This window comes from Pantoea dispersa (assembly GCF_035783935.1).
Taxonomy (GTDB): Bacteria; Pseudomonadota; Gammaproteobacteria; order Enterobacterales; family Enterobacteriaceae; genus Pantoea; species Pantoea dispersa_C.
This window is the reverse complement of sequence record NZ_JALKOV010000006.1, coordinates 230,686-288,356: the sequence shown is the minus strand read 5'-3', so window position 1 is coordinate 288,356 and position 57,671 is coordinate 230,686. Positions and strand designations below refer to the sequence as shown.

Here is a 57,671-nt window from a genome sequence, read left to right as displayed (position 1 = left end):
CCCGCAAATGGACACGCGCGTGCAGGTTGGCCATTACGACATTGATATTCTTGATGTGCAGGACAACATGGTGAAGCAGGTGCGCATCACGCCACATCAGCCGCTGAAAGCGTCCATCGGTTCCTGAGACGATAAAAACAAAACGCCGCGATAATCGCGGCGTTTTTTATGGCTCAAGCGGCAACTAGAGTTGCAGCTCTTTCAGCTTTTCAGCCGGCAGCTTCAGATCTTCGTTACGGTTGACGCCAATGTCGTGCGCCAGCACGTTGCGCGCAATCTGCTGCGCTTCATCCAGCGAGTGCAGCTTGTAGCTGCCGCACTGGTATTCGTTCAGTTCCGGAATCTGGTTCTGATCTTTGACCTTCAGCACATCTTCCATCGCGCCTTTCCACGCTTTTGCCACGCGCTGCTCGTCTGGCGTACCAATCAGGCTCATGTAGAAGCCGGTGCGGCAACCCATCGGTGAGATATCGACGATTTCTACGCCGTCACCGTTGAGGTGGTTACGCATGAAGCCCGCAAACAGGTGCTCCAGCGTATGGATGCCGCGCTCGGTCAGGATGTCGATGTTCGGACGGCAGAAACGCAGATCGAAAACGGTGATGGTATCGCCATGCGGAGTGTTCATGGTCTTCGCCACGCGTACCGCTGGCGCGCCCATGATGGTGTGATCAACAGTAAAACTATCCAGTAGTGGCATACGTCACCTCCTGTTTTGAGAATTTTTTTAAAACGATGAAACTTTTCTGTTCGCCCAACGTCTGAATATATGAAAGACGCGCATTTGTTATCATCATCCCTGACAACAGAGATGTTAATTTAGGCCACAGTGATGTGGCCATTTTCTTTTCTAGCCTTCGCGACCCGCCAGATAGCTGGCAAAATCCAGTGTATCACTCTGCTCCAGCTGCTGCTGTTTCAGCACCGACTCCTGCGCCTGACGGCTGAAGTCTGCTTCCGTGAGAATTTCCAGCGGCTCTTCGCACAGCAGATGACGATATTGCTCCGCCAGCGCTACGCCCGCACCGGTCAAACCCTGTTCTTTGATAGCATGCAGGATGCGCGCCGAATAGGTTAGCTCAGGATCGTCAAACGACGCCACCAGTTGATCGCAAACCTGTTGATATTGCGTGCTGCCGTCGTTGCTATCCAGCACTTCCGCCACCCGGCGCAGATCGGCAAACAGCGCTTTGCCGACATCAACCAGCAGATGTTCCGTATCACTGCAGCCTACGCCAATTACCTGACCCGGCTTGCGCCCTTCCAGCACCACGCGGTTCCAGTTCTTACGACTGCACAGCAGCTCATCGGCGTTCATTTCCGGCGCATCGGCCAGCGTACACCAGATCAGGAACAGATCGAGGAAGCGCGCCTGATCGGCATCCACACCGATGGCGGAGAACGGGTTGATGTCCAGCGAACGCACTTCAATATACTCAATGCCGCCGCGCAGCAGCGCATCAGACGGCGCCTCACCAGAACGGGTAACGCGTTTCGGACGAATCGGCGCGTACAGTTCGTTCTCAATCTGCAGCACGTTGGTATTGAGCTGCAGCCAGTTACCTTCGGCATCTTTGACGCCCATCGCCGCATATTCGGCAGACGGCGTTTTGATCGCCGCTTTCAGCGCAGCGACATACCCTTCCAGCGAGTTGAAAGTAATACCCAACCCGCTCTGGGACTTATTGGTGTAGCCCAGGTCGCTCAGGCGCAGCGACGTGGCGTACGGCAGCCACAGGGTGCCATCACCGTTGGTTTCGAACGGCAGCTTGCTTTCCCGCCCTTGCAGGAACGAGGAGCAGATCGCCGGCGAGGCGCCAAACAGGTAAGGAATCACCCAGCCGTAGCGATAGTAGTTGCGAATCAGGCGCAGATAGCCCGCCGAAATGGTCTCTTTGCCGCTTTCAGCATCTTTAACATCAGCCCACTCCTGCCAGAACGACAGCGGCAGCGAGAAGTTGTAGTGCACGCCGGAAATAATCTGCATCAGCGCGCTGTAGCGATTCTTCAGCCCCTGACGATACAGGGTTTTCATTTTGCCGATGTTGGAGCTGCCGTACTGCGCCAGCTCAATGTTGTCCACATCCTCAACATAGCCCGGCATACTGAACGGCCACATGCGCTCGTCGCCCAGTTCGCGCGCCACGTGACGATGAATGTCGCGCAGAAACGCCAGAGAACGATCGATGTTTTGGTCGACCGGGGTGATAAATTCCAGCAGCGTTTCAGCAAAATCGGTGGTAATCCAATCGTGCTTCAGCGCTGAACCCAGCGACTCAGGGTGGCCAGTGGTAGCCAGATGACCATTGGGCTGGACGCGTAATGTTTCACGTTCAATGCCACGGCCGATACCCTTTAACGCGTCGGGATGCGCTTCCAGCCAGGAGAGCGCTTTTGATACGTCCGGGATCACATTAACCTCCCGCTGTGTGAATAATTTATTTTTGTTCAGCATAATGTTAACCGTAGCCTCGAATCTGTGCGAATCAATGCCACCATTGCATACCTTGCAATGTGGCGATCGCGATAACGATATAACGCAGCGTTTTACCCACAGCGAGAAACAGCACGCAGGGCAGCCAGGAGAAACGCAACCACCCTGCTAGCACGCAGAGTAAATCGCCCACTACTGGCAGCCAGCTAAACAGCAGCGCTGCGGGTCCCCATCGTTGTAGCCACGTCATTGCTGTGTCGTGCCATCGCCCCTGCCGGGTTTCTGGCATCAGGCGACCAAGAAGAATGTTGGTCAGACCGCCCAGCGTGTTTCCCACTGATGCAGCCAGTAACAATCCATAGACCGACCCTTTCTGGGCGATCAATAACGCAATCAGCAGCGCTTCTGAACTGCCCGGAAGCAGCGTTGCACTCAGGAAGCTGCTGCCGAATAACGATCCATACGTCAGAAATTCATTCACAGTAAACGGACATCAACCACGTCCATGCCCGCCGCTTTAGCCGCCTGCACGCCAAAGTCAGCATCCTCGAATACCACGCAGCGCGCAGGCGCAACGCCCATCAGCTCTGCACAGCGTAAGAAGGTATCAGGCTGCGGCTTATGACGCTGAACATCGTCCGCGCCCACCACCGCATCAAACAGATGGTAAACGTTGAGCGCTTCCAGCAGCGCTTTGGCTAAGCTGTGTTCGCTGCCGGTGCCAACCGCCATCGGACGGCGGCCGTGATAGGCTTTGACCACCTGCATCAGCGGCAGCGGACGCACGTCTTCCAGCAGCATCGCTTTCAATGCCGCTGTTTTCTCTGCCGCTAGCTGATGCGGATCGTGCTGCGCCTGATTCTGTTCCAGAATATAACGGGCCAGTTGCCAGGTAGGTGCCCCGTTAAATGCCACCATCTTTTCCTCGTCCATGGTGAAACCATAGCGGCTCAGCACCTGTTGCCAGGCTTTTCGATGTGTCGGCTCGGTATCAAGAATGGTGCCGTCCATATCGAAAATCAGGGCGTCATAGTGGTCGTACATTGTGACTCCATTAACACCACAAAATGAGCCATTACTTTAGCGTAATGCGCTCAGGTTGTCGCCAGGCAGGCTTAACCGCAAATGCTTTGAAAGCATTAGCAATTTTCGTTTTCAGAATAAGGTCAGAGCGCGCGACCGGCGATAAATGGCGGTTAATGCAGTGATTTTTTGATGAGGAGGGCGCGCGAGAAAATCTTTCGGAATGCAGATGTTGAATCGGATCAGGAATGAAGCGGAACAGCGCACAAAGGCAGTTTGCTTGTTTATTTGATGGTGCATCCAGGAGGATTATTCGGCTGGCGCCTCACCCTGCGGGCCGTTGCTGAAGCAACGTTATCCTCCTTAGTACGTCCTGAACGTTTATCGCATCATGACACACTGAGGCACTTTCTATCGCGGAGAAGATGGTGCATCCAGGAGGATTCGAACCTCCGACCGCTCGGTTCGTAGCCGAGTACTCTATCCAGCTGAGCTATGGATGCATTGAGGGATTTTCTTACAATGGACTAACTGAACAGACTTGAGAATAACATAGAGAATGGTGCATCTAGGAGGATTATTCGGCTTGCGCCTCACCCTACGGGCCGTTGCTGAAGCAACGTTATCCTCCTTAGTACGTCCTGAACGTTTATCGCATCATGACACACTGAGGCACTTTCCATCTTGCAGAAGATGGTGCATCCAGGAGGATTCGAACCTCCGACCGCTCGGTTCGTAGCCGAGTACTCTATCCAGCTGAGCTATGGATGCATTGAGAGATTTTCTTACGATGGACTAACTGAAATCAACCTGGGAATGATACAAAGAATGGTGCATCCAGGAGGATTCGAACCTCCGACCGCTCGGTTCGTAGCCGAGTACTCTATCCAGCTGAGCTATGGATGCATTAAATGATTCTTGTACAACGCAGGGTGCTAACAACTCACCATGGAAGGAACTGCTCGTTCACTCTTACTACTCTGAAGTCAATACCATATCCGAAAATGGTGCATCCAGGAGGATTCGAACCTCCGACCGCTCGGTTCGTAGCCGAGTACTCTATCCAGCTGAGCTATGGATGCATCGGAAAATGGCGGTGAGGCGGGGATTCGAACCCCGGATGCAGCTTTTGACCGCATACTCCCTTAGCAGGGGAGCGCCTTCAGCCTCTCGGCCACCTCACCTTACGCGTTCTTGCGAACCGTGCTTTTGAACTTTGTTTCCGCTCATCGGCACTGCGTGGCGCACATATTACTTTCCCGGACTTATAAGTCAAACAATTTTTCCCGACTTTTTACCGATTCAGGTTTGATTGCGCAAATGACGTGCAATCCGCGTATTTTGCCGACAAAAAGAGTGATTTATCAACAGTAAAAGCGTGCGACAGCCAACATAATGAATGGAAAAAACAGGAAAGCGTGAACGGATAAAAACAACCACAGGAGGGAGAGAAGCGGTAGCGCCTCGCCACATAGCGAGGCACTGAAGACGTTATTGAGATGATGTAGGCTGTGTTTTTTCAGCCTGAATACGCTGATAGATCTCTTCACGGTGCACCGACACTTCTTTTGGCGCGTTGACGCCTATGCGGACCTGGTTACCCTTAACACCCAGCACCGTTACAGTTACCTCATCACCAATCATGAGGGTTTCACCAACTCGACGAGTTAGAATAAGCATTCTTTGCTCCTTGAAAGATTAAAAGAGTCGGGCCTGTTCGGTCTCCCGGCCATATCCATCATATAACGCTGAACAATGCCTATGACAAATACACCATTGTGTTCTGCCATGCCAATACATTCTGCTGATAGTTAGTTTAGCCGAAATACACTACATCAACCGGACTTTGTCATTACCTGGTGCACACCGCGTTAAAAAGCGCCGGAACAGATGTTCCTGGCGCTCCTCACGATGCTTAATTTTATTTCGTTACAGCCGGTTACTCACCCACTCAGGTACGCCAGCCAGCGCGCCAGAAAGTGCCTGGGTGTCGGTTCCGCCAGCCTGCGCCAGATCTGGGCGCCCGCCGCCTTTACCCCCCACCTGCGCGGCCAGTTCGCCAATCAGCTCGCCGGCCTTCACACGATCGGTCAGATCTTTGGTCACACCAGCAATCAGCGACACCTTACCGTCGGCAACGGTTGCCAGTACGATGATGGCTGAACCAAGCTGATTTTTCAGATCGTCCACCATGGTACGCAGCATTTTAGGATCGACATTGCTGAGTTCGCTCACCAGCAGTTTCGCGCCCTTCACCTCAACCGCCTTGCTACTCAGTGAGGCGCTCTCCTGCGCCGCTTGCTGATCGCGCAGCTGTTGAAGTTCTTTCTCCAGCGCACGCACATTTTCCACCAGCCCGCGCACTTTCTCATTCAGATTGCTGTGGTTGGCTTTTACCACCTGAGCAATGTCGCTCAGCTGATCGCTCTGCGCATGCAACTGCGCAATTGCCGCTTCACCGGTCACCGCTTCGATACGGCGAATGCCCGCCGCCGTACCGGATTCGCCCTGGATACGGAACAGGCCGATATCACCGGTGCGGGCCGCGTGCGTACCGCCGCACAGCTCAATGGAGTACTCGCCCATGCTGACCACGCGCACTCGCTGATCGTACTTCTCACCGAACAGCGCCGTGGCACCGAGCGCTTTTGCCTCTTCCAGGTCCATCACGTTAGTAGTGATGGCCAGGTTACGGCGAATCTGGGCGTTAACGATATCCTCAACCGCACGAATTTGCTGCGGCTTCATGGCTTCGCCGTGTGAGAAGTCAAAACGCAGATACTTATCGTTGTTAAGCGAACCTTTCTGGCCAACATGATCGCCCAGCACCTCACGCAGCGCCTCGTGCATCAGATGCGTCGCAGAGTGGTTAAGAATGATGCGCGAACGACGCACTTCATCAACCTGCGCCTGCAGACGATCGCCAACGCGCAGCTGACCGTGGCTTAGCTTACCGATATGACCGAAGGCTTTGCCATATTTTTGCGTATCCTGCACGCTAAATTCAGCATTTTGCCCGGTCAGAGTGCCGGTATCGCCCACCTGCCCGCCGGACTCACCGTAGAACGGCGTCTGATCCAGAATGACCACCGCATCCTGACCGGCAGCAACCTGCTCAACCTGCTGGCCATCCACGAACAGCGCCTGCACCGTGGCCTCCAGCGCGAGGTGGTCGTAACCTTTAAAGTTAGTTGGCGTATCAAAGCGGATAACCGTGTTGTAATCGGTGCCGAAGCCGCTGGCCTCGCGCGCGCGCTGACGCTGCTGCTCCATCGCCGCTTCAAAGCCGGCTTCGTCAATCTTCAGGTTGCGCTCACGGCACACGTCAGCAGTCAGGTCCGCCGGGAAGCCGAAGGTGTCATACAGACGGAAGACCGTTTCGCCGTCGAGGGTATCGCCTTTCAGCTTCGCCAGCTCGTCATCCAGCAGCGCCAGACCACGCTCCAGCGTTTTGGCAAACTGCTCTTCTTCGTTTTTCAGCGCGTTCTCAACGTGCTTCTGCTGACGCTTGAGGTCTTCACCTGCCGCGCCCATCACCTCGATCAGCGGTGCCACCAGTTTGTAGAAGAATGCTTCTTTGGCGCCCAGCATGTTGCCGTGACGCACCGCGCGGCGAATGATGCGACGCAGCACATAGCCACGGTTTTCATTCGACGGGATGACACCATCGGCAATCAGGAAGGCACATGAACGGATGTGGTCGGCGATCACGCGCAGTGATTTGTTATTCAGATCGCTGGCACCGGTCACCTGCGCTACTGCGTTAATCAGCTTCGCGAACAGATCGATTTCATAGTTGGAGTTCACATGCTGCAGCACCGCGGCAATACGCTCAAGGCCCATGCCGGTATCCACCGACGGTTTCGGCAGCGGCTGCATGGTGCCGTCGGCCTGACGGTTGAACTGCATGAACACGATATTCCAGATTTCGATATAGCGATCGCCATCTTCTTCCGGGCTGCCCGGAGGACCGCCCCAGATGTGGTCGCCGTGATCGTAGAAGATTTCGGTGCACGGACCACATGGGCCGGTATCACCCATCTGCCAGAAGTTATCGGAGGCGTATGCACCGCCTTTATTGTCGCCAATGCGGATAATACGTTCGCGCGGTACGCCAATGTCATTAGCCCAGATTTCAAAGGCTTCGTCGTCGGTTTCGTATACGGTGACCCACAGACGCTCTTTCGGCAGCTTAAACCACTGCTCACCCGTCAGCAGTTCCCAGGCGTAAGCGATGGCTTCTTTCTTGAAGTAGTCGCCAAAGCTGAAGTTACCCAGCATTTCAAAGAAGGTGTGGTGACGCGCGGTGTAGCCGACGTTTTCCAGGTCATTGTGCTTACCACCGGCACGCACGCAGCGCTGCGACGTGGTGGCACGCGAATAGTCTCGCTTGTCCTGACCGAGGAAAACGTCTTTAAATTGCACCATGCCGGCGTTGGTAAACAGTAACGTCGGATCGTTGTTTGGTACGAGGGAGCTGCTGGCTACAACCTGATGTCCCTTGCTATGAAAAAAGTCGAGAAACGCTTGACGGATCTCAGCAGTGCTCTTGCTCATAAAATTCCTGGAATCACGCTAACGAACGTTCCCTTTCGCTGGCAAACCGCATGCGCCCGGCCCGCCACTGACTGAGGAACAAAAAGTGGGAATAAGATAAATTTTCTTCAATGGGAAGTAAAATCCCATCGCCTTTCAGTCGTCAATATTTCTGAAAATCGCCTGAATGTCTTCCATCATAAAGCCTTTCGACATGAGAAAACGCTGAACTTTGCTCTTTTCGGCCCAGCTCTGCGGCAGCGGTTCGCCAAATTTGCGTTTAGCGACCTCGGCTGCGCACTGGCTCCAGTCAACCTCGCTGTCAAACAACGCCTGATTGATCTCATCGCGGTCGATGCCTTTCTGCTGCAGCTCCATGCGCACCCGCTGCGGACCATAACCCTTGCGCGCCCGGCTTTGAATAAAGCGTTCGGTAAAACGCTGGTCGTTGAGCCAGCCATTCTCCTGACACCAGTCGAGCACTTTCTCCAGCAGCGCTTCCGGTATCGGCTGGCTCTCCTGTTGCTGTAGCCAGGCTGCACGCTGGTTGTTTAGCTGCAGTTTGCGTTTCAGCTCGTCGCGGCTATGGTCGCGCTGCGACAAGATACGCATGGCTCGATCGAGCACACGGGAAAAGGTTGGCTCCGGAGCCTGAGGTGACGTTGATGACATAGGATTACCTTGTTGAGACTGTTGCGCAGGGTAAAGCAAGAAGGCAGAGAGGAAAAGCTCGGGCGGGAAATAGCAAAACGGGAGCATCGCTGCTCCCGTGGGTATTTTAGAAATCTTCGTTGGTTTCGCTGGCTTCTTCGTATTTGTCAGCCGCGCTATCCGCTGTCGCAGCTTCCGCCGTTGCACCGGTCAGCAACATGTCACGCAGCTTAACGTCGAGCTCATTGGCAATCGCCGGGTTCTCTTTAAGGAAGTTGGTGGCGTTCGCTTTACCCTGGCCGATTTTATCGCCGTTGTAGCTGTACCACGCACCGGCTTTTTCCACCAGCTTGTGTTTCACGCCGAGGTCAACCAGCTCACCGAAGGTATTGATGCCTTCACCGTACATGATCTGGAATTCAGCCTGCTTAAACGGTGCCGCCACTTTGTTCTTCACCACTTTAACGCGGGTTTCGCTCCCCACCACTTCGTCGCCCTCTTTGATGGCACCGATACGGCGAATATCGAGACGTACGGAAGCGTAGAATTTCAGCGCGTTACCACCGGTGGTGGTTTCCGGGTTACCGAACATCACACCAATCTTCATACGAATCTGGTTGATGAAAATCAGCAGCGTATTGGACTGCTTGAGGTTACCGGCCAGCTTACGCATCGCCTGGCTCATCATACGCGCAGCCAGACCCATGTGCGAATCACCGATTTCACCTTCGATTTCCGCTTTCGGCGTCAGCGCCGCCACGGAGTCAACGATGATCACGTCTACCGCACCAGAACGGGCCAGCGCATCACAGATCTCCAGCGCCTGCTCACCGGTATCCGGCTGCGAACACAGCAGATTATCAATGTCGACGCCCAGTTTCTTGGCGTATACCGGATCCAGCGCGTGCTCGGCATCGATAAAGGCACAGGTTTTGCCTTTACGCTGCGCGGCAGCAATGACCTGCAGGGTCAGCGTGGTTTTACCGGAGGACTCAGGTCCGTAGATCTCAACGATACGGCCCATTGGCAGGCCACCCGCGCCCAGCGCGATGTCCAGCGACAGGGAGCCGGTAGAGATGGTTTCAACATCCATCGAGCGGTCTTCACCCAGGCGCATGATGGAGCCTTTACCAAATTGTTTCTCAATCTGGCCCAGCGCGGCAGCTAAAGCCTTCTGTTTGTTCTCGTCAATCGCCATTTCCACTCCTAATCATGCCGGGTGAGCGGGCACCGTGTATGCCTGCTCGTTCTGTTGCCGCTAATTATACTGTATAGTCATACAGTATCAAGTTTAATTTGTCAGAAATTCATCCAGCAGCGCCTGCAGCGCCCAGCTGACCGACTGACGCCGGACGGCATCGCGATCGCCGGCAAATTGCTGCCGCTGCGCCAGCACGCGGCCCTCCGGACCCGCCAGCGCAAACCAGACGGTGCCGACCGGCTTCTCTGCCGTGCCGCCATCCGGTCCGGCGATGCCGCTCACCGCAATACCGTAGCCAGCGCCGGCCGCCGCACAGGCGCCGGTCACCATTTCGCGTACCGTTTGCTCGCTGACGGCACCGTGCTGCGCCAGCGTCGCCGCCTGCACGCCGACCATCTGCTGCTTGGCCTCATTGCTGTAGGTGACGAAGCCGCGTTCAAACCAGGCCGAACTGCCGCTGATATCAGTAAACACTTTGGCAATCCAGCCGCCGGTGCAGGACTCCGCCGCCGTTACCGTCGCCTGACGACGCCTGAGCTGTTCGCCAATACGACGACTAAGCTGCTGAAGTTGTTCGTCGTTCATCGCCTTCTCCTGTTGTGGCGCTTCACGTTAGCAGTAAATGGTGCGGCGACAAGCCCTTTTCAACCGCCGCCGTCGCATTTTGCGTGCTGCGTTCCGGTAGGGTCAGCGCGTTTTCACCGCCACCATAAATAAACGCGGGAAGGCCAGCAAAACCTGCCCGTTGCTGCGCGTCGGGTAGGCGGTCAGCAACGCCTGATGGTAATCGTGTAAAAAGTCAGCCTGCTGCGCCTCATCCAGCGCGGCAAGGAACGGACGCAACCCGGTGGCACGCAGCCAGGTGATGATCGCCTGCGCATCCGCCATCGGATGATAGTAAGTGGTGCGCCAGATATCGACCTGACAGCCCGCATCGCATAATAAATCATAGTAGCGATCGCTGCTCAGCAGGCGTTTACGTTCTGCCGCCTGAGGCGAAATATGCGCCTGCCAGCGCGTACTGGCGGCCACCTCTCGCATCAGACGATGCGACGGCTCCTGCAGGTTATCCGGCATTTGCACCGCCAGCGCCCCGCCCGGAGCCAGCTGGTTTACCAGATGCGGCAACAAGGTTTCGTGATCGGTTAACCATTGCAGCGATGCATTGGCATAAATGACCTGCTGTGGCTGCTCAGGCTGCCAGCTGCGGATATCGGCCTGACAAAAATCGCAGTCCGGCAGACGTTGCTGCGCCTGTTCCAGCATCGCCTCAGAGCTGTCGATGCCGGTGATGTGCGCCTGCGGCCACGCCTGCGCCAGTAGTTCCGTGCTGTTGCCCGGGCCACATCCCAGGTCGGTAGCAAAGTGCACCTCGTGGACGGGAATACGCGCCAGCAGCTCCTGTGCCGGACGCGTACGCTCAGATTCAAACTGACGATACAGCTGGGGATTCCAGTCTTGCATAGCAACGCTCCTGTCGGTGTGGAAGAGTCACACACTACCTGTTTTGCTGCGCGAGGCGCGAAGAGAAAAGTGCGGTTGCCGGAAAAGTGTGAGTGGCACAGCGGAATCAGAACAGCAGGTTCGGGCGCGGCGATATCGCGCTGGCGAGGCTGTGGTTACCAGCCCAACCAGAAGGGGGAAAGCAACAGGACGGCACATGGCCGTCCTGCAATTAGTTCTTTTTCACAAACTCAGATTTGAGTTTCATCGGACCAAAGCCGTCAATTTTGCAATCGATATTGTGGTCACCTTCGACCAGACGAATGCTTTTTACTTTGGTGCCGATTTTCAGGGTGGAAGAGCTGCCTTTCACCTTGAGATCTTTCACTACCGTTACGCTATCGCCATCTGCCAGCAGGTTACCGTTGGCATCGCGCACCACCAGCCCTTCGCTGCTGTCGTCCGCGCTGGCGGACCAGATATGGCCGCAGGAAGGGCAGTTCAGGTTTTCACCATCCTGCCAGGTGTAATCTGCCTGGCATGCCGGGCAGGCAGGTAAAGTCGTCATACAGGTTCCTCAGAGATCGGTATGCGGTAAAGAAGGCACCGCAAAACGGGCGCCATCTTATACCCTCATACTTTATAAGGACAGCATTAAAGCATATTGCCCTGACGCGCCTGAGCGACCGCCTGCCCCAACTGCCACACCGCCATGGCATAGTGCGTGCTGTGGTTGTAGCGCGTAATTACGTAGAAATTGGGCAGACCGTACCAGTATTGATAGCTGGTACCGAGGTCCAGCCGCAGCAGGCTGACCTGGCTATTGCCGTCCAGCGAACCCTGCGGTGCCAGGCCGCTGGCCGCCAGTGTGCTGACCGGATAAGAGGTTTTGAAACCGTTATCCAGCGCCGGCGCCTGACCGCTGGCGGGCACCGCGACATTTTCACCGCTACGCCAGCCGTGAGCTTTGAAATAGTTGGCAACGCTGCCGATGGCATCGACCGGATCCCACAGGTTGATATGGCCGTCGCCGTTAAAATCGACCGCATACTGCTTATAGGAGGACGGCATAAACTGGCCGTAACCCATGGCACCGGCGAAAGAGCCGCGCAGATCCAGCGGATCGTCCTGTTCGGTGCGCGCCATCAGCAGGAAGGTTTCCAGCTCGCTGCTGAAATAAGCGGCACGACGTGGATAGCTAAACGACAGCGTGGCCAGCGCATCGAGCAGACGGGTTTTACCCATCACCCGGCCCCAGCGCGTTTCCACCCCGATAATTCCGACGATGATCTCCGGCGGTACGCCATATACCTGCTGGGCGCGCTGCAGCGCATCCTGATACTGATTCCAGAAGGCGACGCCGTTCTGCACGTTATCCGGGGTGATGAATTTATTGCGATAGCGAATCCACGCACCGTTCGGCCCGCTCGGCGGCGTATAGCTCGGCGCCTGCTGATCCATCAGGCGCAGCACGTAATCCAGTCGCTTCGCCTGGCCAATGACCGCATGCAGCTGATCGCGGTTGAAACCGTGCTTCGCCACCATCTGATCGATAAATTGTTCCGCCGCCGGATTACCGGCAAAGTCGCCAAACATCGGCTGAATGGCGTGAGAAGGCTCCAGTAAAAAGCCGCCTTTTGGTGCAGGCACAACGGCGGATTGCTGCTGGGGTGCAGGCTTACTGCTGCAGGCAGCAAGCAAACAAATAAGCGGAAGAAGAGCAACCTTAAAACGCATCGGATATCCATAAGCCAGATGAAACACGAGTGCTCATGGTAATCGTTCAACGAAGCGACTTACAGAGCAATGTCGTAAATTTACGCCCCCATACACCGGGTTCAATTTTTGATCATTTTGTAGTCCGCAACTTACAAGTCGAAACATCCCGTCTGATTTTTCTCATCTTCACGCTGACTGAATATATCCCCGTGCCGGAGATACCGGACGCGCCAGTGTCGGTGCCTTAGGTACCTTCAGCAAAGAAAGGACGCTTCGTCCCGGAGTGCTCACCTGCACGCAGGCATTCCGCTCCCCTCATAACACGCATATGGATAGTAAAAATGAAAAAATTAACGCTTCTTTCCGCTCTGGTCGCGATGGCTGCCGTATCAGGTGCACAGGCCGCCTCTTCGGGCACCATTACCTTCAACGGTGAACTGACCGCGTCTACCTGCGACGTCTCCGTCGACGGCAAAGGCCCAAGCTCGACTGTCGTGCTGCCAACGCTGAGCACCAGCGCTTTCCAGAAAGCGGGTGAAACCGGTGGTACGACGAAGTTCCTCATGACGCTGACTAACTGTAAGGGCACGCTGCAGACCGCGTCCGCCTTTTTTGAAGCCGGTCCGAGCGTCGACATGACCAGCGGCCGTCTGAAAAACACCACCGGCAGCGCCACCAACGTACAGCTGCAGCTGCTGGATGGCTCAAGCACCACTCAGGCACCGATTGATGTAGGTAACAGCAACCAGATGACCAACACCCAGTACGTGGATATCTCCAGCGGTAAAAACACCCTGCCCTACGCCGTACGTTACTACGCGACTAACGCCGCGACGGCCGGCACCGTGGTGAGCAACGTCACCTACTCCATTCAGTACAAATAATTTTTCGGGGGCTGATGCTGCCCCCTTTCTTTCTGGAGCTTCCATGCGTTGCAACACCGGGCGCGCGGCCGTGTCCGCGCTTTTATTGACTCTGCTTGCCCTGCTGTCCGGCGGTGCGCAGGCAGGAATTGTAATTAACGGTACGCGGGTTATTTATCCGCAAAAAGAGAAGAGCGTCACCGTTCAGCTGAGTAATGAAGGAACCGCGCCAGTGCTGGTGCAGAGCTGGCTGGACAAGGGCGATATGAATGCCAACCCGCAAACGCTGCAGGTGCCCTTTGTTTTGACGCCGCCGATTAACCGCATCGAGCCGAAACAGGGGCAAACGCTGCGCATCAGCTATACCGGCCAGCCGCTACCGGCGGATCGTGAAAGCGTGTTCTGGCTAAACGTGCTGGAAATACCATCGAAACCAGCAGATGCCAGCAATAACAACTTTTTGCAGATGGCCTTCCGCACGCGCATCAAGCTGTTTTTCCGGCCGACCGGACTGCCAGGCACGCCAGCGGAAGCCGCCAAATCCCTGCGCTGGACGCTGCATAACGGCGAAGTCACGGCCACCAACGCCTCACCCTGGCACGTTTCGCTGGTCTCGGTGCGCGTAAAAGCGAGCAATGCACCCGCAGTCAGTGCAGAGATGGTCGCGCCGCAGAGTCATGCCAGCTTCAGGCTGGCGGGCGCGGCGAGCGGCAAAACCCTTGTGGCTGATTGGGTGAATGATTACGGCGCCATCGTCTCCAGCGAAGCCGTTATTGACTGACGATCGGTCTGAACCTGCATAAACAAGTCTGTTATGGCCACTAAAAATCAATTATTAAAAGCAGCGCGGCCCTCCGCCGCCGTCAAAAGATTGTTGTTATGCACAGGCTTTCTGCTTCCCGCCGTGGCGGGCGCGGAAGCGGAAAGAGACGTCGCCACCCACGTACAATTTGATCCGGCCTTTCTGAATAGCTTTGGCGGTCAGCACTATGATCTGTCGCGTTTTGCCGACGGGGCCAGCGCGACGCCAGGACGCTATCCGGCAACCGTTTATCTCAATGACAGCTTCATTGCCAGCGAAGACGTGGAGCTGCAGCAGCAAGGCCAGCGCGTCACGCCCTGTTTATCGCCGGACCTGCTGGCGCTGATCACCTTCCGCGAGTCGCAGCTCTCTGCCGCTATGCGTCAGGCGCTGGCTCAGCCCGCCGCCTGTACCGACCTGGCGGCGCTGATGCCGGATGCGCGCGTGCGTTTTAACAGCAGTGAGCAACGTCTGGATATCTCCGTACCGCAGCGTTATCTGGATAATCATGCCTTTGGTGAAGTCAGTCCGTCGCGCTGGGATCGCGGTATTAACGGCGGCCTGCTCGGCTATAGCCTCAATGCCTGGCAAAACACCACGCGCTACGGCAACGAAAACTCGCTGTATGCACAGGTTAACGCCGGCTTTAACGTCGCCGGCTGGTACTTTCGCCACAACGGCGTGTTTAATCAGGGCAGCGCGACGGGTGCGCGCTATAGCGCGCTGAACAGCTATATGCAGCGCGACATTACGCCGCTGCGCGCGCGTCTGCTGGCCGGTGAATCGGCTACCTCCGGCGTAGTGTTTGATACCCTGCCGTTTACCGGCGTTGAGCTGGCCACCGATGAACGCATGCTGCCCGCTTCACAGCGTGGCTATGCGCCCGATATTCGCGGCATCGCACGCACCAACGCCCGCGTCACCGTGCGTCAGGCCGGCCAGGTCATTTATGAAACCACGGTTTCACCCGGTGAATTTCTAATTAACGATCTCTATCCCACCGGCTATGGCGGCGATCTGGAGGTGACCGTAACCGAAGCGGACGGCAGCGTGCAGCGCTTCAGCGTGCCTTATGCTTCAGTCGCGCAGCTGCTGCGTCCCGGTACGTCGCGCTACTCGCTGACCGGAGGGCGGCTGCGCAGTGATTTTGTCGCCGGACGTCCCGCGCTGTATCAGGGCACTATCCAGCATGGTCTGACCAACGCCCTCACCGTCTATAGCGGCATGCAGCTTAGCCAGAATTACTATGCGCTGCTGTTCGGCGGTGCGGTATCCACACCGATTGGCGCTGTCGCGGCCGACGTAACGCAGGCGCGTGCCCATCTGAGCAAGGATGGCGACAGCATGAGTGGGCAAAGCTACCGCCTGAGCTGGAACAAAACCATTACCGACACCGGCAGCAATATTTCGCTGGCCACCTACCGCTTTTCCACCAGCGGCTTTATGGATTTCATGACCGCCATCCAGTCACGCGAAGCGGTCCTGCAGGGTGCCGATGCCAGTGGCTTTAGCCGGGTAAAAAATCGCGCCACGCTCACCGCTTCACAGACATTACCACCCGCGTGGGGGCAGTTTTATGTCAGCGGTTCGGTGCAAAACTACTGGAACAATCACGGTAGCGATGTGCAGTATCAGCTGGGTTACAGCAACCGCTATCGCTCAGTTACCTGGGGCATCAGCGCTGGCCGCTCGCGCAATCGTCAGGGCATGCAGCAGGATACGTGGCTGTTTTCGCTGAGCTTCCCGCTGGGAAGCGACGACAGCGCGCATCAGCCTTACATGCGCCTCGACTGGAACCGTGATAGTCAGGGCGGCAATAGCCAGCAGGCGTCGGTTTCCGGCAATCTGGGTGCCGACAATCAGTTTGGCTATAGCGTTACCGGCAGCCACGACGTGCGTAACGGCGACAGCGGCTCGCTCAACGGTCAGTACCGTGCACCGTGGAGCAGCCTGAATGCCAGCGCGGCCCAGGGCAACGGTTACCGGAGCCTGTCAGCGGGTGCCAGCGGCACGCTACTGGTACACAGCGGCGGCGTGACGCCGTCGCCTTACAGCGGTGAAACCTTCGCATTGGTCGAGGCGAAAGGTGCGCACGGTGCGAACGTGTCCGGCTATCCGGGGGTGGAAATCGATAGATTTGGCTATGCGGCCGTGCCGTACCTCAATCCGTATCAGCTCAACGATATCGCCATCGACACTAAAAATGCGCCGGAAGATCTGGAGCTGAACAACACGCAGCAGCGCGTCGCTCCCTGGGCCGGTGCCATGGTAAAAGTGAGCTTCAACGCTCAGCGCGGCCTGCCGCTGCTGATTAACGGCAGCATAGCCGGCAAGCCGCTGCCGTTTGGTGCCGACGTACTGGATGCCAGCGGCGCCAGCGTCGGCAGTACCGGCCAGGGCGGCCAGCTCTACGCACGCGTGCATCAGCCACAGGGGATTCTGACGGTGCGCTGGGGCAGCAACCGTGATGAACGATGCCAGCTGCCTTATCGCCTGCCCGACGTGCGGGAAGGCGAGAAAGTGACGCTGACCGAACTGACGCTAACCTGCACCGTGGCGGCAAGCCCGTCGGCCCGTGGTTAAGGCGCGTAATTTGCGCGCTGGCTCCACAGTTTTCCCTGCCACGTAAAATTTGTTTTTTCCCGCCTGACGCAATTTGTTATGGTCGCCAGCCAGAAACATCGGCTGGCGGATGAAGCGAGCTGCGCAAAAATGCTAACATCTGCCCTTTCGTTATCCGCCAGCGTGATAACCATCCATCCCGGCTGTCACTGTCCAGCCAGCGGTAATTAAAAGAGTGAATCCTGAGTGAGAATGAGATGAAAGGAGCAGAGCAAATGGACTTCAGTGGCCATACCCCCATGATGCAGCAATACCTGCGCCTGAAGGCCGATCATCCTGACATCCTGCTGTTTTATCGCATGGGCGATTTCTACGAGCTGTTTTATGACGATGCTAAACGCGCCTCGCAGCTGCTGGAAATCTCGCTGACCAAACGCGGCGCGTCCGCCGGGGAACCGATCCCGATGGCCGGTGTGCCCTATCATGCCGTTGAAGGCTACCTGGCGAAGCTGGTTCAGCTGGGCGAATCGGTGGCGATCTGCGAGCAGATTGGCGATCCGGCGCTGAGCAAAGGGCCGGTTGAGCGTAAAGTGGTGCGCATTGTGACGCCCGGCACCATCAGCGATGAAGCGTTGCTGCAGGAGCGCCAGGATAATCTGCTGGCGGCCATTTTCCAGAGCCAGCGCGGTTTTGGCTATGCCACGCTGGATATCAGTTCCGGTCGTTTCCGCCTCTGCGAACCGGACGATGTCGAAACCATGGCGGCCGAACTGCAGCGCACCAATCCGGCAGAATTGCTCTATCCGGAGGATTTACAGGCCATGACGCTGATCGATCAGCGCCGTGGCCTGCGTCGCCGTCCGCTGTGGGAATTTGAAATCGACACCGCGCGCCAGCAGCTCAACCTGCAGTTTGGCACGCGCGATCTCAGCGGCTTTGGCGTCGAGCAGGCGCATCTGGCGCTGCGCGCGGCGGGCTGCCTGCTGCAATATGTCAAAGATACCCAGCGCACTTCGTTGCCGCATATCCGTTCGCTAAGCATGGAGCGCCAGCAGGACAGCGTCATCATGGATGCGGCTACCCGGCGCAATCTGGAGATCACCCAGAATCTGGCAGGCGGCAGCGAAAATACGCTCGCGGCGGTGCTGGATAAAACCGTCACGCCGATGGGCAGCCGCATGCTGAAGCGCTGGCTGCATATGCCGCTGCGCGACGTGGCGACCATCACGCGCCGCCAGGAATCGATTGCCGAATTGCAGTCGCTCAGTGAGGATCTGCAGCCGGTGCTGCGTCAGGTGGGCGATCTGGAGCGTATTCTGGCTCGTCTGGCACTGCGCACTGCGCGTCCGCGCGATCTGGCGCGCATGCGTCATGCCTTCCAGCAGTTGCCAGCGCTCAATGCTCTGTTAGAGAGCGTCGCCGCGCCCCATCTCAATGCGCTGCGCGATCGGATGGGTGATTTCAGCGAATTGCGCGAACTGCTTGAGAACGCCATCATTGAATCGCCGCCGGTGCTGGTGCGCGACGGCGGCGTTATCGCGCCCGGCTATAACGCCGAGCTGGATGAGTGGCGCGCGCTGGCTGACGGTGCCAGTGACTATCTCGATCGCCTGGAGATCCGCGAACGCGAGAAACTGGGGCTGGATACGCTTAAGGTCGGCTTCAACGCCGTACACGGCTATTACATACAGGTCAGCCGCGGACAGAGCCATCTGGTGCCCATCCATTACGTGCGCCGTCAGACGCTGAAAAACGCTGAGCGCTACATCATTCCCGAGCTGAAAGAGTACGAAGACAAAGTACTGACTTCAAAAGGTAAAGCGCTGGCGCTGGAGAAGGGCCTGTATGACGAGCTGTTCGATCGCCTGTTACCGCACCTTGAAGCGCTGCAGCTGAGCGCCGCGGCGCTGGCTGAGCTGGATGTGCTGTCGAACCTCGCCGAGCGCGCCTGGACGCTCAACTACTGCCGCCCGGTGCTGCAGGAGAAAGCCGGCATTCGCATCACCGCCGGTCGCCATCCGGTGGTGGAGCAGGTGCTAAAAGAGCCGTTCATTGCCAACCCGCTGTCGCTCTCGATGCAGCGTCGCATGCTGATCATTACCGGCCCCAACATGGGCGGTAAAAGTACCTACATGCGGCAGACGGCCCTGATTGCGCTGATGGCGTGGATCGGCAGCTATGTGCCGGCGGAAGAGACGGTGATCGGCCCGATCGATCGCATCTTTACCCGCGTCGGTGCCGCCGACGATCTCGCCTCCGGCCGCTCTACCTTTATGGTGGAGATGACCGAGACCGCCAACATTCTGCATAACGCCACCGAAAACAGCCTGGTGCTGATGGACGAGATCGGCCGCGGAACGTCAACCTATGACGGCCTGTCACTTGCCTGGGCCTGTGCCGAAAGCCTGGCGAATCGCATCAAAGCCATGACGCTGTTTGCTACCCACTACTTCGAGCTCACTACCCTGCCGGAGAAAATGGAAGGCGTGGTGAATGTGCATCTGGATGCGGTGGAACACGGTGACACCATTGCCTTCATGCACAGCGTGCAGGATGGCGCAGCCAGTAAAAGCTACGGTCTGGCCGTGGCGGCGCTGGCCGGTGTGCCGAAAGAGGTAATTAAACGTGCGCGCCACAAGCTGAAAGAGCTGGAAGCGCTGTCGGGCAGTTCTGCCGGCTCAACGGTGGAAGGCGCACAACTGCCGCTGCTGGTGGCGGAAACCTCACCGGCGGTGGATGCGCTGGAAGCACTTGATCCGGACAGCCTGACGCCCAAACAGGCGCTGGAGTGGATTTACCGTCTCAAAACTCTGGTATAACGTGTCGCCGGAGCGTGCACCGCGCGCGCCGGCCTGAACGACAGGCATAAAAAAACGGTGACCTTGTGGTCACCGTTTTTATTGCCAGCTACGGCTTATTCGCGAAACAGTGCTTCGATATTCAGACCCTGCGTCTGCAGAATTTCACGCAGACGACGCAGACCTTCAACCTGAATCTGACGGACACGCTCACGGGTCAAACCGATTTCGCGGCCCACATCTTCCAGCGTTGCCGCTTCATAGCCTAACAGGCCGAAACGACGCGCCAGCACTTCACGCTGCTTGGCATTCAGTTCAAACAACCACTTAACGATGCTCTGCTTCATGTCATCGTCCTGCGTGGTGTCTTCCGGACCGTTGTCTTTCTCGTCGGCCAGGATGTCCAGCAGCGCTTTCTCGGAATCACCGCCTAACGGCGTGTCAACCGACGTAATGCGCTCGTTGAGACGCAACATACGGCTTACGTCATCAACTGGCTTGTCCAGCTGCTCGGCGATCTCTTCCGCACTCGGCTCATGGTCCAGCTTGTGCGACAGTTCACGCGCGGTGCGCAGGTAAACGTTCAGTTCTTTAACAATGTGAATCGGCAGACGAATCGTACGGGTTTGGTTCATGATAGCCCGTTCAATGGTCTGACGAATCCACCAGGTGGCATAGGTCGAGAAGCGGAACCCGCGTTCCGGGTCAAACTTCTCTACGGCACGAATCAGGCCGAGATTACCCTCTTCAATCAGATCCAGCAGCGCCAGACCACGATTGCTATAACGGCGGGCAATTTTTACCACCAGGCGTAAGTTACTTTCGATCATGCGACGACGAGATGGAATATCACCGCGTAATGCGCGACGGGCAAAGAATACCTCTTCTTCCGCCGTTAACAGTGGTGAATAACCAATCTCGCCGAGGTAAAGCTGCGTCGCATCCAACACGCGCTGCGTCGCACCCTGTGACAGCAACTCTTCTTCAGCTACTTCATTATCACCAGGTTCGTTCTCAACGAGAGCCTTCTCATCAAAAACCTCAGCTCCGTTCTCCTCGAATTCCGCATCATCGTGTAACTCATTAACTTTCAGCGTATTCTGGCTCATAAGCGGCTCCTACCCGTGATCCAAGGGCAGAACACCAAGGTTCTGCCGGATTATCGCTGCGGTAAATAACGCAACGGGTTTACGGATTTCCCCTTGTAACGAATTTCAAAGTGCAATCTTACAGAACTGGTTCCGGTGCTACCCATGGTAGCGATTTTTTGCCCCGCCTTAACTTCCTGTTGTTCCCGGACCAGCATGGTATCGTTGTGGGCGTAGGCACTCAGGTAATCATCGTTGTGTTTGATGATGATTAAATTACCGTACCCGCGGAGCGCGTTGCCTGCGTATACCACCCTTCCCGATGCAGTGGCGACGACAGGTTGTCCACGCGACCCGGCGATATCGATTCCTTTGTTTCCGCCTTCCGCAGCGGAGAAGTTATCGATGATCTTCCCATCAGTCGGCCAACGCCAGCTTCCCACCGGCGTTGTGCTGTTCGTCGTGCTGCTGACTGTGGGCGGTGCGGTAACCGGAGCTGTGGTCGTTGCCACATTATTTGCCCCTTTCGACGGCAGCATTTTCTCGCCTGTCGAACCCGAATCATCAGAATACGTAATAACAGGTTGCTGTGCAACAGGGGTGGATTTAATTTGCGTCTGGTTGGATGCCACCGGAACGCCGCCCTGCGTGGCGTCCGCTGCGGTTATCGCGTTGCCGCCGGTGATGGTTTGGCCGTTGCCGTTACCCACCTGCAACGTCTGCCCGGCGCTCAGGCCGTAAGGTGCCGGGATGTTATTGCGCTGGGCCAGATCGCGGAAATCGTTGCCGGTAATCCAGGCAATGTAGAACAGCGTATCGCCGCGCTTAACGGTATAGGTTTCACCGCCATAACTGCCTTTAGGAATATTCCCATAATTGCGATTGTACACAATGCGACCGTTTTCGGTGGTCACGTTATTATTGCCACTAACCATTCCGCCTGCTGGCGCGGCAGATGGTGTACCACCGCTTAACATTCCACCATGCGGCATCGCCGGCACGGTGCTGTTCTGCGCGGCGATCATGCCGCCGCCCGCGGCGGGAACGGAAGTCATGCCGCTGTCGCCGCTGTTGCTGCCAATCTGGCTGATGGGGGCTTGTGTGTTGTCGCCAGAGCTACAGCCTGCCAGCCAAAAACCGACCAGTGAAAGTGCCGCCAGACGGCGTAATTGAAATACTGTGCTTCCCGTGCTCATTGATCCCCCGTGATGGCAATCCTGGATAAAACTGTGTGTCGACGTTGACGGCATGATTCACTGCCTGTGCCGTCAAAAACGCGCTTTCGCATTGATTAACAAGGATAGTAACAATATCAACTGTGCCGTGCCATGTAACGATTGTGAAGAAATACGTAAGAAGGCTTTACGCCAGATCGCCCTGCACCAGCGGCACAAAGCGCACAGGCTCGATGATTTCTTCAATAATTTCACCGTTTTGCCGGCGCAGGCGTTTAAGAACCTGTTGATCCTCGCCAACCGGCAGCACCATTTTGCCGCCTTCTCCCAGTTGCGCTATCAGCGCAGTCGGAATTTCTGGCGGTGCGGCAGTGACAATAATGGCATCGAAGGGACCACGCGCGGCCCAGCCCTGCCAGCCATCGCCGTGACGGGTGAAAATGTTATGCAGATCGAGCTGCTTCAGGCGGCGCTTTGCCTGCCACTGCAGCCCTTTGATGCGCTCAACCGAATAAACGTGATTGACCAGATGCGCGAGAATGGCGGTCTGATAGCCCGAACCGGTTCCGATTTCCAGCACGCGCGAGGTCGGGTTCAGCTCCAGCAGCGCCGTCATGCGCGCTACCATGTAAGGCTGAGAAATGGTCTGGCCGTTGCCAATCGGCAGCGCCACATTCTCCCAGGCTTTATGTTCAAAAGCCTCATCGATAAAGCGTTCACGCGGCACATCGGCGATGGCCTTCAGCAAATGCTCATCGTGAATGCCCTGCGCGCGCAGCTGGGTCAGAAGCGTTTCGATGCGCCGGTTTACCATGCCCGATTCACCTCAGCCTGGTGCCGCCCGTGGTTTGTTCCCCCCCGCGCCGCGCAGGCGGTGAGATCGGCATGCCGCAATGTCTTCACGCCAGGGAACACGCCAATGCCGGGAGTCTGAATTCCATCATCGTTGCTGAGCAATATCCGCATCTGATTCTGACCTTTTTCATTAACCGGTCCACGGCCCGCCGCGCCCGTTTTACCGCTTTCGCGGCGTAACCGGACCTGCGCTGGCGGCACAAGGATGTTTGCATTCTAGCGGTGAGGCGCGGGAAGTGGTAGGCGTAAATCACGCAACCGTAGGCAGTTGTCGCAACAATAAGCAGTCCAACCGGGCGGCAGGCAGTAAAAAGCCCGGCGTAAAGCCGGGCAGATTCAGGACATCAGTGACGATCCGGTAAGCTTACCGCATACAGATACCAGGCCGAGTGCGGCAGCCAGCCTTCTGCCCAGCGCCAGTCATCATCCTTGCGGGTAATCGCGTAGCCTTCATCAAAGGCAATACCGTCCGCCACCTGATTTGACGCACCGGTAATCCCGTTGACGATGCCACCTGGCAGCGTGGTGTATTTCCACGAGTTGAAGAACAGATAGCTGATGTGGCGATAGCCGCTGCCGGTCAGCATGCTGACATCGTACGGGTTGTGGCCGAGGATCCAGTTGAGCTGATCCCAGGCATAGCTCTGCAGCTGCTGCGTAAAGGCTTTATCGTCGGCAAACAGCGGCATCGCCTGGCGGGCGGCAGCGGCCAGCGAGGCGATACGCGCGTTTTCGCCCTGCCACCACGGCGCGGCTTCACTGTCGTGCGGGAAGAAGAAGCTGGTGCGCTTCACGCCGTCTTTCAGCTGGATCAGCTGGCGTGCATAGCCAAACGGGTTATTGCTCTCTTTGGTGACCGCCAGCTCAAAGCCCAGCGAGCGTTTTACCGTCTGGCGGATGTTCGCCTGCTGCGCCTGCGGTGCGATGCGCGCATATTCCAGCAGCGCGATCACCGGCAGACCGGCATCGGACGGATGGAAGAACGGACGTTTTTCGCCGTCGGCACGCCAGTAGTCGTGCCAGTTATCCAGCGACGTCAGTCGCGCCATCAGGCTCTCTGCACGCTGCTGCGCCGCAGCCAGATAGACCGCTTTTTGCGAGGCACGATACAGCTCGGTAGCCGCCAGCAGCGCAGTGTAATCATCCACGATGTTCTCTTTGCCGTCGTTCACCATGCGCAGATTATTTTTCTGCAGGAAGGCAAAGGCATCTTCTGCGGTTTGCAGATACTGCTGCCGCGTGAAGTTGCCATCATTCTCCATGGTGCTGGCCAGCGCCAGCGCGGCAATTGACATGCCGGCACCCGAGCGGAAGCTGGCCTGCCACGCCAGCGGGCCGACCGCCTCTTCTTCGACAATGGTGGAATCCGACTCCTTCTCTTTGATCTGCGTGCGCCAGTTTGGATTGGCGATCACCCGGTCCTGTGCCAGCTTCTCTTTGCCCGGCGATGAAATGGCCTGGAAGAAGGATTCCCCCGGCCGCTTCATGCGCACCAGGAAATCGGCACCGTACAGCCCTTCGTCGAGCATACGGCGGCGATACTCATCAAAGTTCGGGTTGTCACGCGCACCGAGATTTTGATAACCGCGCAGTAAACTCCACGCCACCAGCGGCGCCTGCTGCGGATTGAAATAAGAGGTCAGATTCTGGTGCGACAGGTGCACGCCGTAATCGCCGGTGGCGTCATACCAGCCGCCGTGAACGTCAACCGTGCCACTGCCGGTGCCCGGAGGCAGCGGCAGTTTGCGGTCCGCTTTGTCGAACAGGCCGGTGACGCGCTGGCTTTTGAAGTAGGCAATCACATCGGACAGCGTATAGCGCTCCAGCAGATCGGCACCAATAATGAACGGCCCGGAGCGCACGTCGCCGTCGCTGCTGGTGGTTTGCAGCACGTAACGGCCCGGCGTTTGCCAGCCAGAAAAATCAGCGCGATAGAAGGCGCGATCGCCCCAGCCCGCTACGTCACCCTGCGGCTGCAGCGTGCCGCTCAGCACCGCTTTATTAGTTTCATTATCCAGCAGGGTAAATTTCACCGGCGGTTTAGCGCGCGAGTCGCCGGTCAGCTGCACGATGGCGTTTTTCGGCGCGGCAACATCGTAGCCGACCTGATTGATTAAAACGTGGGTTTCGGCATGCGCCAGCCCGGCCAGTAACAGCGCTGCGGTCAGCGCGGAGAAGCGAATCCTCATGGTCATCATCCTTAGTGTCGTGAGTGATTGAACAGGCTAAAAGGGGCAATCATCATGAATTTGACGTCCTTTTCATCCTGGAAAACGTTGCCATAGCCGCCGCCCCAGCTGGGGTTATCGCTATGGTTGTTGTACGCGGTGAGATGCAGCTTAAATACCGTGTCTTTGGCCCAGCCGGACTGCACCTGCCACACCAGATCGCCGTTGATGGCGGTTTCCGTCAGGCGCTGCTGCTGCGACCAGTCACCGCCGCGCGCCGGTTTGCCGTCCCAGCCCCAGGCAAACGAGCCGCCAATGCTGACGCCCGGCCAGACGATGTCGCTGAGATCGATCATCAGGCCCGCGAACAGCGCTTTTTCGCCGTCGGCGTTGAAGTCCGATCGCGAATCCCACCACATATCGATGCGGCCCGCAGAGTTGGGATAAATCGGCGTCATCGCCACGGTGTAGTACCCCTGTTTCCCCGGTGCGTGGACCACGCTGCCCTCCAGGCGGAACTGATAGCGATCCAGCTGATACGCCAGCGTCAGGCCCTGCTGCCAGGCAAACTCATCGTAAACATCATGGCGACCGGTACGATCCTGCGAGCCGTAGAACTGCCAGCTGACGCTGAACGGGTTGTCCCACAGCGTGGTCTGGCGTGCCGCTTTGGCGAAATATTTGTCGAGATAATGTGGTGATTCGCCCCACGCCAGTTCGAGCGTGTTGCCGTTTTTGAAGTCATACTTCGCGCCCAGCGAGTGCAGATAAGGAATGCGCGTCTGCCGGTCGATTTCGCGAAACTCGTACATTTTGCGATACCACGGCGCTTTGTACTTGTTCGCCGCCATCCACGACAGCGACAGCGCGCCGGCGTCGCCGTAGTCATAGACCGCTCCGACTTCCACGCCCTGATAGGTGCCGGGCAGAAATCCCCACTGGGTGCCAAGCAGCGTCTGGCCGCTCGGCTGGATATAACCGGCCCGCAGCCAGTAGTCGCCGGCTTTAAGTTTCAGCGCGGCACGGTAGAGATCCAGCCCGTTACGTTCGCCAACGCCACGGTCTTCCCACATCGAAGGGCCGCGACTGAAGCTGATCTCATTGGGATGTGCCGGGCTGCCTTCAAACAGATCCCAGGTGGCGAAGGCCGCCACATCAACGCCCACGATATCGGCCAGATAGCCGGACTGATAATCGAGCGCGCCGGTCAGCGTGCTGTGATGCAGGTTGGTCTGATACTGCTGATAGTGCGCGCTGTCTGGATTGAGATCTTTGCGCTCGCGGTGGCGCTGCCAGTAATAAACGGTGCCCTCCAGCGTGCTGTCTTCAATAAATCCTTCCGCCAGCGCCACCGGCGGTGCCGCGCCCAGCATCAGGGTGGCCAGCGGCAGCAGCGCTGCCTTTTTTCTCCTGGTGAATGTGTTCATGACCTTTCCTTAAGGTGCACGCTGCCCTGCGAAGTGGCCGCATGCGATTTCCCTGTTTTGGTGTTAACGAATCAGCGCATCAGGCGCCGGTTTTATTCACGCTGCGCAGCGTCCAGCGGCCGTAAATCAGCGTCAGAATGAATGGGGTGAGGAAAGCCACGGCAATTGCCGCCACTTCGTAGATCATCTTCGACTCGGGGCCTTCAAACAGGCCGAGTTCAAACACGTTCAGCACCGGCAGGAAACTGTAGGTTTTCACCTGCAGCAGCCCGGTGATGCCACCGCCGAGCGCCGCACCGATGCAGCCGAAGATAAACAGCATGCGGTACTTGAGATTGACGCCGTACAGCGCCGGTTCGGTGATGCCAAAAAAGGCGGACAGCGACGCCGAGATAGCGATTTGCCGGTCGCGCAGGCTGCGGGCGATAAAGATCGCACCGGTTACCGCGCCAAACTGCCCCATCACCGCCGACATAAACATCGCCATGATGGTGTCATAGCCCTGCACCTGAATATTGATCAGCGCCAGCGGGATAATGCCCCAGTGCACGCCAAACACCACGAACAGCTGACCAATGCCCGCCAGCAGCGCGCCGGAGATCATCGGGCTGAGCTGATAGAGCCAGCTGTAGCCGCTGGCGATGCCGACACCAACGTAATCCGCCAGCGGGCCAATCACCGTGAACACCACAAAGCCGCAAATCAGCAGCGACAGGCACGGCACGAACACCAGCGCTGCCACCTCGGGGATCCACTGTTTCAGCCGGCGCTCTACCTTGCTCAGCAGCAGCACCGCCAGAATCGCCGGAATCACCGCGCCGCCGTATATCTTCAGGCTGATGCTCAGGCCGAACAGCGCGAAGTGCGCCGGCAGATCCGGCTGGGTGAGCGGAAACACCATCGCCGCCGTCAGCGCCAGCGCGGTGAAACGACTGGCACCGAAACGGTCTGCTGCGGTGACGGCAATAAACAGCGGCAGGAAGACAAACACGCCGCTCGCCAGCGCGTTGAACATGGCGAACAGCAGATCGTCGTCCGCCACCCAGCCCTGCGTCTGCAGCAGCACCATCAGGCCTTTAATCACCCCGATGCCCGCCAGCACGCCAATGTAAGGCGTAAAGATTGCGCCCAGCGTGGCCAGCATTTTGCCCGCCACGCCGCGCTCGTCTTTGCCGGGCTTCACTGGTTCGGCCACCGGCGCAGCGCCCTGCTGCATCGCCTGATACAGCTGTTCAACCTGCGGCCCGACCACAATCTGCAGCTGTCCGGACGCGTTTACCACGCGGATGACACCCGGCAGGCTGCCGATGGCCGCCATATCAACGTTTGCCAGATCGTGTATCGTCAGCCGCAGCCGCGTGGCGCAGTGAGAAATATGGCTGATGTTGTCGTCGCCGCCGACCTGCTCCCTGATGGCCTGCGCCAGCTTCACGTAATCGATTTTCATTGTGGTTATCCTTATGGCTCGCGCCCGGCGTTAGTCGTAATCACCCGGTTTGGTTTTGCTCTTCATCGCCACGCCAAAGTCGGTGAATATGCGCTGCGGCAGATTGTTGCCTTTGGCTTCCGCGATGTGATGCGCAAGGATCTGGAACGGTATGACCATCAGCAGCGGCGCAATCCATTCGCTGACCTCAACGCCAAGCGCCAGCGTGCGCGCATCATCACGTTCCCCGAGACACAGGCTCCAGACGTGCGGCGTTACGCGCTGCTCGTACTGGCGCAGCAGCTGCAGGCGTTCGCGCACCGGCGCCTCAACGTCGATGAAGAACAGCCGGTGCTGCGGATTGATTTCGAAATAAGGGCCGTGCATGAACGCTTCCAGCTCGATGCCCTGCGACGGCACGCGCACCGTTTCGCTGAATTTGGTCTCCATCTCTTTGATCACGCCAATCGCCGGTCCAAAGCCAATTGAGATAAAGCGCGGCGCGGCACTGAGATCGTCCTGCCAGCGCTGCCAGAAGCGTTCGGTGCGGGCGATGATGTCCGGAATCGCGTCGACGCCGTGCTGCAGTTGCGCCAGCGCCTGCTGCTCCTGCTCTGCGCTGAGGCGACCGCTGTGGCGCGCGCTGTGCACGCCAATCAGCATCAGCGTCAGAATCGTGGCGACATAGCCTTTAGTGACATAGCCGACGCGCTCCTCACCGTTCATGATGTCTACCGCGTGATCCACCGCCTGCGCCAGCGGACTGGTGATTTTGCTGGTGATGCCCCAGGTTGCCACGCCGTGCTGTTTTTTCAGCGCGTCGATCGCTGTCAGCGTCGAAGTGCTCTCGCCGCTTTGTGAAATCGCGATCACCAGATCGGTCGCCGGATCCCACTGCTCGTAGTGCTGAAAATGAAACGGCTCCTGCACGCTGATGCGTACGCCAGTCAGTTGCTCAACGTAATATTTGGCGCTGAGCGCGGCGTTGATGCTGGAGCCGGTGGCCAGAATCAGCACTGTTTTCGCCTTGCCCAGCACCGGTAATCCCTGCGGATAGCACGCCAGCAGATGGCTCAGCACCTCGGGTTGCTGGTGGATGTAGGTCATCATGGTGGGTTTCATTACCGCTCCTTAAACTGTTTTCCCGCCAACCTGAAAACGTTTTCAGGTTGTGAGCAACTTATTTAATGGCGCATATTAAGTCAACGTGAGGATCGTGAAATTGCGATCGCGCTAACAAAGCGCAACGAAAGCTGGCGGAACGTTTAAGGGGAGAAGATCAGGCGGATTCGCCGGAGATCAATACCGGCTTTAGCGGTGCGCTGCAGCGCGCGTGCGGGCTTAAGCTGCCGTCCAGCTGCGCCATCATCATGGTGATAATGTTTTGCCCCAGCTGCGGATTCTGGTGATCGACGCTGGTCAGGCGCGGGATAAAATATTCGCTGCCGGGAAAGCGCTCGCAGCTGATCACCGCCACCTGCGCAGGCACCTCAATGCCGCGATCGCGTAGCGCACGGATCGCGCCCATCGCCACGCGATCGTTGATCGCCACCAGCGCCTGCGGCAATTCTGCCTGCTGCCACAGCGTCTCCACGGCCTGATAGCCGTGTTCGGGATAGAAGTTATTCAGGCAGATCCAGCTGTCGCGCGGCGTGATGCCAGCCTGCTGCAGCGTGGTGTGAAAATGGCTGACGCGCTCGCGCGTCACCCACACTTTGCGCGAACCGCCAATGAACGCGATATCACGCAGGCCGCGCGCCAGCAGATGATTCACCGCCAGCTCAACGCAGTGCTGCTGGTCGCGCATTACACACGGCCAGCGGCCAGCAGGATGCGGCTGCCCCACCACCACTACCGCCATTTTGTCCATCAGCGATTCCAGCAGTGTCAGGTAGCCGGATGGAATCGGCGCGTAGTCGCTGTGACCGCCGAGCACGATCACCCCATCGATCTGGCTGTCGATAATCGACTGAAAAATCGCGCTTTCGTCATCGGCGTTTTGCGCATTGCGGTTAGCGGACTGGGTATCGTACAGGGTGATTTTATAGCCGATGGCCAGGCAGGCCTGCTGAATCTGCGCCACCAGCGTGACGAAGTACGGATTGGTAATGTCAGAGACGATTACCGCGAGCGTATAGCTCTGGCGCGATATCATGCCGCGCGCCATCAGGTTGGGGCTGAACTGATGCTCGGCGATCACCTGTTCCACCCGCGTGCGGGTTTTTTCCGACACCCATGCATGCTTGTTCAGCACGCGCGAGACGGTGGTGATCGACACGCCGGCGAGCACGGCAATATCCTTGATGGTGAGGTTTTTGCTCATGGTCGCCGGATTCGCTTATTCGTCGCCGAGCGGGGCCGCCGCGCCGTTGCTCAGCAGCTCACGCACCACGCTGGTGGCAAAACTGCCGGCCGGCAGCCAGAACTGCAGCTCAAGCGTGACGTCATCCCACCAGCTCCACTGCAGATCTTTCGGCACCACCAGCATGGCACGCCGCGCCGCATCAACGCGTTCACGCTCCAGCAGGCCCAGCAGATCGGCCGCGCCCGCCAGCTGCTGCTGTTCGAACGCCAGCGTTTCCCCCTGGGTGCCCGGCTCGCCACGTCCGGCCAGCGGCGCGGTGATGCGCAGTTCGTGGTTATCCACGCGCTGCTGCAGCGCGGGTAATTCGTCCGCCAGGGCGACAAACCAGCTGCCGCGCCCGGTGAGCTGCAGCGCATCGCCAGGCTGCACGCGGTTCAGCGCGCCGTCACGCTGCAGACGCGCGCTGGTGAGCTGATTGAACAGCTGGCTGCGCGCCGCCGACAGCAGAATACCTTTCATGCTGCGGTCACGCGGACGGAATTTCTCTTCGGCCCACAGCCGCGCCTGCGTCAGGTTATTGCCGCCGCGGCCAAAGCGCTGTTCGCCAAAGTAGTTCGGTACGCCCTGCTGCTGAATCCGCTGCAGCCGCGATTCCACCTGGGCGCGATCGGACACCTGACGTACCACCAGGCGAAACGCATTGCCCGCCAGCGCGCCGGTGCGCAGTTTGCGCTTGTGACGAATCACCTGCAGGATCTCCACGCCTTCCAGCTGGAAGCCGGCAAGGTTGGGCATTGCCGTGCCCGGCACGCGGAAGCACAGCGTCTGCTCGGTGACCGCATGGCGATCTTTCATGCCGGCATAGCTGAGATCGCGCTGATGCACGCCGAGGAATTTGGCGATTGCCTCGGCGACAAAACGCGTGTTGCAGCCAATTTTACGGATGCGCACCAGCAACTGCTCGCCTTCGCCATCATAGGGATAGCCGAGATCTTCAATCACCACGAAATCTTCCGGACTGGCTTTGATCACGCCGGTGGCCGCAGGCACGCCGTGCAGGTAATGCAGCTCACTCATGCCCGATCGGCCTTCATCAGCAGCGCTACCGCTTCGCAGGCGATGCCTTCACCGCGACCGGTGAAGCCCAGCTTTTCAGTGGTGGTGGCTTTGACGTTGACGTCATCCATGTGGCAACCGAGATCTTCGGCGATGTTAACGCGCATCTGCGGCACGTGCGGCAGCATTTTCGGAGCCTGAGCGATGATGGTGACATCAACGTTGCCGATGCGGTAGCCCTTCTGCTGGATGCGGCGCCAGGCTTCGCGCAGCAAACCGCGGCTGTCGGCGCCTTTGAATGCCGGATCGGTATCCGGGAATAGTTTGCCGATGTCGCCCATCGCCACCGCGCCGAGCAGCGCGTCGGTCAGCGCATGCAGCGCCACGTCACCGTCTGAGTGCGCAATAAAGCCCTGTTCGAAGGGAATACGCACCCCGCCAATCACCAGCGGACCTTCGCCGCCAAACGCGTGCACGTCAAAACCGTGACCGATACGCATCATGCGCGCTCCTTAAACTGAATCTGAGTGAGATAGAAGGCCGCCAGCGCCAGATCTTCCGGCCGCGTTACCTTGATATTGTCGCTGCGTCCGCTGACCAGCTCAGGATGATAGCCGCAATACTCCAGCGCCGAGGCTTCATCGGTGATGGTCGCGCCTTCATTGAGCGCGCGCGTCAGGCAGGCGGTCAGCAGCGTATGTGGGAAAAACTGCGGCGTCAGCGCATGCCACAGATCGTCGCGTTCGACGGTGTGCGCAATGGCGCTTTTGCCCGGTTCTGCGCGCTTCATGGTATCGCGCACCGGTGCCGCCAGAATGGCGCCCACTTTGCTGTGCTCACGCACTGCCAGCAGACGCGCTAAATCATCGGGGTGCAGACACGGCCGCGCCGCGTCGTGCACCAGCACCCAGGCGCTGTGGCGGATGGCCTGCAAACCGGCCAGCACCGACTCCGCGCGGGTTTCGCCGCCGGTGACGCGCAGCACGCGTGCGTCCTGCGCCAGCGGCAGGCTATCGAACCAGCCGTCATCCGGGCTGATCGGCACCACCACCTGCTTCACCGCCGGGTGCGCCAGCAGACGCGCCACGCTGTGTTCCAGCAGGGTTAACGAACCGATGGTGAGGTACTGCTTCGGACAGGCGGCCTGCATGCGGCTGCCGACACCGGCAGCCGGCACCACGGCAATCACATCCGCAGAGGAAGAGAGCTGATTCATGGTTTATCGTTGTTGATTCTGCGCAGCCTGTTGCGCATTACGTTTGTTCTGGTCTGGCACCAGGCGATAGAAAGTCTCGCCAGGCCTGATCATGCCCAGCTCGCTGCGTGCGCGCTCCTCGATCGCCTCTGAACCGCCATTGAGATCGTCAATTTCGGCAAACAGCTGATCGTTGCGTGCTTTGAGTTTGGCGTTATTCGCCTGTTGTGACACCACGTCTTCGCTGACGCGCGTGTAATCATGGATACCGTTCTTGCCCAGCCACAGAGAGTATTGCAACCATCCCAGCAGCACGAGCAGCAGTAACGTCAGTTTTCCCATCCCCGCCCCCTGAAAAACGGCTCAATCATCCCATAACTTGACGCCGGACTCCACTGCGGCAGCGAAAATGGCGCGCAAGCAGATTTGTCTGGACAAATAATGACGGGAAAGTGCCGGACGGCAGGTAAAGTTTTGTAACCTGCCGATGCGTTTGCACATCAGCGCCGGCTTACCAGCCGGAGAGAAAGGAGAACAGCAGCCAGAACAGGCATACCACCACCAGCGCGGTGATCAGCCCGCTCCACCACAGTCGGCCACGCAGCATCAGGCTGAGCACGATGCCAATCAGCACCGAAACCGGCAGCAGCGCAAGGAAAAAGGGCCAGGTGTAGAGGAAGAAGAACAGCGTGTTAGAGCCGTACAGCAGAAACGGGATGCCCAGCGCGCACCAGTACGAGAGAAAGCCGATCACGCCGCCCGGCAGCGATGAGCGTGGCTCATCCGGGGTGCGTTCATCTTTGCGTGCCAGCATGGGGGTAACGTTCTGCATAGAGATCCTGTTGACGCTAAAGCGCGGCAAACCGTGAGATTTGCCGCTGTCGGTTCAGGATCTGATGATATCGTGGTGGCGCAGCAGGTCTAACAATTGGCCGGTCAGTTTTGTAACCAATTGTTCACCCTCCAGCTGGATTTCCGGCGCGTCCGGCGCCTCGTAAACGCTGTCGATACCGGTGAAGTTACGCAGCTCGCCGGCGCGGGCTTTTTTATACAAGCCTTTCGGATCGCGCGCTTCGCACACCGCCAGCGGCGTATCGACGAACACCTCGATAAACTGCCCGTCAGCCAGCAGATTGCGCACCATCTGGCGCTCGGCGCGGTGCGGCGAGATGAACGCCGTCAGCACCACCAGTCCGGCATCCACCATCAGCTTTGCCACTTCGCCCACGCGCCGGATGTTCTCTTTGCGGTCGTCATCGCTGAAACCGAGATCGCGGCACAGGCCGTGACGCACATTGTCGCCATCCAGCAGATAGGTGCTGACGCCCAGCCGGTGCAGCGCCTGCTCCAGCGCCCCGGCTACGGTCGATTTACCCGAGCCTGACAGCCCGGTAAACCACAGCACCACGCCACGATGGCCGTGCTGCTGTTCGCGTTCCGCGCGCGTGACCGGATGGTCATGCCACACCACGTTTTCGTCGTGCTGCGCCATTACTGACCGCCCAGCAGGTCGCGTGCGTTCCAGTGCGGGAAGTGACGGCGCACCAGCGCGTTCAGCTCCAGCTCGAAATCACTGTACTGGCCGGCCTGGCTACGTGCGGCGCTCAGCGGCTGATGGATCATGCCGGCGCCGACGGTCACGTTGCTCAGGCGATCGATAAAGATCATGCCGCCGGTCACCGGATTCTGCTGGTAAGCATCCAGCACCATCGGTTCGTCGAACGTCACTTCCACCAGACCGATACCGTTGAGCGGCAGGCTGTCGACCGCGCGTTTTTCCAGCGTATTGATCTCCACCTGATGGAGGATCTTCTCAATGCGGCCACGCGCTTTCTTACCGGCGATTTTTACTTCATAGCTTTGCCCCGGCTGCAGCGGCTGCTCCGCCATCCACACCACGTCGACGGTGGCGGACTGCACCGCCTGCAAATCGGCCGCGGCATCCACCAGCAGATCGCCACGGCTGATGTCGATCTCATCGTTCAGCACCAGGGTAATCGCCTCACCGGCGGCGGCCTGCTGCAGATCGCCGTCAAAGGTGACGATACGCGCAATGCTGGATTCCACGCCGGATGGCAGCACTTTCACCCGCTGGCCGACGCTGACCGTACCTGACGCCAGCGTACCGGCATAGCCACGGAAGTCGAGGTTCGGCCGGTTGACATACTGCACCGGGAAGCGCATTGGCTGCGTGTCGACCACGCGCTTCAGCTCTACCGTCTCCAGCACGTCGAGCAGCGTCGGGCCGCTGTACCACGGCATGGTTACGCTCGGAGTGGCGACGTTATCGCCTTCCAGCGCCGACATCGGCACAAAGCGGATATCGAGATCGTCCGGCAGCTGCGCGGCAAAATCGAGGTAATCCTGTTTGATCTGCTCGAAGGTCTCCTGGCTATACGCCACCAGATCCATCTTGTTGATCGCCACCACCAGGTGTTTGATGCCCAGCAGCGTGGCAATAAAGCTGTGGCGACGGGTCTGATCCAGCACGCCTTTGCGCGCATCGATCAGCAGGATCGCCAGATCGCAGGTCGAGGCACCGGTCGCCATGTTACGCGTGTACTGCTCGTGCCCCGGCGTGTCGGCGATGATGAACTTGCGCTTCTCGGTGGAGAAATAGCGATAGGCCACATCGATGGTGATGCCCTGCTCGCGCTCGGCCTGCAGGCCATCAACCAGCAGCGCCAGATCGAGTTTCTCGCCCTGGGTGCCGTGACGTTTGCTGTCATTGTGCAGCGACGACAGCTGATCTTCATAAATCTGGCGCGTGTCGTGCAGCAGACGGCCAATCAGCGTGCTTTTGCCGTCGTCGACGCTGCCGCAGGTGAGGAAACGCAGCAGGCTTTTGTGTTGTTGCGCGGTCAGCCAGGCTTCAACGCCGCCCTGCTCGGCAATCTGTTGGGCAATAACGGTATTCATCGGCGTCTCCTTAGAAATAACCCTGACGTTTTTTCAGTTCCATCGAACCGGCCTGGTCGCGGTCAATCACGCGCCCCTGACGTTCACTGGTGGTGGAGACCAGCATCTCTTCAATGATTTCCGGCAGCGTCTGCGCGTCGGATTCCACCGCGCCGGTCAGCGGCCAGCAGCCGAGGGTACGGAAACGCACCATGCGCTGCTTAATCACTTCACCCGGCTGCAGGTTGATACGATCGTCATCAACCATCATCAGCATGCCGTCGCGCTCCAGCACCGGACGCGGTGCCGCCAGATACAGCGGCACGATCTCAATGTTTTCCAGGAAGATGTACTGCCAGATATCCAGTTCGGTCCAGTTGGAGAGCGGGAACACGCGGATGCTTTCGCCTTTGTTGATCTGGCCGTTGTAGTTGTGCCACAGCTCCGGACGCTGGTTTTTCGGGTCCCAGCGGTGGAAACGATCGCGGAACGAATAAATACGCTCTTTGGCGCGCGACTTCTCTTCGTCACGGCGTGCGCCACCGAACGCCGCATCAAAACCGTATTTGTTCAGCGCCTGTTTCAGGCCCTCGGTTTTCATGATGTCAGTGTGTTTAGCGCTGCCGTGTACGAACGGGTTGATGCCCATCGCCACGCCTTCCGGGTTGCGGTGCACCAGCAGCTCCGCGCCCATCGCTTTCACAGTGCGGTCGCGGAACTCATACATTTCGCGGAATTTCCAGCCGGTATCAACGTGCAGCAGCGGAAACGGCAGCGTGCCCGGATAGAAGGCTTTGCGCGCCAGATGCAGCATCACCGAGGAGTCTTTACCGATGGAGTACATCATCACCGGATTGCTGAACTCGGCCGCCACCTCGCGGATGATATGGATACTCTCTGCCTCCAGCTGGCGCAGATGAGTGAGACGATTTTGGTCCATAATTTTTCCTCAAGCCAAATTGACAACGGCGGACTCGCGAGCCCCCTGCTGTGCCGAATGTTGGAACCAGGCAAGTTGCCCGTGCAGATTCACCACTTCGCCGATCACTAACAGCGCTGGCGTCGGCGCGGCAGCTGCCAGCGCCTCGAGTTGTGCTAAGGTGCCGGTCAGCACCTGCTGATCCTGGCGCGTGCCGCGACCAATCACCGCCACCGGCGTTGACGGCGCACGACCGTGTTCGACCAGCCCGGCAGCAATTTCCGCCGCTTTTACCGTGCCCATGTAAATCGCCAGCGTCTGCCGCGCACGCGCCAGCGACGGCCAGTCGATGCCATCGCCATCGGCGCGGCAGTGACCGGTGATAAACATCACGCTCTGGGCATGATCGCGGTGGGTTAACGGAATACCGGCATAGGCGGTTGCGCCTGCAGCAGCAGTGATGCCCGGCACCACCTGGAACGGAATGCCCGCCGCCTGCGCTGCCTGCAGCTCTTCGCCGCCGCGGCCAAAAATAAACGGATCGCCGCCCTTCAGGCGCACCACGCGCTTGCCCTGCTGCGCCAGCGTTACCAGCATCTGATTGGTCTCTTCCTGCGGCACCGAATGGGCACCGGCGCGTTTGCCGACGCAGATACGATCGGCATCACGTCTCACCAGCTCCAGCACCTCGTCGCTGACCAGATGGTCATACAGCACCACGTCGGCCAGCTGCATCACCTGCAGCCCGCGTAGCGTCAGCAAACCGCTGTCGCCCGGACCGGCACCGACCAGCGTGATTTCACCCTGGTTATCGGAGGTATTCTCCAGCTCGCGATCGAGCGTGCGGCGCGCTTCGTTGACGTTGCCCGCCGCCATCTGGCTGGCAAACAGACCATTGAAGGCGCGCTCCCAGAAACGGCGACGGTCAGACATTTTGTGGTAGCGCTGTTTGACTTTGTCGCGCCACTGACCGGCCACTTCCGCCATCTGCCCGAGATTCGCGGGCAGCAACGCTTCGATTTTTTCACGCAGCAGTCGTGCCAGCACCGGCGCGGTGCCGCTGGAGGAGATCGCCACCACCAGCGGTGAGCGATCGACAATCGACGGGAAGATAAAGCTGCATTTCGGCTGATCGTCGACCACGTTAACCAGCTTGTGGCGCGCATTGGCAGCATCAAACACCTGCGCGTTGAGGGCATTGTCGTCGGTGGCGGCAATCACGAGGAAAACATCATCCAGCTGCGCCGGGTCGAAGTGCTGAGCAATCCACTCGACGGCGTTAATGTCGCGCAGCGCCTGCAGTTCATGGCCGAGCTCGCGCGCGGCCACCCGCACGTGCGCACCGGCTCGCCGCAGCAGCTCAATTTTACGCGCAGCGATTTCGCCACCGCCGACCACCAGCACCGGACGGTTTTTGAGATCGGCAAAAAGAGGCAAGTAATCCACGTTAACCTTGTTAGTTTTACAATAAGTTAACGCGACTATACGTCCCTGCCTTCTGGCAGATGAAATTACGAATTAGCATGAGTAGTTACCAAATGGAATAACGCACCAGGATTGCTGATAACAATTTGTGCTTAACAAATGATATTGCTGGTGTTTCGGAGCGATTCAAATTGTGCAGGCGACGTCACAGTTTCATACTAACTCAGAATTTTTTTACCCTGACGGGATGTCAGAAAAGGACAACCACTATGTTTGCCACTCTCCGCCGCAGCGTGCTGGCAGCACTGATTGCTGGCGGTTTGCCTCTGCTGGCGCAGGCTGCAACGATCGCACCTGGCCACTTTGCCGAACAGCAGCTGCGCCACATTGCCACCTATTTCCCCGGCCGCATGAGCGGCAGCCCGGCCGAGCTGATGACGGCAGATTATCTGCAGCAGCAGTTCACCCAGCTTGGTTATCAGAGCAATACCCGACAGTTCAATACCAGCTACAACTGGCTGGAGAAACAGGGCAACACGCGGCGCCATAAAGTGACCGCCACCTCGGTGATCGCGGCTCGCGCCGGCAGCGTGCCGCAGGAGATTCTCATCGTCACCCATCTGGATACCTGGACGCCGCTCAGCCAGCACGAGGCAGATAATAATCTCGGCGGACTGCGTTTACAGGGCGTGGATGATAACGCCTCCGGGCTGGGCGTGATGCTGGAGCTGGCCAGCGCGCTGAGCCAGACGCCGCTGCACTATGGCGTGCGCTTCGTGGCGCTGAGCGCGGGCGAAGCCGGTCTGCACGGCATGGATGATTATCTGGCGCGCATGAGCACGCAGGAGAAGAAAGATACGCTGCTGGTGATCGATCTGAACAGCCTGATCGTTGGCGATCGCCTCTACTTTAATAACGGCATGAACACGCCAGCGGCGGTGCGTAAGCAGACCAGCGCACGTGCGCTGCAGATTGCGCACCGTTACGGCATCGCGGCCGCCAGCCATGTGCTGACCGCGCGCGATTACCCGGGCGTGAATCCGTTTGATAAAGCGGGGATTCCGCTGCTGGACGTGACGGCCGCTAACTGGGCACTGGGCAATAAAGCGGGTGAGCAACAGCGCGCGCGCTCACCGCATTTTCCGGATGGCACGGTGCGGCATCAGACCGGGCGCGATAATCTGACCTATATCGACCACTGGCTGCCAGGGCGCATTAATCAGCGTACGCGCGACAGCGTACGCATTTTGCAGCCGCTGCTGACGGAACTGACCAATCCCACGTTATAAGACGTGAACAGGCCGGTTTCATATGGGTGCGCATCAATACGCACCCTGTTACCACTGAGCCAGTCAGCCTTCGTGTAACCCGCACTCGCGTTTGAGGCCGAAAAAGCGCGTCTCTTCCTCTGCCATCCCCGGCTCCCACTTGCGCGTGGTATGCGTGTCGCCCACGGAGAGATAACCTTCGTCCCACAGCGGATGGTACTTCAGCCCATGCTGCTTCAGATACTGGTGCACCTGACGGTTATCCCAGTCGATGATCGGCAGGATTTTAAACACGCCACGCTGCACGGCCAATACCGGCAGGCTGGCGCGGCTGCCAGACTGATCGCGGCGCAGGCCGGCAAACCAGGTCTGCGCACCCAGCGTTTGCAGCGCGCGGTTCATCGGTTCAACTTTGTTAAGCTGATTGTACTGCTCGATCCCTTCAACGCCCTGCTCCCACAGTTTGCCGTAACGCGCTTCCTGCCACGCCGGTGACGTGTCGGCGCGGAAGATCTGCAGATTCAGGTTCAGCTGCTGCGTCAGTTCATCGATGAAGCGGTAGGTCTCAGGGAACAGATAACCGGTATCGGTGAGGATCACCGGAATATCCGGGCGCTGCTGCGTGACCATGTGCAGCAGCACCGCCGCCTGAATACCGAAACTCGACGACAGCACAAAGGCGCCCGGCAGCTGCTCCAGCGCCCAGCTGACGCGCTGTTCGGCAGAGAGCTTTTCCAGCTGGACGTTGCTTTCCGCCAGCGCCATGATGCGATCGACTTTGCTGCCGCTGTTCAGGCTGGCGAGATCGGGTAGTGTCATACTGCCTCCGGGTCCCAGAAATCACGGGCGGGATCGACCACCGGCTTCACAATGCCCGCGCGAATCACGAAGTCACCAAACCCTTCATCCGCCGTGCGCTCGCTGGCCCAGCGTGCCACCAGTTCGTCGATGCTGGCGAGGATTTCGTTTTCCGTGATGTTTTCGCGGTACATGCGCGGAATGCGCGTGCCGATGCGATTACCACCAATATGCAGGTTGTAACGGCCCGGCGCTTTGCCCACCAGGCCCAGTTCGGCCAGCATGGCACGGCCACAGCCGTTCGGACAACCGGTAACGCGTAACACTATGTGCTCTTCGCCAACGCCGTGGCGGTGCATGATCTCTTCCACTTTGCTGACGAAGGATGGCAGGAAGCGTTCGGCTTCAGCCATCGCCAGCGGACAGGTCGGAAACGCCACGCAGGCCATCGAGTTCTCGCGCTGCGGCGTGACCGCTTCCATCAGGCCGTGCTCACGCGCAATGGCTTCGATCTGCGCTTTCTGCGCCTCCGGCACGCCGGCCACAATCAGGTTCTGATTGGCGGTCAGGCGGAAGTCGCCCTGATGCACTTTGGCGATCTCGGCGATACCGCGCTTCAGCGGACGGCCCGGATAATCCAGCAGGCGACCGTTTTCGATAAACAGCGTCAGGTGCCATTTGTGGTCGATGCCCTTCACCCAGCCGATGCGATCGCCGCGGGTGGTAAATTCGTACGGGCGAATCGGCTCGAACGTCAGGCCAGCGCGCTTCTCGACTTCGGCTTTAAAGGTCTCGACGCCGACGCGCTCCAGCGTGTATTTGGTTTTGGCATTTTTACGATCGGTACGGTTACCCCAGTCGCGCTGCGTGGTGACCACCGCCGCCGCCACATCAAGGATCTTCTCCACCGGCAGGTAACCAAACTCGCTGGCGGTGCGCGCGTAGGTGGCTTTGTTGCCGTGCTCAATCGACAAGCCGCCGCCGACCAGCAGGTTAAAGCCAATCAGCTTGCCGTTCTCCGCAATGGCGATGAAGTTCAGATCGTTCGCATGCAGATCGACATCGTTGTGCGGCGGCACCACCACGGTAGTTTTAAACTTACGTGGCAGATAGGTCTCACCGAGGATCGGCTCCTGATCGGTGGTGGCGACCTTCTCCTTATCCCACCAGATCTCGGCATAAGCGCGCGTCTGCGGCAGCAGATGTTCAGAGAGTTTTTTCGCCCACTCGTACGCTTCCTGATGCAGCTCAGACTCCACCGGGTTCGAGGTGCACAGCACGTTACGGTTGACGTCGTTGGCGGTGGCCAGCGCGTCCAGTCCGACTTCGTGCAGCATCTGGTGAGTTGGCTTAACGTTCTTCTTCAGAATGCCGTGAAACTGGAACGTCTGGCGGTTGGTCAGGCGAATGCTGCCGTACAGCGTTTTGTCGGTGGCAAATTTATCAATCGCCAGCCACTGCGTTGGCGTGATGATGCCGCCCGGCAGACGGCAGCGCAGCATCATGGCATGACGCGGCTCCAGCTTCTGCGCGGCGCGCTCGGCGCGGATGTCGCGGTCATCCTGCTGGTACATACCGTGAAAACGGATCAGCAGGAAGTTGTCGCCGGTAAAGCCGCCGGTCAGGCCATTGTCGAGATCTTCTAAAATGGTGCCGCGCAGGTAGTTGCTCTGCTTTTTCAGACGCTCAGCGTCGGAAAGTTTGCCTTCAACCACCAGCGGTCCAGGATGTTTTTCGCTCATTAGTAAACGTCTCGCTGATAACGGCGCTCAATGCGCAGCTCACTCAAAAATTCGTCAGCGGTTTCACGATCCATGCCGCCGTGTTCGACCACCACATCCAGTAATGCCTGCTCAACGTCTTTCGCCATGCGATTGGCGTCGCCGCAGACGTACAGGTGCGCGCCCTCTTCAATCCAGCGCCACACTTCCGCTCCTCTGGCGCGGATTTTATCCTGTACGTAAATCTTTTCGGCCTGATCGCGCGACCACGCCAGATCGATATGGGTCAGCAGACCGTCTTTGACATATTTCTGCCACTCTACCTGATAGAGGAAATCTTCGGTGAAGTGCGGATTACCAAAGAACAGCCAGTTTTTACCGCTGGCACCGTCGTTCTCACGCTGCTGCATGAAGGCGCGGAACGGGGCAATACCGGTGCCCGGGCCGATCATGATCACCGGCGCATCCGGATTGGCCGGCAGGCGGAAATTATCGTTGTGTTCGATAAACACGCGGATCTCGCCGTCTTCTTCCAGGCGATCGGCCAGCCAGGTAGAGGCACCGCCGCCGCGCTGACGACCGTCAATCTCATAACGCACCGCACCGACGGTGATATGCACTTCGGTTTCACTCTCCGCCTGCGACGAGGCGATGGAGTAAAGGCGCGGCGTCAGCGGACGCAGCAGGCCCGTCAGTTGTCCGGCGTTGAGTTCGGTCGGTGCCTGACGCACCATGTCAACAATCGGGAAGCTCTGCGCGAAGCTTTGCAGCTTCGGCTTGTCGCCCGCCAGCGCCAGCAGCGCCTCGTTGCGCGACAGGGCCGCATACTGTTCGACGATCTGCGGCGTGTTCACCGTCAGCTCAAAATGTTTCTGCAGCGCCTCGGCCAGCGGCAGGGTTTCTCCGCGCACCTCGACCTGCTCATCGCCTTTCAGCCATACCAGCTGCAGCAGCTCCTGCACCAGTTCCGCATCGTTTTCATACCAAACGCCGAGCGCATCGCCCGGCTGGTAACGCAGACCAGAATCTCCCAGATCGATTTCGATATGGCGCACGTCTTTATCGGAGTTGCGACCGGTAATCTTCTGGTTCAGGGCAAAGCTGGCGGTGAGCGGCGCTTCTTTGGTGTAAGGACTGCTGTCCACCAGATTGACGCTGCCAGCCGCGCTGGCTGCCAGCTGTGCTGCCGGTTCCGCCGGCACGCGTGCTTTCAGGAGATCGGTGAGCTGCAGACGCCAGGCGCTGGCCAGCTCGCTGTATTCAACATCGGCATCCACGCGATCCAGCAGGCGCTCGCCGCCCAGTTCGGCCAGACGCTGATCGAAATCTTTCCCGGCCTGGCTGAAAAATTCGTAGGAGGTATCGCCGAGACCAAACACCGCAAAGGCAGTGTCGCTCAGCTTCGGCGCTTTCTTCGACAGCAGGAATTTATGCAGCGCCACCGCCTCTTCCGGCGGCTCGCCCTCGCCCTGCGTTGAAGTCACGATGACCAGCAGTTTTTCCTGCGCGATCTGTTTGAATTTGTAGTCGCCGGCGTTCACCAGGTTAACGCTCAGTTTCGCCGCCAGCAGATCGTCACGCAGCTGCTCGGCCAGCCGGCGCGCATTGCCGGTTTGTGAGGCGGAGATCAGCGTAATGCCCGGCACCTCAGCGGCGACCGGCGCGGGCGCGGCAACGGTGCCCGGCGCCTGATTAACCATGCCCCAGAAATAGCCCGAGAGCCATGCCAGCTGCGTTGGATTGAAATCGGTGGTCGCGGCCTGTAAGCGCGCAATTTGCTCCGGGGATAGCGGAAGCATCGCTGGGGGTGCCTGAGTCGTCATCGCGTTAAAAATTCCAGTGTCAGAAATCCGTACCGGGAAGCGGCGGAAGAGTGGGTAGGTTACCGGCCTGTATATTAACGATTAAATAAGGCTTCGACATAATAAATAACCAAAATGACTAAGTGGTTTTTCGGGTCATCTTAACCACTAAAAGTGGTAAATAAACTTGTCGTAATTCAATCAGTTAATTTGTGCAGTCAGTTGCCGATTATCAGAAATGCCCTTTTCGGCGCAGGCGGGTGCGAAAAATCTGCTTTTCAGGTAGACTTCAGCGGTTTTTACGTCTGAGAGCCATTATGTCTACCACGCTGTTTAAAGAGTTCCAGTTTGAAGCGGCCCACCGCTTACCTCACGTGCCGGAAGGGCATAAATGCGGTCGTCTGCACGGCCATTCATTTCTGGTACGACTGGAAATTACCGGTGAAGTGGATGCGCATACCGGTTGGGTAATGGATTTTGCCGAACTGAAGGCGGCGTTCATGCCGATCTACGATCGTCTCGACCATCATTACCTCAACGATATCCCTGGCCTGGAGAACCCGACCAGCGAAGTGATGGCGAAATGGATCTGGGATGAGATGAAGCCGATTCTGCCTGAGCTGAGTGCGGTGATGATCAAAGAGACCTGCACCGCTGGCTGCGTCTATCGCGGCTGACAGCCGCGGTAAAGGTCAGAAGGTCGCCATCAATGGCGACCCTACGGTGTAATGAGTTTTGTAGGGTGCGCATTGATGCGCACCAGCCACAATTGCGTTGATTTTGCCGGGTGCGCACCCGCTGAATCAGGCGATATTCAGGTATTTGTGCGTCTGCATCGAAAGCCGCCAGTTGCGGGCAATGCAGGTTTCTATACACAGTCTGGTCGCCGCATCGCCACGGCTGATGGGCTGCAGCGCCACAATGCGTTTTTTCTCGTCCTGCAGGCCGGCCAGCAGTGCATCCAGCGCTTCGACATCCCGCTCGCGCGCCACCGGATGTTTGATCTCATCTGCCCGCTGCAGCGCCTGCGGCAGCACATCGTAGCCACCCCGCATATTAACTTTCGGCGACACCGTTACCCAGGTAGCGGCGGAACAGTGCACTTCGTGGGTGCCGCTGGTTTCAATCTGACACTGAAAACCGGCCGCTTCGAGCGCTTCCGTCAGCGGACGTAAATCAAAAATTGCCGGTTCACCGCCGGTGATCACCACATGGCGGGCGGTCCAGCCCTGACGCTGAATACTCGCGATCAGCGTGGCCGCATCGGCGCTGCCCCAGGCATCGCTCTCCACGGTTTTAACCAGAATGTCTCCCAGCGACGTCTCCCGATCCGCCCGCGTTTCCCAGGTATGTTTGGTATCACACCAGCTACAGCCCACCGGACATCCTTGTAAGCGGATAAAGATGGCCGGCACGCCGGTGTAAAAACCTTCGCCCTGCAGCGTCTGGAACATTTCGTTAATCGGGTAGAACATTTTTTACTCACGTCAGCAATTCGAGGCGCAGATTATGGCAGATTTTGTGCGTCGCTTCACAGCTGCTTCGTGCCATAAAAAGCAAAAGCCCCGCACAGGGCGGGGCTTGATGTCAGGCAATGTGGCCGTTAAGCCACATCCGCAGGCGATTACGCCTGGCCTTTAACTTCTTTCAGACCGTTGAACGGCGCTTTGTCACCCAGCGCTTCTTCGATACGAATCAGCTGGTTGTACTTAGCTACGCGGTCAGAACGGCTCATCGAACCGGTTTTGATCTGGCCAGCGGCAGTACCAACTGCCAGGTCAGCGATGGTGGCATCTTCAGTTTCGCCAGAGCGGTGTGAAATTACCGCGGTGTAGCCAGCGTCTTTCGCCATCTTGATCGCCGCCAGAGTTTCGGTCAGAGAACCGATCTGGTTGAATTTGATCAGGATGGAGTTAGCGATACCTTTATCGATACCTTCTTTCAGGATTTTGGTGTTGGTTACGAACAGGTCGTCGCCCACCAGCTGAATTTTGTCGCCCAGCACTTTGGTCTGGTAAGCGAAGCCGTTCCAGTCAGACTCATCCAGACCATCTTCGATAGAGACGATTGGGTACTGTTTGGTCAGGTCTTCCAGGAAGTGGGTGAACTCTTCAGAGGTGAACGCTTTGTTGCCTTCGCCTGCCAGCACATATTTGCCGTCTTTGTAGAATTCAGATGCTGCGCAGTCCATCGCCAGGGTGATGTCTTTGCCCAGCTCGTAGCCTGCTGCTTTTACTGCTTCCGCGATAACAGCCAGCGCTTCGGCGTTAGAACCCAGGTTTGGCGCGTAGCCACCTTCGTCACCCACCGCCGTGCTCATGCCTTTGGCTTTCAGAACTTTTGCCAGGTTGTGGAAAACTTCGGAACCCATACGGATGGCTTCTTTCACGTTTTTCGCGCCAACTGGCTGAATCATGAATTCCTGGATATCAACGTTGTTATCCGCGTGCTCACCACCGTTGATGATGTTCATCATTGGCAGTGGCATAGAGTATTTGCCTGGGGTGCCGTTCAGTTCAGCAATGTGTGCGTACAGTGGCAGGCCTTTAGAGGCTGCTGCTGCTTTCGCTGCTGCCAGAGAAACCGCCAGAATGGCGTTTGCACCGAAGTTGGATTTGTTGTCAGTACCGTCCAGCTCGATCATGATCTTATCGATGTTCGCCTGGTCTTTGGCATCTTTGCCTTTTACCGCGTCAGCGATTGGGCCGTTAACCGCAGCCACGGCTTTGGTTACGCCTTTGCCCAGGAAGCGAGACTTATCACCGTCACGCAGCTCCAGTGCTTCGCGGGAACCGGTTGATGCACCTGATGGCGCAGCTGCCAGACCAACGAAACCGCCTTCCAGATGCACTTCTGCTTCTACAGTCGGGTTGCCACGGGAGTCGATGATTTCGCGACCGATGACTTTAACGATTTTGGACATTCGATTTTCCTCAGTACAAGTTAGTCAATCCTAAGACAAACAACGCGCGAAAAGTTCGCGCGCTGTTCGTTAAACTCTTACTTCGCTAAACGCTTCTGGTGCTCCTGCGCGGCTTTCACAAAGCCAGCGAACAGCGGATGACCATCACGCGGGGTCGACGTGAATTCCGGGTGGAACTGGCAGGCTACAAACCATGGATGATTCGGGATCTCGATGATCTCTACCAGTTGATCGTCGCCGGAACGGCCTGCGATGTGCAGACCCGCCGCTTCAATCGGCTTCAGCAGCAGATTGTTTACTTCGTAACGGTGGCGATGACGCTCAGTAATCACGTCAGAACCATACAGCTGGCGCACTTTGCTTTCCGGCGTCAGCTGGCACTGCTGGCTTCCCAGACGCATGGTGCCGCCCAGATCGCTCTGCTCGGTACGCTGTTCAACGTTACCGTTTTCATCGCGCCATTCGGTGATTAACGCAACCACCGGGTACTTACAGTCTGGCACAAATTCAGTGGAGTTGGCGCCTTCCATCCCGGCCACGTTGCGCGCGAATTCCATCAGCGCAATCTGCATGCCCAGGCAAATGCCGAGGTACGGAATGTTGTTTTCACGCGCGTATTGCGCGGTCAGCAACTTACCTTCCACACCGCGGTAACCGAAGCCGCCTGGAATCAGGATAGCATCGAGATCTTTCAGAATTTCGACGCCGCGCGTTTCCACATCCTGCGAGTCAATCAGCTTGATGTTAACGGTGACGCGATTTTTCAGGCCGCCGTGCTTCAGCGCTTCAATCACGGATTTGTAAGCATCCGGCAGCTCAACATATTTGCCGACCATACCGATGGTCACTTCGCCGCCCGGATTGGCTTCTTCGTAAATCACCTGCTCCCACTCGGCCAGATTGGCTTCCGGTGCGTTCAGGTTGAAACGCTTGCAGATGTAATCATCCAGACCCTGCGATTTCAGCAGGCCCGGGATCTTGTAGATCGAATCGACGTCTTTCAGCGAGATAACCGCTTTTTCCGGCACGTTACAGAACAGCGCAATCTTCGCCCGCTCGTTAGCCGGCACCGCGCGGTCTGAACGGCAAATCAGCACGTCAGGCTGAATACCAATCGACAGCAGTTCTTTGACCGAGTGCTGGGTTGGCTTGGTTTTCACCTCGCCGGCCGCCGCCATATAAGGCACCAGCGTCAGGTGCATATACATGGTGTGTTCACGGCCCACATCAACCGCCATCTGGCGAATCGCTTCCAGGAACGGCAGTGATTCGATATCGCCCACGGTTCCGCCGATTTCCACCAGCACGACGTCATGACCTTCGCCACCTTCAATGATGCGCTCTTTGATGGCGTTGGTGATGTGTGGGATGACCTGAATCGTCGCGCCCAGATAGTCGCCGCGACGCTCTTTGCGCAGCACTTCTGAGTAGATACGACCGGTAGTAAAGTTGTTGCGGCGCGACATTCTGGTACGAATGAAACGCTCGTAGTGACCTAAATCCAGATCGGTCTCGGCCCCGTCATCGGTGACGAATACTTCACCGTGCTGCGTCGGGCTCATGGTACCCGGATCGACGTTGATGTACGGATCGAGTTTCATGATGGTCACATTCAGACCACGTGCTTCAAGGATGGCTGCGAGGGAGGCTGCGGCAATGCCTTTGCCCAGAGAGGAAACGACCCCGCCGGTCACAAAAATATAATTCGTTGTCATGCTGAACCTGAGAGTTTAGGTTTAAAGACGGTGGAATAACCAGGACGGGAAAACAGTATACCCGAAGTCGTCCGCAGCCACAATTGATGAATCACACCATCCTCCTCGCATTACAGCCTGTAACATAGCGGAGAGCGTCGGGTGAAATGTTGACGTACGTCACAAAGTTGCCGACTGGCTGAATCGAGTAAGCTCAGGCGGTGATTTTATGCTCAGCGCTGGAATAATCATCAGCGCTGCGCTGTCGGGCGGCGTGGCGCTATTCGCCGGCTTTGACCTGCTGCCACGCAGCTTCCATCTGCGCCAGCGTGGCCTGTTCCATGCTCAGCCCCTGCGCCTGAATAATATTCTCTACCTGACGGAAGCGGCGCTCGAACTTGTCGTTGGCCTTCTGCAGCGCGGTCTCCGCTTTGCTGCCGAGATGGCGCGACAGATTGACGGTCGCGAACAGCAGATCGCCGATCTCCTCTTCCAGCTTGTCGCTGTCGATCACCGCCTGCTGCGCTTCATGCATCACTTCGTCGATCTCTTCATGCACTTTGTCCAGCACCGGGCCGAGGCTGTCCCAGTCGAAGCCTACGCTGTGACAGCGCTTCTGAATTTTATAAGCGCGCATCAGCGCCGGCAGCGCTTTGGGGATATCGTCGAGCACCGAGTGCTGCGACTTCTCCGCACGCTCGCGCTGCTTGATCGCCTCCCAGTTTTTCAGCACTTCTGCGGTGGAATCGACCTGCACTTCACCGAAGATGTGCGGATGGCGACGCTCCAGTTTGTCACTGATGGCATTGCAGATGTCATCGAAGTTAAAGCGCTGCTGTTCGTCGGCCATCTGGGCGTAAAACACCACCTGAAACAGCAGATCGCCCAGTTCGCCGCGCAGATCGTCAAAGTCTTCGCGCTGGATGGCATCAATGACTTCATAGGTCTCTTCCAGCGTGTACGGCGCGATAGAGGCAAAGGTCTGCTGGCGATCCCACGGGCAGCCGTGCACCGGATCGCGCAGGGTTTGCATGATGGTGAGCAGGCGGTTTAAAGCAGTCATGAAAGTCCCCGGAACAACAAGATAAAAAAGCCATAAATGGTGAGGTGCTTTGCAGCATCGGTCGCCATCAATGGCGACCCTGCAGGGTAATGACGCGGTATTGCCCGGGTGCGCATGGCTGCGCCCCGGTCGAATCACGGCTTAATGCAAACGGCGCGCATCGATAATATCCGGCACCTGATTAAGGCGCGCCAGCACGCGACCCAGCACCTGCTGGTTATAAATCTCGATATCCATATCGATGGTGGCGAGCTGCTTTTTGGTGTCGCTGCGGCTGGACACGCCCAGTACGTTGACCTTCTCATTCGCCAGAATGGTGGTGATGTCGCGCAGCAGGCCGCTGCGATCGTTGGCCGTGACGCGCACCACCAGCGAATAGCCGCTGGAGTAACTTTCGCCCCACACCGCATCGACAATGCGTTCCGGCGCATGCGAAATCAGTTCGCTGAGCTGATCGCAGTCGGCGCGGTGAATCGAAATGCCGCGTCCCTGGGTAATAAACCCGACAATGTCGTCGCCCGGAATCGGCTGGCAGCAGCGCGCAATGTGGTGCAGCAGATTGCCCACGCCCTCTACTACCACGCGGCCACTCTCTTTGCGTGCCGACGACGGCTGATGCGATTTCTGCGTCAGCTGACGCAGCGCTTCGCGATCTTCCTCTTCGGCGCTCGGCTTGTTGAGCTTCGCCTGCAGGAAGTTAACCATCTGATTGAGACGAATGTCCCCGCCGCCAATCATCGCCAGCAGCTCATCCTGCGAGCTGACGTTATAACGCGGCAGCAGCAGCTTCTCGGCTTCGCGCATGCTGATATCCAGCTGGCCCAGCTCGCTATCGAGAATCTGCCGGCCGGCCGCGATATTTTTGTCGCGATCCTGTTTACGGAACCACGCGTGAATCTTCGAGCGCCCGCGGCTGGTGGTGATGTAGCCGAGGTTAGGGTTCAGCCAGTCGCGGCTCGGGTTCGGCTGCTTCTGGGTGATCACCTCAATCTGGTCGCCCATCTGCAGCTGATAGGTAAAGGGCACGATGCGGCCGCCGATTTTGGCGCCAATGCAGCGGTGGCCGATATCACTGTGAATGTGATAGGCAAAGTCGAGCGGCGTGGAACCGGCCGGCAAATCGACCACGTCGCCTTTCGGCGTAAACACGTACACGCGATCATCAAACACCTGGCTGCGCACCTCTTCCAGCATCTCGCCGGAATCCGCCATCTCTTCCTGCCAGGTAATCAGCTTACGCAGCCAGGCGATACGCTCTTCGTGCCCTGCGGCACCGCGCGCGTTGCTGGCGGTTGGCCCTTCTTTGTACTTCCAGTGAGCCGCGACGCCGAGTTCAGCGTCCTCGTGCATCTGGCGGGTACGGATCTGAATTTCGACCGTTTTGCCCTGCGGTCCCAGCACCACGGTATGGATCGACTGGTAGCCGTTCGGCTTGGGATTGGCGACGTAATCGTCGAACTCACTCGGCAGATGACGGTACAGCGTGTGAACGGTGCCGAGCGCGCCGTAGCAGTCCTGCAGGCGTTCAGCGACGATGCGCACCGCGCGCACGTCGAACAGCTCATCAAACGCCAGCGACTTCTTCTGCATCTTGCGCCAGATGCTGTAGATATGCTTGGGACGGCCGTAAACTTCCGCGCGCACACCCTCTTTCTGCATCTCTTTACGCAGGTTATCGACGAAGTTATCAATATATTGCTCACGGTCGATGCGGCGTTCGTGCAGCAGTTTGGCGATGCGCTTGTATTCATCAGGATGCAGGTAGCGGAAGCAATAATCTTCCAGTTCCCATTTGAGCTGGCCGATCCCGAGACGGTTGGCCAGCGGCGCATAGATGTTGGTGCTCTCTTTGGCCGCCAGCACGCGCTCATCTTCCGGCGCATCTTTCATCTCGCGCAGATGGGCGATACGTTCTGCCAGTTTGATCACCACGCAGCGGAAATCTTCCACCATCGCCAGCAGCATGCGGCGCACGTTATCCACCTGCTCCGAGGCCATTGAGTCGTTGTGAATGGCTTTCAGCTGGCGGATGGCATCCATATCACGCACGCCGTGCACCAGCGAGACGATGCTTTTGCCAAAGGCCTGCTCCAGATCCTCTTCGCTCACCACGCCTGCGTTGGCCAGCGGAAACACCAGCGCAGCGCGCAGGCTATCGATGTCCATACTGAGCATGGTGAGAATTTCCACCATCTCGATACCGCGCCACAGCAGCAGAGCCTGATCTGGATGGTCGTGCGTTTCGGCTTCACAGTAGCGCCATGCTGCCGCCAGTCGCTCACAGGACTGCGGATTACTGATACTCAAGCTGGCGATCCACTGGTCAAGGGCAAATTCCCCGGCCGTATTTAAATGCGCACTTCTAACCGCAACCATATCCTCTCCTGCCGCAGCGACTTAAACATCGCTTATGTTTTGCTAAACAGCACCATGGATTCGAGATGGCTGGTATGAGGGAACATATCCAGCATCGCGACCCTTTCCAGATGGTAGCCCGCCGACAGTAATGTCTGGCTGTCGCGGGCAAGTGTTGTTGGGTTACAGGACACATAGACCACGCGTTGCGGCGCAAGTTTAACGATATGCGACATCACGCCCGCGGCCCCGGCTCGTGCCGGATCCAGTAACACCTTATTAAATCCCTGCGCCGCCCAGGGCTGGCGCGAGACATCTTCCTCTAAATTGTGCTGGAAGAAGCAGACATTTCTGAGATTGTTAAGCTGAGCATTATACTCTGCCTGGCGCACTAATGCTGCAACGCCCTCCACACCCACCGCATTTTGTACGAACTTTCCTAGCGGCAATGTGAAGTTGCCCATGCCACAGAACAGATCCAGCACCCGATCGTCCGGCTGCAGATCCAGCCAGGCAATGGCCTGTGCCACCATCTGCTGATTCACGCCATCGTTGACCTGAATGAAATCCTGCGGGCTAAAGGTTAGCTGTAAATCAAACGAACGGTAGTAAGGCCGCTCGGCGTTGAGCGCTTCCAGCGCGTCGCTGCCGTCCGCCAGCCAAATCATCAGCCGGTGCTCATGCGAAAAACGTTCCAGTTTTGTCCGGTCCGCCGCAGAGAGCGCATCAAGATGGCGCAGCACCATCAGCGGGCCGTTGTCCGCCAGCACCAGTTCCACATGCCCCAGCCGTTTCACCGCGTTCAGGCTGCTGAGACAGTGGTGCAGCGGCTGCAGCAGCGCTTCAAGCTCGGGCACCAAAACGGGGCACTGCGTCAGCTCAATCAGATCGTTGCTTGCGGCCTGGCGAAAGCCCATCTGCAGGCGCTGCTGCTTCGGCTGCCACTGCAAACCCAGCCGCGCACGCCGGCGATATCCCCAGGGTGCGCCGCTGATGATCTCATCCACCTGCACCGGCTGCGCCGCTTCGTGACTCAGCATACGTCCCAGCGCCCGCGCTTTGCTCTCCTGCTGCAGCGCCACCGACACGTGCTGCTGCTGGCAGCCGCCGCACACGCCGAAGTGCACGCAGCGCGGTTGCTGGCGCTGCGGGCTCGGTTGTGTAATCTTTTTGGCTTTGCCGCGCGCAAACTGACGCTTATCTTCGGTCAGGATCACCTCAGCCTGTTCGCCGGGCAGCGCGCCGCTGACAAACAGCGTTTTACCATTGTAACGCGCCACGCCCTGACCAAAGGGATCGAGCTCGTCAATGGTGACGCTGAGACGTTGCTTCGTCGTCACACGCTGTTTTGCGGAGTAAAATTGCGCCATAGTATTGTCAATTCTCAGTATTAATAAGGTGTGCAGCCGTACGCGGTTTTGCACAGGGATAAAATGCCAGGAGTCGCCAGGCCACAATTATGACCAAATACAGCCTGCGGGCGCGAATGATGATTCTGATACTGGCGCCGACGCTGATGATTGGCCTGCTGCTCAGTACCTTCTTCGTGGTGCACCGCTATAACGAACTGCAGCATCAGGTGCGCGATGCCGGTGCCAACATTATCGAACCGCTGGCGGTGTCGAGCGAGTACGGCATGACGTGGCATAATCGTGATGCGATTCGCGAGCTGGTCAGCCTGCTGCATCGCCGTCATTCCGATATTGTCCGTGCCATTACGGTTTTCGACAACAACAATCACATCTACGTCACGTCCAACAACAACCAGAACCTCGCGCTGCTGCAAAAAGCCGATATTTCAACGCTGGCCGATGGCGTGTCAGTGGAGCGGCACGGCAACCTGATGGTGCTGCGCACGCCGATCATCTCTGAACGCTATTCGGTGGACGAGTTGCCGGGTGAAGATGCCAAACCGGCGGGTAATCCGCTGGGTTATGTGGCGATCGAGCTGGATCTGCAGTCGGTGCGGCTGGAGCAATACAAAGAGGTGTTTGTCGCCACCCTGCTGCTGCTGTTTTGCCTGTGCATCGCCATGCTGTTTGCCTATCGACTGATGCGCGACGTCACCGGCCCGATCCGCAATATGGTTACCACCGTGGACCGCATCCGGCGCGGCCAGCTCGACAGCCGCGTGGATGGCTACATGCTGGGCGAGCTGAGCATCCTGAAAAACGGCATCAACGCCATGGCGATGTCGCTTACCGCCTACCATGAAGAGATGCAGCAGAACATCGATCAGGCAACCTACGATCTGCGCGAAACGCTGGAGCAGCTGGAGATTCAGAACGTCGAGCTGGACCTGGCGAAAAAGCGCGCCCAGGAAGCGGCCCGCATCAAGTCAGAATTCCTCGCCAATATGTCGCACGAGCTGCGCACGCCGCTCAATGGTGTCATCGGCTTTACCCGGCAGATGCTGAAAACCGGGCTGAGCACTAACCAGCGTGATTACATGAGCACCATCGAGCGCTCGGCCAACAATCTGCTCAGCATCATTAACGACGTGCTCGATTTCTCCAAACTGGAAGCCGGCAAGCTGGTGCTGGAGTCGATCCCGTTCCCTCTGCGCGCTACGCTGGATGAAACGCTGGTGCTGCTGGCGCCGTCCGCGCACGAGAAAGGGCTGGAGATCACCGTGTGCCTCGAGAAGCAGGTACCGGATAACGTGATTGGCGATCCGCTGCGTCTGCAGCAGATTCTGATCAACCTGATCGGCAACGCCATCAAATTCACCGAGCGCGGCCACATTGATTTGCGCGTCGAGCTGCGCCATCTCAGCATCACGCGGGCTGAACTGGAGATTCAGGTGCACGATACCGGCATCGGCATCTCCGATCAGCAGCAGTCGCAGCTGTTCCAGGCGTTTCGTCAGGCGGACGCCAGCATTTCGCGTCGCCACGGCGGCACCGGTCTCGGCCTGGTGATTACGCAGAAGCTGGTGCACGAAATGGGCGGGGAGATCGCCTTCCACAGCCGGCAGAATCAGGGTTCCACCTTCTGGGTGCAGGTGCAGCTGGATCTCAATCCAAACGCGCCAGCGATTCCGCGCGTGCTGGACGACCTGCAAGCAACGCCGCTGGCCTATATCGAACCGCATCCGGCGGTGGCAAAAGCGGTGCAGGAGATGCTGAGTATTACGCCTCTGCAGGTGCAGCACTTTGCCAGCCTTGACGACCTGCCCGATGCCCGCTTCCCGCTGCTGCTAATGGGGCTGCCGGTCAGCGATCCGCATCCGGCGAACCTGTCCGACGCGCTGATTGCCCGTCTGCGCACCCACGCCGATTCCGTGCTGCTGGCGCTGCCGAGTGAAATGATGCTGTTCGCCGACGATCTGCGCGCGCGCGGCATTGCTGGCTGCATTGCCAAACCGGTGTCGCTGACGCGGCTGCTGCCGATGCTGCTGGATCTCAACATGCGTCACAGCGATGCCCGGCCGCGTGGCGCACGCCAGCCGCTGACGGTAATGGCGGTGGATGATAATCCGGCCAACCTGAAGCTGATTGGCGCGCTGTTAGAGGAGCAGGTGCAGCACATTATTTTGTGCGACAACGCCAGCCAGGCGATTTGTGAGGCGCGGCAGCACCGGCTCGACGTCATCCTGATGGATATTCAGATGCCGGAGATCGACGGCATTCGCGCCAGCGAAATCATTCGCAGTTTGCCGCAGCACGCCAGTACGCCGATTGTGGCGGTTACGGCGCATGCGCTGGATGGCGAACGCGAGCAGCTGATTGCCGCCGGCATGAATGATTATCTCGCCAAGCCGATTGATGAGGACAAGCTGAGCCAGCTGCTGCAGCGCTACGCGCCCAGCGGCATGCCGGCCGCGTTGCGGCAACCGGCCATTGCACCGTCACTCGACTGGGCGCTGGCGCTGCGCCAGGCGGCGAACAAGGCCGATCTGGCGCGCGATCTGCTGCAGATGCTGCTGGATTTTCTGCCGGAAGTGGAGCTGCGCGTGGCGCAGAGTATGGCGCAGAATGATGTCGACGGGCTGCGCGAGATTATTCACAAGCTGCACGGCAGCGCCAGCTACAGCGGCGTACCGCGGCTGAAACAGCTGTGTCAGCAGCTGGAGAAGAGTCTGCATCAGGAGAGCGACATCGCGGCGCTGGAGCCAGAGCTGCTGGAGCTGAGCGACGAGATGGCCAACGTGGCGCGCGAGGCACGCCAGGTGCTGGGCGTAGCGTCGTGAGGGATGTGCGCTGTGCGTTGTGCGTTGTGCCCTCACCCCAGCCCTCTCCCGCACGCGGGAGAGGGGGCTGATGGTGCAAGGATTTGGATTTCGCGCTGTTCCTCTGGATCGCGCCGGACGGTTCCCTCTCCCGCCGGGAGAGGGGGCTGATGGCGCAAGGATTTGGATTTCGCGCTGTTCCTCTGGATCTCGCCGGACGGTTCCCTCTCCCGCCGGGAGAGGGGGCTGATGGTGCAAGGTTTGGATTTCGCGCTGTTCTTCTGGATCGCGCCGGACGGTTCCCTCTCCCGCCGGGAGAGGGTTAGGGTGAGGGGGAAAACCGCACCACCTCTCCTATAATCCCTGCCCCACCTTGATCGTGGCGGCGACATTTCTTGCCGTCAGCCGCACATTCTGCGCGGCATGCTCCAGCGCCTCTTCCAGCGAGCAGATACCCGACAGCACGCTGTACACCGCGTCGATCCCGTGCTGATGCACCACGCCGACGTCCGGCGTCAGGCTGCCGGCAATGCCGATCACCGGCTTGTTAAACCGCTTCGCTACCTGCGCCACGCCAACCGGCACTTTGCCGTTGACTGACTGACTGTCGATGCGCCCTTCGCCGGTGATCACCAGATCGGCATCCTGCACCTGCTGCGCCAGGCCCAGCGCTTCGGTGACGATCTCAATACCGCGCCGCAGTTCCGCGTGGCAAAACGCATGCAGCGCCGCGCCCATGCCGCCGGCTGCACCGCCGCCGGCGATGTGCAGCACATCAATATCCAGATCGCGCTGAATAATCGCGGCGTAATGGCCGAGCGCCGCATCCAGCTGCTGCACCAGCTGCGGCGTGGCACCTTTCTGCGGACCAAAGATCGCCGACGCGCCTTTTTCACCAATCAGCGGATTGGTCACGTCGCACGCCACTTCAATACGGCACTGCAGCAGGCGCGGATCCAGATCGGCGATCTCAATCTTCGCCAGCTGCGGCAGCGCACCGCCGCCGTAGCCAATCTCCGTGCCGTTCCCGTCCAGCAGCCGGGCACCAAGCGCCTGCACCATGCCCGCACCGCCGTCGTTGGTGGCGCTGCCGCCAATGCCGATGATGATGTGGTCGACGCCGCGATCCAGCGCGTTTCTGATCAGTTCACCGGTACCGTAGGAAGTGGTGATCAGCGGATCGCGCTGCGCCGCAGGCACCAGCTCTAGCCCGCTGGCCGCCGCCATCTCAATAAAGGCGGTGCGCGCATCACCGGATAATCCGTAAAACGCGTCGACCGGCTTGCCGAGCGGTCCGGTTACCGTCAGCCTGACGATATTCCCCTGAGTTGCCGCCACCATTGCCTCAACCGTACCTTCTCCGCCGTCGGCGACCGGTATTTTGACATAGTCAGCGGCGGGGAAAATTTCGCGAAATCCCGCTTCTATCGCGGTAGCCACTTCCAGGGCAGACAAACTCTCTTTGTATGAATCCGGTGCGATGACAATTTTCATAGGCAATCCGAGCGCGGTAGGTGACGGAAATCCGTCCGGCTAAGGCAGTGCACCGTCCGGCATCCGCAGACACCGGACGCGGGCACTACCGGGTGATCTCAACGTGGGCTAATTTTTCATAATAGCAAGCCAGCGCGCCATGATCTGACGCCCCCTGCCCGTCGACTTTCAGCGCCTGCATCATCTCCATGACCGCAGCGGTCAGCGGCAGGTGCGCGCCAATGCCGTGCGAAGTGTCGAGCGCGTTAGCCAAATCCTTGATATGTAAATCAATGCGGAAGCCTGGCTTGAAGTTGCGATCCAGCACCATGGGCGCTTTGGCATCCAGTACCGTGCTGCCCGCCAGGCCGCCGCGAATCGCCTGATAAACCAGCTCCGGATTAACGCCGGCTTTGGTGGCCAGCGACAGCGCT

Annotated in this window: 48 protein-coding genes and 5 tRNA genes (2 of these 53 only partly in view); 8 read left to right on the top strand and 45 right to left on the bottom strand. The window is 58.3% G+C overall.

Annotation, left to right across the window (positions count from 1 at the left end; genetic code table 11):
- Positions 1–127, top strand: the 3' portion of a protein-coding gene (locus MXF20_RS14015; protein ID WP_238561601.1) for an HlyC/CorC family transporter. 1,160 nt of this gene lie to the left of the window's left edge; the window shows 127 of its 1,287 coding nt (coding positions 1,161–1,287); its start codon lies off the left edge, out of view; the stop codon is at positions 125–127.
- A gap of 57 nt (positions 128–184) precedes the next feature.
- Here MXF20_RS14015 and luxS read toward each other — a convergent pair whose 3' ends face one another.
- The 17 genes from luxS to mltB form a co-directional block, all read right to left on the bottom strand.
- Positions 185–700 carry an S-ribosylhomocysteine lyase gene (gene luxS / locus MXF20_RS14010; RefSeq protein ID WP_010617126.1) on the bottom strand — a complete coding sequence of 172 codons (516 nt, stop codon included), beginning with the start codon at positions 698–700 and terminating at the stop codon, positions 185–187.
- A gap of 150 nt (positions 701–850) precedes the next feature.
- Positions 851–2,455 (bottom strand): glutamate--cysteine ligase, encoded by a 1,605-nt coding sequence (gene gshA, locus MXF20_RS14005; protein WP_152390531.1) that lies wholly within the window; start codon positions 2,453–2,455, stop codon positions 851–853.
- Between the two features lie 31 nt (positions 2,456–2,486).
- Complete coding sequence (locus MXF20_RS14000) at positions 2,487–2,915, bottom strand: YqaA family protein (protein WP_325969879.1); 429 nt, start codon at positions 2,913–2,915, stop codon at positions 2,487–2,489.
- On the bottom strand, positions 2,912–3,478 hold the full coding sequence (yqaB, locus tag MXF20_RS13995) for a fructose-1-phosphate/6-phosphogluconate phosphatase (RefSeq protein ID WP_088517868.1): 567 nt from the start codon (positions 3,476–3,478) through the stop codon (positions 2,912–2,914). The genes MXF20_RS14000 and yqaB overlap by 4 nt, the downstream gene beginning before the upstream one ends.
- 405 nt (positions 3,479–3,883) lie before the next feature.
- Positions 3,884–3,960: transfer RNA gene (locus MXF20_RS13990), tRNA-Arg, on the bottom strand.
- Positions 3,961–4,151: 191 nt separating this feature from the next.
- A tRNA-Arg gene (locus MXF20_RS13985) sits at positions 4,152–4,228 on the bottom strand.
- 58 nt (positions 4,229–4,286) lie between these two features.
- Positions 4,287–4,363: transfer RNA gene (locus MXF20_RS13980), tRNA-Arg, on the bottom strand.
- Positions 4,364–4,462: 99 nt separating this feature from the next.
- Positions 4,463–4,539: transfer RNA gene (locus tag MXF20_RS13975), tRNA-Arg, on the bottom strand.
- A gap of 9 nt (positions 4,540–4,548) precedes the next feature.
- Positions 4,549–4,641 (bottom strand) — tRNA-Ser (locus tag MXF20_RS13970).
- A gap of 307 nt (positions 4,642–4,948) precedes the next feature.
- Complete coding sequence (gene csrA / locus MXF20_RS13965; protein ID WP_238561598.1) at positions 4,949–5,137, bottom strand: carbon storage regulator CsrA; 189 nt, start codon at positions 5,135–5,137, stop codon at positions 4,949–4,951.
- A 249-nt stretch (positions 5,138–5,386) separates the two neighbouring features.
- Complete coding sequence (alaS, locus tag MXF20_RS13960) at positions 5,387–8,014, bottom strand: alanine--tRNA ligase (protein WP_325969876.1); 2,628 nt, start codon at positions 8,012–8,014, stop codon at positions 5,387–5,389.
- 135 nt (positions 8,015–8,149) lie between these two features.
- On the bottom strand, positions 8,150–8,665 hold the full coding sequence (locus MXF20_RS13955; protein WP_325969874.1) for a regulatory protein RecX: 516 nt from the start codon (positions 8,663–8,665) through the stop codon (positions 8,150–8,152).
- Positions 8,666–8,771: 106 nt separating this feature from the next.
- The gene (recA, locus tag MXF20_RS13950) at positions 8,772–9,842 is read right to left on the bottom strand and encodes a recombinase RecA (RefSeq protein ID WP_021507334.1); all 1,071 of its coding nucleotides are present in this window, start codon (positions 9,840–9,842) and stop codon (positions 8,772–8,774) included.
- Between the two features lie 93 nt (positions 9,843–9,935).
- Positions 9,936–10,430 carry a nicotinamide-nucleotide amidase gene (gene pncC / locus MXF20_RS13945; RefSeq protein WP_325969873.1) on the bottom strand — a complete coding sequence of 165 codons (495 nt, stop codon included), beginning with the start codon at positions 10,428–10,430 and terminating at the stop codon, positions 9,936–9,938.
- A 102-nt stretch (positions 10,431–10,532) separates the two neighbouring features.
- Entirely contained in the window at positions 10,533–11,309 is a 777-nt protein-coding gene (gene tam / locus MXF20_RS13940) for a trans-aconitate 2-methyltransferase (RefSeq protein WP_325969871.1), read from the bottom strand.
- 211 nt (positions 11,310–11,520) lie between these two features.
- On the bottom strand, positions 11,521–11,856 hold the full coding sequence (locus MXF20_RS13935; RefSeq protein WP_125311004.1) for a zinc ribbon domain-containing protein YjdM: 336 nt from the start codon (positions 11,854–11,856) through the stop codon (positions 11,521–11,523).
- 86 nt (positions 11,857–11,942) lie between these two features.
- On the bottom strand, positions 11,943–13,025 hold the full coding sequence (mltB, locus tag MXF20_RS13930; RefSeq protein ID WP_125311006.1) for a lytic murein transglycosylase B: 1,083 nt from the start codon (positions 13,023–13,025) through the stop codon (positions 11,943–11,945).
- A 323-nt stretch (positions 13,026–13,348) separates the two neighbouring features.
- On the opposite strand from mltB, the gene MXF20_RS13925 reads away from it, so the two are divergent.
- The 4 genes from MXF20_RS13925 (at position 13,349) to mutS (ending at position 20,053) form a co-directional block, all read left to right on the top strand.
- Entirely contained in the window at positions 13,349–13,891 is a 543-nt protein-coding gene (locus MXF20_RS13925) for a fimbrial protein (protein ID WP_325969866.1), read from the top strand.
- A gap of 43 nt (positions 13,892–13,934) precedes the next feature.
- On the top strand, positions 13,935–14,651 hold the full coding sequence (locus MXF20_RS13920) for a fimbria/pilus periplasmic chaperone (protein ID WP_325969863.1): 717 nt from the start codon (positions 13,935–13,937) through the stop codon (positions 14,649–14,651).
- A 90-nt stretch (positions 14,652–14,741) separates the two neighbouring features.
- Complete coding sequence (locus MXF20_RS13915; protein WP_325969862.1) at positions 14,742–17,255, top strand: fimbria/pilus outer membrane usher protein; 2,514 nt, start codon at positions 14,742–14,744, stop codon at positions 17,253–17,255.
- Between the two features lie 254 nt (positions 17,256–17,509).
- Positions 17,510–20,053: a DNA mismatch repair protein MutS gene (mutS, locus tag MXF20_RS13910; protein WP_325969861.1), complete on the top strand. Its 2,544-nt coding sequence runs from the start codon at positions 17,510–17,512 to the stop codon at positions 20,051–20,053.
- Positions 20,054–20,148: 95 nt separating this feature from the next.
- On the opposite strand, the gene rpoS is transcribed toward mutS, so the two are convergent.
- The 17 genes from rpoS to cysG form a co-directional block, all read right to left on the bottom strand.
- Positions 20,149–21,141 carry an RNA polymerase sigma factor RpoS gene (rpoS, locus tag MXF20_RS13905; RefSeq protein ID WP_021507339.1) on the bottom strand — a complete coding sequence of 331 codons (993 nt, stop codon included), beginning with the start codon at positions 21,139–21,141 and terminating at the stop codon, positions 20,149–20,151.
- 50 nt (positions 21,142–21,191) lie between these two features.
- A complete protein-coding gene (nlpD, locus tag MXF20_RS13900; protein ID WP_325969859.1) occupies positions 21,192–22,316 on the bottom strand; it encodes a murein hydrolase activator NlpD in 1,125 nt (374 codons plus the stop codon).
- A 166-nt stretch (positions 22,317–22,482) separates the two neighbouring features.
- Positions 22,483–23,109, bottom strand: coding sequence for a protein-L-isoaspartate(D-aspartate) O-methyltransferase (locus MXF20_RS13895; protein WP_325969858.1), 627 nt, complete (start codon positions 23,107–23,109; stop codon positions 22,483–22,485).
- Positions 23,110–23,494: 385 nt separating this feature from the next.
- Complete coding sequence (locus MXF20_RS13890; protein WP_325969857.1) at positions 23,495–25,339, bottom strand: glycoside hydrolase family 9 protein; 1,845 nt, start codon at positions 25,337–25,339, stop codon at positions 23,495–23,497.
- Positions 25,340–25,350: 11 nt separating this feature from the next.
- On the bottom strand, positions 25,351–26,745 hold the full coding sequence (locus tag MXF20_RS13885; protein ID WP_325969856.1) for an OprD family outer membrane porin: 1,395 nt from the start codon (positions 26,743–26,745) through the stop codon (positions 25,351–25,353).
- A 79-nt stretch (positions 26,746–26,824) separates the two neighbouring features.
- A complete protein-coding gene (locus MXF20_RS13880) occupies positions 26,825–28,192 on the bottom strand; it encodes a PTS transporter subunit EIIC (protein WP_325969854.1) in 1,368 nt (455 codons plus the stop codon).
- A gap of 30 nt (positions 28,193–28,222) precedes the next feature.
- Positions 28,223–29,293, bottom strand: coding sequence for an SIS domain-containing protein (locus MXF20_RS13875; protein ID WP_325969852.1), 1,071 nt, complete (start codon positions 29,291–29,293; stop codon positions 28,223–28,225).
- Between the two features lie 157 nt (positions 29,294–29,450).
- A complete protein-coding gene (locus MXF20_RS13870; protein ID WP_325969850.1) occupies positions 29,451–30,494 on the bottom strand; it encodes a LacI family DNA-binding transcriptional regulator in 1,044 nt (347 codons plus the stop codon).
- A 15-nt stretch (positions 30,495–30,509) separates the two neighbouring features.
- The gene (truD, locus tag MXF20_RS13865) at positions 30,510–31,553 is read right to left on the bottom strand and encodes a tRNA pseudouridine(13) synthase TruD (RefSeq protein ID WP_325969848.1); all 1,044 of its coding nucleotides are present in this window, start codon (positions 31,551–31,553) and stop codon (positions 30,510–30,512) included.
- Positions 31,550–32,032 carry a 2-C-methyl-D-erythritol 2,4-cyclodiphosphate synthase gene (ispF, locus tag MXF20_RS13860; RefSeq protein WP_325969896.1) on the bottom strand — a complete coding sequence of 161 codons (483 nt, stop codon included), beginning with the start codon at positions 32,030–32,032 and terminating at the stop codon, positions 31,550–31,552. Before ispF ends, truD begins: the two co-directional genes overlap by 4 nt.
- Positions 32,032–32,748, bottom strand: a complete 717-nt coding sequence (gene ispD, locus MXF20_RS13855) for a 2-C-methyl-D-erythritol 4-phosphate cytidylyltransferase (RefSeq protein ID WP_325969847.1) — start codon at positions 32,746–32,748, stop codon at positions 32,032–32,034. Before ispD ends, ispF begins: the two co-directional genes overlap by 1 nt.
- Before the next feature lie 3 nt (positions 32,749–32,751).
- Positions 32,752–33,069, bottom strand: coding sequence for a cell division protein FtsB (gene ftsB, locus MXF20_RS13850; RefSeq protein WP_325969846.1), 318 nt, complete (start codon positions 33,067–33,069; stop codon positions 32,752–32,754).
- Between the two features lie 169 nt (positions 33,070–33,238).
- Complete coding sequence (locus MXF20_RS13845; protein ID WP_021507351.1) at positions 33,239–33,559, bottom strand: DUF3561 family protein; 321 nt, start codon at positions 33,557–33,559, stop codon at positions 33,239–33,241.
- Between the two features lie 54 nt (positions 33,560–33,613).
- Positions 33,614–34,219 carry an adenylyl-sulfate kinase gene (gene cysC, locus MXF20_RS13840; protein WP_325969845.1) on the bottom strand — a complete coding sequence of 202 codons (606 nt, stop codon included), beginning with the start codon at positions 34,217–34,219 and terminating at the stop codon, positions 33,614–33,616.
- The gene (cysN, locus tag MXF20_RS13835) at positions 34,219–35,646 is read right to left on the bottom strand and encodes a sulfate adenylyltransferase subunit CysN (RefSeq protein WP_325969843.1); all 1,428 of its coding nucleotides are present in this window, start codon (positions 35,644–35,646) and stop codon (positions 34,219–34,221) included. Before cysN ends, cysC begins: the two co-directional genes overlap by 1 nt.
- A gap of 10 nt (positions 35,647–35,656) precedes the next feature.
- Positions 35,657–36,565, bottom strand: a complete 909-nt coding sequence (cysD, locus tag MXF20_RS13830) for a sulfate adenylyltransferase subunit CysD (RefSeq protein ID WP_325969842.1) — start codon at positions 36,563–36,565, stop codon at positions 35,657–35,659.
- Between the two features lie 9 nt (positions 36,566–36,574).
- Entirely contained in the window at positions 36,575–37,990 is a 1,416-nt protein-coding gene (gene cysG / locus MXF20_RS13825) for a siroheme synthase CysG (RefSeq protein WP_325969841.1), read from the bottom strand.
- A 248-nt stretch (positions 37,991–38,238) separates the two neighbouring features.
- Here cysG and MXF20_RS13820 point away from each other — a divergent pair, with 248 nt between their 5' ends.
- On the top strand, positions 38,239–39,258 hold the full coding sequence (locus MXF20_RS13820; protein ID WP_325969839.1) for an aminopeptidase: 1,020 nt from the start codon (positions 38,239–38,241) through the stop codon (positions 39,256–39,258).
- Between the two features lie 63 nt (positions 39,259–39,321).
- Here MXF20_RS13820 and MXF20_RS13815 read toward each other — a convergent pair whose 3' ends face one another.
- The 3 genes from MXF20_RS13815 to cysJ are packed head-to-tail and all read right to left on the bottom strand — an operon-like array spanning position 39,322 to position 43,579.
- Entirely contained in the window at positions 39,322–40,056 is a 735-nt protein-coding gene (locus MXF20_RS13815) for a phosphoadenylyl-sulfate reductase (protein ID WP_325969837.1), read from the bottom strand.
- Positions 40,053–41,777: an assimilatory sulfite reductase (NADPH) hemoprotein subunit gene (cysI, locus tag MXF20_RS13810; protein ID WP_325969835.1), complete on the bottom strand. Its 1,725-nt coding sequence runs from the start codon at positions 41,775–41,777 to the stop codon at positions 40,053–40,055. The genes MXF20_RS13815 and cysI overlap by 4 nt, the downstream gene beginning before the upstream one ends.
- Positions 41,777–43,579 carry an NADPH-dependent assimilatory sulfite reductase flavoprotein subunit gene (gene cysJ, locus MXF20_RS13805; protein WP_325969834.1) on the bottom strand — a complete coding sequence of 601 codons (1,803 nt, stop codon included), beginning with the start codon at positions 43,577–43,579 and terminating at the stop codon, positions 41,777–41,779. Before cysJ ends, cysI begins: the two co-directional genes overlap by 1 nt.
- A gap of 293 nt (positions 43,580–43,872) precedes the next feature.
- Here cysJ and queD point away from each other — a divergent pair, with 293 nt between their 5' ends.
- Positions 43,873–44,235, top strand: coding sequence for a 6-carboxytetrahydropterin synthase QueD (queD, locus tag MXF20_RS13800; RefSeq protein ID WP_325969895.1), 363 nt, complete (start codon positions 43,873–43,875; stop codon positions 44,233–44,235).
- 126 nt (positions 44,236–44,361) lie between these two features.
- Here queD and queE read toward each other — a convergent pair whose 3' ends face one another.
- The 6 genes from queE to rlmD all read right to left on the bottom strand — a co-directional run bounded on the left by queE (position 44,362) and on the right by rlmD (position 52,963).
- Complete coding sequence (gene queE / locus MXF20_RS13795; RefSeq protein WP_325969833.1) at positions 44,362–45,033, bottom strand: 7-carboxy-7-deazaguanine synthase QueE; 672 nt, start codon at positions 45,031–45,033, stop codon at positions 44,362–44,364.
- Positions 45,034–45,182: 149 nt separating this feature from the next.
- Positions 45,183–46,481 (bottom strand): phosphopyruvate hydratase, encoded by a 1,299-nt coding sequence (gene eno / locus MXF20_RS13790; protein ID WP_325969832.1) that lies wholly within the window; start codon positions 46,479–46,481, stop codon positions 45,183–45,185.
- A 77-nt stretch (positions 46,482–46,558) separates the two neighbouring features.
- Complete coding sequence (pyrG, locus tag MXF20_RS13785; RefSeq protein ID WP_325969831.1) at positions 46,559–48,196, bottom strand: glutamine hydrolyzing CTP synthase; 1,638 nt, start codon at positions 48,194–48,196, stop codon at positions 46,559–46,561.
- A 259-nt stretch (positions 48,197–48,455) separates the two neighbouring features.
- Complete coding sequence (mazG, locus tag MXF20_RS13780) at positions 48,456–49,238, bottom strand: nucleoside triphosphate pyrophosphohydrolase (protein ID WP_325969830.1); 783 nt, start codon at positions 49,236–49,238, stop codon at positions 48,456–48,458.
- Between the two features lie 141 nt (positions 49,239–49,379).
- Positions 49,380–51,614, bottom strand: a complete 2,235-nt coding sequence (gene relA, locus MXF20_RS13775) for a GTP diphosphokinase (protein WP_325969829.1) — start codon at positions 51,612–51,614, stop codon at positions 49,380–49,382.
- 32 nt (positions 51,615–51,646) lie between these two features.
- Positions 51,647–52,963 (bottom strand): 23S rRNA (uracil(1939)-C(5))-methyltransferase RlmD, encoded by a 1,317-nt coding sequence (gene rlmD / locus MXF20_RS13770; RefSeq protein ID WP_325969828.1) that lies wholly within the window; start codon positions 52,961–52,963, stop codon positions 51,647–51,649.
- An 89-nt stretch (positions 52,964–53,052) separates the two neighbouring features.
- Between rlmD and barA the strand changes: the two genes are divergently transcribed.
- The gene (gene barA, locus MXF20_RS13765) at positions 53,053–55,785 is read left to right on the top strand and encodes a two-component sensor histidine kinase BarA (protein WP_325969827.1); all 2,733 of its coding nucleotides are present in this window, start codon (positions 53,053–53,055) and stop codon (positions 55,783–55,785) included.
- 333 nt (positions 55,786–56,118) lie between these two features.
- On the opposite strand, the gene MXF20_RS13760 is transcribed toward barA, so the two are convergent.
- The gene (locus MXF20_RS13760) at positions 56,119–57,258 is read right to left on the bottom strand and encodes a glycerate kinase (RefSeq protein WP_325969826.1); all 1,140 of its coding nucleotides are present in this window, start codon (positions 57,256–57,258) and stop codon (positions 56,119–56,121) included.
- Positions 57,259–57,343: 85 nt separating this feature from the next.
- A protein-coding gene (gene garR, locus MXF20_RS13755) for a 2-hydroxy-3-oxopropionate reductase (RefSeq protein WP_325969825.1) crosses the window boundary here: on the bottom strand, positions 57,344–57,671 show its 3' end. The gene runs 557 nt beyond the window's last position; 328 of the gene's 885 nt are visible here — the last part of the coding sequence; its start codon lies off the right edge, out of view — the gene reads right to left on this strand; its stop codon occupies positions 57,344–57,346.

Coding starts and splice junctions, on each gene's coding strand:
- luxS (WP_010617126.1), bottom strand. CDS start 700: ATGCCACTACTGGATAGTTTTACTGTTGATCACACCATCATGGGCGCG.
- gshA (WP_152390531.1), bottom strand. CDS start 2,455: ATGCTGAACAAAAATAAATTATTCACACAGCGGGAGGTTAATGTGATC.
- yqaB (WP_088517868.1), bottom strand. CDS start 3,478: ATGTACGACCACTATGACGCCCTGATTTTCGATATGGACGGCACCATT.
- csrA (WP_238561598.1), bottom strand. CDS start 5,137: ATGCTTATTCTAACTCGTCGAGTTGGTGAAACCCTCATGATTGGTGAT.
- alaS (WP_325969876.1), bottom strand. CDS start 8,014: ATGAGCAAGAGCACTGCTGAGATCCGTCAAGCGTTTCTCGACTTTTTT.
- MXF20_RS13955 (WP_325969874.1), bottom strand. CDS start 8,665: ATGTCATCAACGTCACCTCAGGCTCCGGAGCCAACCTTTTCCCGTGTG.
- recA (WP_021507334.1), bottom strand. CDS start 9,842: ATGGCGATTGACGAGAACAAACAGAAGGCTTTAGCTGCCGCGCTGGGC.
- pncC (WP_325969873.1), bottom strand. CDS start 10,430: ATGAACGACGAACAACTTCAGCAGCTTAGTCGTCGTATTGGCGAACAG.
- tam (WP_325969871.1), bottom strand. CDS start 11,309: ATGCAAGACTGGAATCCCCAGCTGTATCGTCAGTTTGAATCTGAGCGT.
- MXF20_RS13935 (WP_125311004.1), bottom strand. CDS start 11,856: ATGACGACTTTACCTGCCTGCCCGGCATGCCAGGCAGATTACACCTGG.
- mltB (WP_125311006.1), bottom strand. CDS start 13,025: ATGCGTTTTAAGGTTGCTCTTCTTCCGCTTATTTGTTTGCTTGCTGCC.
- MXF20_RS13925 (WP_325969866.1), top strand. CDS start 13,349: ATGAAAAAATTAACGCTTCTTTCCGCTCTGGTCGCGATGGCTGCCGTA.
- MXF20_RS13920 (WP_325969863.1), top strand. CDS start 13,935: ATGCGTTGCAACACCGGGCGCGCGGCCGTGTCCGCGCTTTTATTGACT.
- mutS (WP_325969861.1), top strand. CDS start 17,510: ATGGACTTCAGTGGCCATACCCCCATGATGCAGCAATACCTGCGCCTG.
- rpoS (WP_021507339.1), bottom strand. CDS start 21,141: ATGAGCCAGAATACGCTGAAAGTTAATGAGTTACACGATGATGCGGAA.
- nlpD (WP_325969859.1), bottom strand. CDS start 22,316: ATGAGCACGGGAAGCACAGTATTTCAATTACGCCGTCTGGCGGCACTT.
- MXF20_RS13895 (WP_325969858.1), bottom strand. CDS start 23,109: ATGGTAAACCGGCGCATCGAAACGCTTCTGACCCAGCTGCGCGCGCAG.
- MXF20_RS13890 (WP_325969857.1), bottom strand. CDS start 25,339: ATGAGGATTCGCTTCTCCGCGCTGACCGCAGCGCTGTTACTGGCCGGG.
- MXF20_RS13885 (WP_325969856.1), bottom strand. CDS start 26,745: ATGAACACATTCACCAGGAGAAAAAAGGCAGCGCTGCTGCCGCTGGCC.
- MXF20_RS13880 (WP_325969854.1), bottom strand. CDS start 28,192: ATGAAAATCGATTACGTGAAGCTGGCGCAGGCCATCAGGGAGCAGGTC.
- MXF20_RS13875 (WP_325969852.1), bottom strand. CDS start 29,293: ATGAAACCCACCATGATGACCTACATCCACCAGCAACCCGAGGTGCTG.
- MXF20_RS13870 (WP_325969850.1), bottom strand. CDS start 30,494: ATGAGCAAAAACCTCACCATCAAGGATATTGCCGTGCTCGCCGGCGTG.
- truD (WP_325969848.1), bottom strand. CDS start 31,553: ATGAGTGAGCTGCATTACCTGCACGGCGTGCCTGCGGCCACCGGCGTG.
- ispF (WP_325969896.1), bottom strand. CDS start 32,032: ATGCGTATCGGTCACGGTTTTGACGTGCACGCGTTTGGCGGCGAAGGT.
- ispD (WP_325969847.1), bottom strand. CDS start 32,748: ATGAATCAGCTCTCTTCCTCTGCGGATGTGATTGCCGTGGTGCCGGCT.
- ftsB (WP_325969846.1), bottom strand. CDS start 33,069: ATGGGAAAACTGACGTTACTGCTGCTCGTGCTGCTGGGATGGTTGCAA.
- MXF20_RS13845 (WP_021507351.1), bottom strand. CDS start 33,559: ATGCAGAACGTTACCCCCATGCTGGCACGCAAAGATGAACGCACCCCG.
- cysC (WP_325969845.1), bottom strand. CDS start 34,219: ATGGCGCAGCACGACGAAAACGTGGTGTGGCATGACCATCCGGTCACG.
- cysN (WP_325969843.1), bottom strand. CDS start 35,646: ATGAATACCGTTATTGCCCAACAGATTGCCGAGCAGGGCGGCGTTGAA.
- cysD (WP_325969842.1), bottom strand. CDS start 36,565: ATGGACCAAAATCGTCTCACTCATCTGCGCCAGCTGGAGGCAGAGAGT.
- MXF20_RS13820 (WP_325969839.1), top strand. CDS start 38,239: ATGTTTGCCACTCTCCGCCGCAGCGTGCTGGCAGCACTGATTGCTGGC.
- MXF20_RS13815 (WP_325969837.1), bottom strand. CDS start 40,056: ATGACACTACCCGATCTCGCCAGCCTGAACAGCGGCAGCAAAGTCGAT.
- cysI (WP_325969835.1), bottom strand. CDS start 41,777: ATGAGCGAAAAACATCCTGGACCGCTGGTGGTTGAAGGCAAACTTTCC.
- cysJ (WP_325969834.1), bottom strand. CDS start 43,579: ATGACGACTCAGGCACCCCCAGCGATGCTTCCGCTATCCCCGGAGCAA.
- queE (WP_325969833.1), bottom strand. CDS start 45,033: ATGTTCTACCCGATTAACGAAATGTTCCAGACGCTGCAGGGCGAAGGT.
- eno (WP_325969832.1), bottom strand. CDS start 46,481: ATGTCCAAAATCGTTAAAGTCATCGGTCGCGAAATCATCGACTCCCGT.
- pyrG (WP_325969831.1), bottom strand. CDS start 48,196: ATGACAACGAATTATATTTTTGTGACCGGCGGGGTCGTTTCCTCTCTG.
- mazG (WP_325969830.1), bottom strand. CDS start 49,238: ATGACTGCTTTAAACCGCCTGCTCACCATCATGCAAACCCTGCGCGAT.
- relA (WP_325969829.1), bottom strand. CDS start 51,614: ATGGTTGCGGTTAGAAGTGCGCATTTAAATACGGCCGGGGAATTTGCC.
- rlmD (WP_325969828.1), bottom strand. CDS start 52,963: ATGGCGCAATTTTACTCCGCAAAACAGCGTGTGACGACGAAGCAACGT.
- barA (WP_325969827.1), top strand. CDS start 53,053: ATGACCAAATACAGCCTGCGGGCGCGAATGATGATTCTGATACTGGCG.
- MXF20_RS13760 (WP_325969826.1), bottom strand. CDS start 57,258: ATGAAAATTGTCATCGCACCGGATTCATACAAAGAGAGTTTGTCTGCC.